Below are 57,671 nucleotides of genomic sequence, written 5' to 3'. Positions count from 1 at the left end.
CCCCGCATCCTCCAATACCGCAATATCCTTAGAGGCATTATCAAATTGCTGTTCGGTACGGAACAACTGCAATGTTCCCCCCTGACGCCCCTCATACTGAATACCGGTATCTTCCCGCAGGTTTTTTAAACAATCTCGGCTGTATTCTGCCAACCGCACCATGCGGCTTTTATTAACCATATAGTGAGAAGTGTCGCAGTTTCTTAGCATTTGCCACATCCAGCGCAATTGGAATGCGCTGCCATCAAGGTGAATGGCCAGAGGCGCATGGCGCTGGAACATCCATTTAATGGCCTTCAAAGGCACGCCAGGTGCGGCCCAAGGTGCCGCATAACCCGGTGATATCTGGCCCGCGTTGCCCGCACTAGTTTCCTGCGCTGGCCCCTCTTGGCGGTCAATTACTGTGACGTCATGGCCGTCTTTGGCTAAGTACCAGGCGCTGGCAACGCCCACCACACCACTTCCTAAAATGACAACGCGCATCTCATCCACACTCCAAAATCGCCACAAAAGCATAATATTCTGTTGACAGAAAATTAACCCAGCAGAAAAAACTATCCAACATATTAATTATAGACTGTGACTTAATTCACAATTAATTTACGATGTAATGACTTTTCAATTCAATAGCATTAGGAAAATAGCGATAAGGTGCTATTTACAGTCAATTAAACAAAAGAAAAGTCGAGATTTACCCGCATTACCCTTATTAATCACATGAATAATGAGCATGTTGTGGAAGTTGAAATTATCAGTTTTATATTCTGGTAACCAACAAGTTTTTCAGAGTAATAATTCAATAAATACGTTATTAAGATTATTGATTTGGTCAGTAAAAAATAATCTATATTGACATAAGGTCTTGCCATGCCTCAATTTGTTCATATTGAGCTAGGATTATTGAAGTGACCAGTATTTTGCAGGGTTATAAAACCGTGAGGGATGCGCTAATGACAACTTCAACATCGAAACACACCGCGCAAGATAAGCGCCTGACTGACGGCCCGGACTGGACATTTGAATTGTTGCAGGTCTATCTGGATCAAATAGACCGGGTAGCAAAACATTACCGGCTCGACACCTATCCCCATCAGATAGAAGTTATCACCTCAGAACAAATGATGGATGCCTATTCAAGTATTGGCATGCCAATTAATTATACCCATTGGTCTTTCGGTAAAAAATTCATCGAAACCGAGCAAAAATATAAACAAGGTCAGCAGGGATTAGCTTACGAAATTGTGATCAATTCCAATCCGTGTATTGCGTATTTGATGGAAGAAAATACCATTACCATGCAAGCCTTGGTCATGGCCCACGCCTGCTATGGCCATAATTCTTTCTTTAAGAATAATTATCTATTTCGGGCCTGGACGGACGCCAGTTCTATTGTGGATTATCTGCTATTTGCTCGTCATTACATCAGTGAATGCGAGGAGCGATACGGAGTAGAAGAAGTCGAGCGGTTGCTGGACTCCTGCCATGCGCTAATGAATTATGGAGTAGACCGCTATAAACGCCCGCAAAAAATATCCTTAATTGAGGAAACCGCCCGCCAGAAAAGCCGTGAGGAATATCTGCAAAGCCAGGTCAACTCATTGTGGAAAACCTTGCCGCGCAAGGACCGGGGGGAAACACCAACCCAAACTTTGCGCTACCCCAGTGAGCCGCAAGAGAATTTACTCTATTTTATGGAGAAAAATGCCCCGTTGCTGGAATCATGGCAGCGGGAAGTGCTGCGCATTGTGCGCAAAGTCAGCCAATATTTTTATCCACAAAAACAAACGCAAGTCATGAATGAGGGCTGGGCCACGTTTTGGCATTACACCATTCTTAACCACCTGTACGATGAAGGTCAGGTCACTGACAGGTTTATGATGGAGTTCTTACATAGCCATACCAATGTGGTCTATCAGCCGCCGTATAACAGCCCTTATTACAACGGCATTAACCCTTATGCCCTTGGGTTTGCTATGTTTCAGGATATCAAGCGCATTTGCCTGTCGCCAACCGAAGAAGACTATTATTGGTTCCCGGATATCGCCGGTAAAGACTGGTTGGATACACTGCACTTTGCCATGCGCGACTTTAAAGACGAGAGCTTCATCAGCCAATTCTTATCACCGAAAGTGATGCGTGACTTCCGCCTATTTACCGTGCTGGACGATGATAAAAATAATTATCTAGAAATTTCGGCCATTCATAATGAAGATGGTTATCGTGCTATCCGAAATGAATTATCTGCTCAATACAACTTGAGTAATCATGAGCCAAATATTCAGGTGTGGAATGTTGATTTACGTGGTGACCGCTCCCTGACACTGCGCTACATCCCCCACGACCGGGCACCATTGGATAAAAGTCGCCAGCAAGTGATGAAACATATCCATCGCTTATGGGGTTTTGATATTCATATGGAACAGTTGAATGATGATGGCAGCATTGAATTGTTAGATAGCACCCCACCGCGAGGCAACAAGCTGTAGTAATCAAGTTGTAGTGATGAATAACATTGCAGACATTAATAAAAAGGGGTTTGAAAAACCCGCAGATTCAGCAGTAAAAACAGGGTGTTGTCATTAACCTCAGGGGCTTAAACAGCCCTTGAGGTTGGTCTGTGTTACCTAGCGGCGAGCTTCGGCCAAATCACTCGGCATGGTGCCCTGCATACTGTGCCAAATAGCACCGCTCTCTTTACCGTAGGCGCGCAGGCATTCTAACACCTGCTCGTGCCCTTTCTCATCACACAGGGTGGACAGCTTGCTATAAAAGGTTAATGCCAGCTTGCGCGCCTCAGGATTTGAGAAATAGTAACGCCCAACCCGGGTATAAAGCCCTTTCAGCCCATTGAGGATCAAACCGTAAATTGGGTTACCTGAGGCAAAAGCCAACCCACGGAAAATGCCGTAATCCAGTGCAGTAAATGCTTCGGAGTTATCATCAACAGTTTGTGCTTGGGCCAGAATTTCTTGGGCTTTTTCCGGATGGTTACGAATAGCCGTCCGCACGAAGATGGTCGCGATATTTGTTCGAACAGCCAGTAAGTTGTCTATCAATTGTGGAACGCTGTCATGGTCAAGCCGTGCCAGTGTTTCCAAAATATTCAGACCGGATGTCTCCCAAAAGTTGTTTACTTTCGTCGGTTTACCATGCTGAATAGTGAGCCAGCCGTCGCGGGCTAGCCGTTGCAGCACTTCGCGCAATGTGGTGCGGGTAACTCCAATCAGCTCTGAAAGCTCACGTTCCGCGGGCAAAATAGTGCCTGGAGGGAAGCGATTATTCCAAATACTTTCAATAATATACTCTTCCGCGAAACCGGCAGGACTTTGCGCCTTTATAACCATATTTTTTGACGTTCCGTAGCGATACATATCAGCAATTTAGTGTGCTCATCATACCAGACGACTGTATTTTGATATAGCTTCTGAGCCGAACAAATGATGAAAGCGGTCATAAAGTTGCAAAAATTGCGCAGATGGAATGATGAGTAGATTATACATATTGCTTTTAGATGAATAACCTAAGGTAAAATGTAACTTTGAGTCGCAATTGCATCATATTAATTATTAAGGAGACTATAAGCCACAATGGATATCACCATTAGACAAGCCGTACTCAGGAATTTCCTTGGCAATTCGCCAGATTGGTACAAACTGGCCATTATAGGGTTCCTCATCATTAACCCGTTGGTGTTCTTCTTTGTCAGCCCTTTCCTCGCGGGCTGGATGCTGGTTGTTGAATTTATCTTTACGTTGGCGATGGCACTAAAATGCTATCCTTTGCAACCTGGTGGGTTACTGGCTATCCAAGCCGTGGCTATCGGCATGACCAGCCCGCACCAAATAGCTGAAGAAATTGCTAATAATCTGGAAGTCCTGTTGCTGTTAGTCTTTATGGTGGCGGGCATCTACTTTATGAAGCAGTTATTACTGTTTGTTTTTACCAAATTGCTGCTGAATATTCGCTCAAAAATCATTCTCTCCTTGGCCTTCTGTATTGCTTCCGCATTTCTTTCCGCATTTCTGGATGCCTTAACCGTTATTGCGGTAGTCATTAGCGTTTCTGTCGGTTTTTATACTATTTATCATCATGTTGCATCCAATCATTCGGACAAAGACATTACCGATGACAGCTGGATTGACAGCCAGGAAAATCGCAAAACACTGGAACAATTCCGCGGTTTTTTGCGCAGCCTAATGATGCATGCTGGCGTGGGCACGGCGCTGGGCGGCGTCATGACGATGGTCGGTGAACCTCAAAATTTGATTATCGCCAAAAGTGCTGGCTGGCATTTTGGTGATTTTTTCCTTCGTATGTTACCCGTGACTTTACCGGTACTGTTTTTCGGCTTATTGGTGTGCGTGTTGGTTGAGCGCTTCAAACTGTTTGGCTATGGCGTTGAACTTCCTGAACGCGTGCGCCAAGTTTTGACCGATTACGACAAACAAAACAGTGCCAAACGCACCCGGCAGGAGAAAGTAAAACTGCTGACTCAAGCACTAATTGGTATCTGGTTGGTATTGGCGCTGGCATTTCATTTAGCTGAAGTGGGCTTGGTGGGGTTATCGGTGATTATTCTCGCCACCTCGCTATGCGGCATCACCAATGAACATGCGCTGGGTAAAGCATTTCAGGAAGCATTGCCTTTTACCGCCCTGCTCACCGTCTTTTTTGCTGTGGTCGCGGTAATTATTGAGCAAAGTTTATTCACGCCAATTATTCAGTTCGTTCTACAAGCATCGCCGTCCGCCCAGCTGTCCTTGTTTTATCTGTTTAACGGCTTACTGTCATCGGTATCAGATAATGTCTTTGTCGGCACGGTCTATATCAATGAAGCGCGCAGTGCATTTGAACATGGCATCATTTCACTGCAACAATTTGAGTTATTGGCCGTTGCCATCAATACCGGGACTAATCTGCCGTCCGTCGCGACCCCCAATGGCCAGGCGGCATTCTTGTTCCTGCTCACCTCGGCACTGGCGCCACTCATTCGCCTCTCGTATGGCCGCATGGTATATATGGCTCTGCCCTATACCATCGTGATGACACTTGTCGGTCTGCTGGGCGTAGAATATTTATTAGTCCCTGCGACCGAATGGATGATGCAAAATGGTTGGATTAGTTTGCCCCATATGGCAACAGGGGTTAGCATCACACACTGATTAGTTGCATTATAGTCTCTGCCAGCACAACACTGTTCCTCACCACGAGGAGCAGTGATTGATTTTTAAGGGAGTATTGGCTGGCAAAACAAACCAATATCTTACCCAAAGCAAAATTTATGCTCAAGGTGGCTTGTCTTACGCGAGAAATAGCTGATTTTTGCCTAATTTTACCTTTGGGTAGCTGGCAGCAATGATGAATTGGTTTACACTGCCGGTACAATTGCTTACTGCATGGAAAATAAAGATATGTTGCAATTTCTTAACCGCTGCTCTAAAGGGCGCGGTGCTTGGTTATTACTTGCCCTGACTGCACTTGTATTAGAATTAATTGCGCTCTATTTTCAACACGTTATGTTGCTTCAACCTTGCGTAATGTGTATTTATGAACGAGCCGCATTATTCGGTATTTTGGGTGCAGCATTACTTGGCTTTATTGCGCCTAAATCACCGTTGCGTTATCTGGCTATTTTCATCTGGATTTACAGCGCCTGGGAAGGGGTTCAGTTAGCCTGGACACATACGATGCTGCAACTGCATCCATCACCTTTTACCACCTGTGATTTCTTTGTCAGCTTCCCTACCTGGTTACCATTGGATAAGTGGTTCCCAGCTATTTTTGTTGCCAGCGGTGATTGCGCAGTCAAACAATGGGAATTCCTGACCTTAGAAATGCCACAATGGTTAGTCGGTATTTTTGCTGTTTTCTTATTGATAGCCGTATTAGTCCTGATAAGTCAATTTGTTAAGCCGAAAAGACGCGATCTGTTTGGCCGATAGTTTTTATACATATCTTTATCTAAAAAAGGCGCCCATTTAATGTGGCGCCTTTTTTATCGACTTTTCGAACCCAATTGCTGCTTATTCGCCGCACAACTTAGAGATAATTAACCCAAACCCATTCGGAAATTATTCTCAGTTATGTTGGTTATTTAACGAATAATTCCGCGCGCCGAGCGGGAGAAAAAAGATTTATAGGCCAGTAATACTTGGCAATTTATAGCCAGAATATCAATTTCATCATTAACATCCGCCACCAGCTTACCGCCATGATAAATAAGCTGATAGGCATTTTGCACCGCTTGCCAATCGCCATTATTTAGCGAATCAGCCCTAACCCCCACCGGCACCGCACGATTTCCTTCGGCAATAACATAAGGCGGCACATCCTGTACCACACAGGCACCGGTATTAATTAATGCATAAGTGCCAATCACACAAAACTGGTGCACCGCACTTGCCGCGCCAATAACGACAAAATCATCAACCGCAACATGCCCGGCCAGTCCTACATTGGTCGCCAATAAACAATGGTTACCAATGATGCAATCATGACCAATATGGACATGACTCATCAGATTATTATCATTACCAATTTGGGTTAGACCGCCCCCTTGAAGGGTGCCGCGATGGATGGTGACATTCTGTTGAATTAAATTGCGGTTACCAATAATAACCCGGGTGTCCTCACCCTTATATTTAAGATCCTGATTAACTTCACCAATAGAGGAAAACTGTCCAATATTATTGTCACATCCAAGCTCAGTAATACCATTAATCACAATATGTGACTTAAGCACTGTGCCAGAACCAATAGTGACTTGAGAACCAATGTAGCAAAAGTGACCAATCTGCACATTCGCACCAATCACCGCCCCCTTCTCAATGATTGCAGAAGCAGAAATTATCGCGGTGTTATCGATCAAGCTATTTAACTCTCCAGGCGGAGGACTCACTTTACAACTTTGTGGGTAACTTCAGCGTCGACTAAGGACTAATCCATCCAATGGTTTAATCAGATTTACAAAAAATGCGGCTGTCACTCAGGTTGGATAACCCATACGCAAAAAACCCCGGTAGCAACCAGGGTTTTAGAATAGGTGCCGGTGCTTTCCCGGCCGTCATGTTATGGTGTAAGCGTTCATCGTACACTCCGACGTTACACAGCCTAAGCATAACTATTGCACAACAGAAAAACACACTGGAAAGCAACCCAATAGGCTTTTCTGTTAAGCATTTACTTAGCAAGATTAATAATTTAACAGCGTTATGACTTTTTATCAAGGTATATTGGAAAATATTTTCCATTGAGGCGCTTTTTGGATTTTTTATTTCTCCGCTGCCGGACACCATAATTTCATATCTATTTGTTATAAAAACAAAAAAGGCCACCCTTAGGTAACCTCATTTCAATCTAATTGATGAAAAGATTAAGCGGTCGTGTGCGTACAAGTATAATGATTAGCTTGCTCGCCATCGACAAGTGCCAGTCGAATTGGCAACCCAGAGATGTTAAGAGAGGCAATAATTGGCTCCTGGCTATCCACCTTCTGGAAGATTAATGACTCGCCCTTACCTTCTGGATTAACCTGTATAAACTTAAACACCGACTTATCGACGATCAGTTGTTGATTCGGGCCATCCAAAACTGCGGTAAGATTATTGCCATCTTTCAATTGGCAATCAAGATTGATTAATGAAGCCCCAGCAGCTTGAACCTGATGTGAAATGCTACCCAAAGTAGCAGAGAGGCCGATGATAACAGCGGCTAATGTTGAAGATTTCATATTTTAAGTTTCTTAGTTAAATTTCGGCGTTAGTATGCCATATTCAGCTTATTAATAGGTATGAGTTATCTAGCCCACTGCGGTTTGTTCAAAATATGGTCTTGCCAATCAATGACTTCGCTCTCGTGCACCGCAATATGACGCACTGTAATTCGCTCACCATGCATGGCTGATTTTGAACCGGTTAATAGCGGATGCCAACTCAGTAAATCACGACCTTCGCCAATTAAACGATAAGCACATGTCGGTGGTAACCAATCAAAGGTCACCAGATTTTCACGAGTTAGCTTTATGCAGTCTTCTTCTAATTCAAAGCGACGTTCATAATTACGGCATTGGCAGGTTTTAATATTGAGCTGATCACAGGCCACATTGGTGAAATAAATTTCGTCCGTGTCCTCATCAATCAATTTATTCAAACAGCATTGACCACATCCGTCGCACAGCGATTCCCATTCGCTATCTGACATCTCAGCGAGTGTTTTTTGTTGCCAAAAAGGAAGTTGTGACATATCGGTATCCGGTGTAGTTAAGTGAGCTGGCAGCTAAATGAGCGGGTGTTTATAGACGTTTTGACTACCAGATGCAAGTTTTGCCGCCTAATCGAAGATAAAGGCGGCCAGGATTTGCTTAGATTATACGGGTGTTTAATGACTTGCCATTGAGCATTATTTTAAGCATATCGCCCGATTTCATCGGCCCGACACCTTGTGGCGTACCGGTCAAAATAATATCCCCCGCGCGTAAGGTAAAGAAACGGCTGATATAACTTATCAATGGAATGATGGGCGTAATCATATCGCGAGTATTACCTTTCTGACGAAGTTCATCATTAATTGTCAGGGATAACTCAACATTCTGCGCATCACCAAATTCGGCAACAGGAATAAAACCAGAGATAGGACAAGAGCCATCAAAGGCCTTGGATTTTTCCCAAGGTTGCCCGGCCTTTTTCAAATTTAACTGTAATTCACGCAAGGTTAAATCCAATGCAACACCATAGCCGGCAATAGCGCGTGCCACTTTATCTTCAGTAGCTTGTTTCAGCGGTGTACCAATCAAAACCGCTAATTCCACCTCATGGTGTACCGCACCAAAATCCTTCGGAATAGAGACCGGTTGGCGAATATCACATAATGCGGTTTCTGGTTTGATAAATAGTACCGGTTCAACTGAGGCCGCGCCCCCCATTTCTTTAATATGCTCGGCATAGTTACTGCCTACGCAAACCACTTTACTTACCGGGAACTCCAGTAAAGCCCCTTGCCAGTCTCTATGTTGATACATACTGCCTCTCTTGAATTCACATCCAGATAAACACCACACCACGGCGATGGCATACAGCGCCTATCAGCCACAGATTTTATTGACTGATACTGTCTGCCATCATACCAATGCTAATAGCAAAATAGTAAGAGCGGTTCCAGTGCATAATGGTACGAAAATTATCATAAACCAAAAATGCCCGCCCTTGCACATCATCGGGGACTATCACCCAGGCACGTAAATCCGGGTTCGCAACATTCATTCCCGCGATAGGTATAACTCCTAACTGCTGCCATTGTCTGACCGTCTTGGCCTGATTGTCTTTCAGCCCCGCCAGTGCAATATTGAACCCTACAGGCAACTGCGCCTCCTGCCCCCAACCAATGCCGGGTTTCCAACCTTCAGTAGACAGATAGTTAGCAGTAGAAGCAAATACATCATCAATATTATTCCAAATATCGATTTTTCCATCACCATCACCATCAGCACCATAGGTCAGGAATGAGCTGGGCATAAACTGACTTTGCCCCATAGCACCGGCCCAAGACCCCTTCAATTGCGGGTCATCCACCTTGCCTTGCTGAATAATCTGCAAGGCAGCGATTAACTCTTTGGTAAAAAAGGCTTCCCGACGGCCTTCAAATGCTAAGGTTGATAAAGCCGAAATCACATCTTCTTTACCTTGAATCTTGCCAAAACCACTCTCCATGCCCCACAGCGCAACAATATAGCGCTCAGGCACACCATAGCGAGCAGTGACTTGAGATAACTGAGGTTGATAGCGTTGATAGATTTCTTTGCCCTGTTCTATTTTGCTCGGGGTTAGGACTTTAGCCAGATAATCATCCAGTGTGACTTTCTTTTCCAACTGGTTGCGGTCAGATTGAATCACCCGGTCGACAAAATGGATATTGGCAAAAGCGAGATTTAATGTCGCGTCACTTATCCCTTTAGCTCGGGCCTGAGCTTTCAACTGTTCAACATATGCGGGAAACAGCGCCGGATCTCGGCCCTGCTGAGATAACGTGGTGGGGGGATGGCTGTTGTTGGTAGAGACTAACCCCATAGTAGTTGTGGGTGTTGAATTTACCTGGGCGGCTGCCGCAGTTTGAGGTTGCATTGGGGCGGCTGAATTCTTATTAGCACATCCCACCGAGACAACTGTCGCCAGTATTACCGCAATCATTGACAATTTCATCGACGCGTTCCTTGATAAAGCATTAACCCGTGAGGAAGCGGGACATTTAATATCAATCGAGTTTACACCACAGCACCCACCTGAAAGATAAGATGGGTGCCATCGCAAAAGCGGTTTTACCGCTACCGCGTGATTAGACTTTGCTCTCGCCCAAATGCATTTTCAGCAAACTTTCCGGTGGCGGTGGAACTTGCAGATAAAAACCTTGATCAACCAGTGCACTCTTCACCTTCTCGATATCTGCTGTTGCTAAACTTTTGCGCTCATTTAATGACAGCAGCATGGCGAATTGTGGTTTACCAAAGCTTGCAAGCAGCTCAGCAGGTACACGCGAAAAATCATCTTTTTTTTCAATATAAAGGTAGGTCTGATCCCGTTTCGGGCTTCTGTAGATAGCACAAAGCATGTTCTGGACTCTGGTTGATAAATTCAAGGATAAAACACATGATTAACTTGAGATTATAACATGCCTGACTCTATCACACGTCCAACAGTTCAAAAGACCTTGATAAAGACTTGATTAGCACAGGGATCAGGATCCAGATATTGATAAGGTTGTTTTTCCTTCTCGCTACGATAGCGCGGGGCATTTTTCTGCTGTTCGCATTTGGTCTGTTTATCAAGTTCACGTTTTGCGGTATCTGCATCTTCCCGTGCTTTTTTCTGATCAAGCTGTCGTTGCCATGAATCAGCGCCAGTCGGTTCCTGACCCAGTGATTTTCTTTTTTCCAAATAGTCGTTGGGGACTTTATTATCTTTAGGAATTTCAGCCTGATAACTAAAGTTAGCCCATAATGTCGCTGGGGTAAACAGGGTAAAAACACAGATAAATGAGAGTTGAATAAAATTCCTTTTCATTGCTATTTTCCTTTAGTTTGCTTAGTAGCGAGCCGCAAATTATAACCAAATGATTATCATTCTCAATATTAAGTAACTAAAGATAGTACTAATTCATACAATTTATAACGGACAAAAAAGACACATCGAGCTAAATCAAACATTATTAATGCTCCCAATTGTCCACATTGACAAAATGCGCAGTGAGATTCTTCCGAAATAATATTGTGAGCTATTTCACTAAGACGATAATAACCGCAATCGGCCAAGCTATTTCATTATCTTAAAAGTGTTAATAATGGTCAGCCATTAGTATAATTTATAAAAATCAACTTCACTCGATAAAAAAACGACCACTTTCGCATGAAATTAACTACTTTTATGGGCGGCAGCCGATGAGTATGTAGCAATAGATATTGTTGAAAAAATACCCAGCGCAATCTACCTGGTGATAATAACCAAATATAGGGTGGTCGGGGCTAGCGAATAAGCGGAAGTTATGCTGTAATTTCTTGCCGGATTGAAGTTATTGCGGCCCTAGGCTTTCAATATATTGATACGGATAGATTTCTTTTTATATTACCTATAACATGCTTAGGAAGATCAGAATATTGTACCCCGAATGATATTCCGGGGATTAAACGCAGCTGAAACTGAGTCAGGATAGATGTCACAATCGCCAATTGAGTTAAAAGGCAGTAGTTTTACCCTATCGGTCGTTCACTTACATGATTCACGACCAGAGGTAATCCGTCAGGCATTACAGGAAAAGGTAGATCAAGCACCTGCTTTCCTGAAAAACGCCCCTGTTGTGATTAACGTTGCAACGTTACCTAACGGTGCTAACTGGAAAGATCTTCAACAGGCTGTCACTTCAGCGGGTCTGCGTATTGTTGGCATTAGTGGTTGTCAGGATGAACGTCAAAAACGTGCAATAGCGCGGGCCGGTCTGCCGTTACTGAGTGAAGGTAAAGGCCAAAAAATGGCCTCTGAACCCGCTATCAGCCCACCAGAAAACGTTCCTACCAAGACACGCATCATCAACACACCTGTCCGTTCCGGCCAACAAATTTATGCCCGTAATTGCGATTTGATTGTTATCAGCAGTGTCAGTGCCGGTGCTGAATTAATTGCCGACGGCAATATTCATGTCTATGGAATGATGCGAGGCCGTGCGCTAGCAGGTGCATCCGGCGATGGTCAATGTCAGATTTTTTGCACGCATCTGGGTGCTGAACTCGTCTCTATCGCGGGGCAGTACTGGTTGAGTGATCAGATCCCACGCGACTATTTTGGTCAAGCTGCGCGTTTGCATCTGCTGGATAACGCATTAACTATACAACCTTTAAATTAAGCCCTTTTGACAAGGAATCCATTTCATGGCACGCATTATTGTTGTTACATCGGGTAAAGGGGGCGTTGGCAAGACCACATCAAGCGCGGCTATCGCTACCGGCTTGGCCCAAAAAGGTAAAAAAACCGTCGTTATTGATTTCGATATCGGACTACGGAACCTAGACTTGATTATGGGATGTGAGCGCCGGGTCGTTTACGATTTTGTTAATGTTATTCAAGGTGACGCCACCTTGAACCAGGCATTAATAAAAGATAAGCGCACAGATAATCTGTATATTCTGCCCGCTTCTCAAACCCGTGACAAAGACGCCCTGACTAAAGAGGGTGTTGAAAAGATTTTAAATGATCTTGGCGACATGAATTTTGAGTTTGTTGTCTGTGACTCTCCGGCCGGTATTGAAAGCGGTGCCTTGATGGCGCTGTATTTTGCTGACGAAGCCGTCATCACAACCAACCCTGAAGTCTCCTCCGTTCGTGACTCAGACCGTATTCTCGGAATACTGTCATCTAAATCACGACGTGCGGAAAATGGCCAAGATCCTATTAAAGAACATCTGCTTTTGACCCGCTACAATCCAGGGCGTGTTAATCGTGGCGACATGCTTAGCATGGAAGATGTCCTTGATATCCTGAGGATCCCATTGGTTGGCGTTATTCCAGAAGACCAATCTGTATTGCGCGCCTCTAACCAAGGCGAGCCTGTGATTCTGGACAAAGAGTCAGATGCTGGTAAAGCTTATGACGATACCGTTGACCGTTTGCTAGGAGAAGAACGTCCCTTCCGCTTCATTGAAGAAGAGAAGAAGGGCTTCCTGAAACGCCTTTTTGGGGGATAAACCATGGCTTTGTTAGACTTTTTTCTGTCCCGCAAAAAACCGACAGCCAATATAGCCAAGGAACGGCTGCAAATTATCGTCGCTGAGCGTCGTCGTGGGGACAGTGAGCCCCATTATTTGCCTGACTTGAAACGCGATATTTTGGCGGTTATTTGTAAATATATCCAGATAGACCCTGAAATGCTGCATGTGCAATTTGAGCAAAAAGGGGATGATATTTCGGTGCTTGAACTCAACGTGACATTACCGGAAACGGAAGAAACGCCTAAATGATTTCTTCGCAATAACTACCCCCTGTAATTAATTACAGGGGGTGATTTTCATATATTAACTGTATAAATACCCAGTTCCACTTCTATTATTAATATATAGCCAGCCCAAAATCTCGTCATTTCTATTTCAGTGCTTCAGAAATTATCGCTGAATTTAAACTGAAAAATTCAGAGCGAAGTCACCTCCCCTCTGAATATTAATTAATACTGTTGTAAAATCTCAGTCAATTCTACTGACAATAAATCACCACGCCAGCCAGTTAATAATTCGGGTTGGGTATCTGTTGATTTCAGTTTCCAATGCCAACTGAGTAATTGATTTATTTGACGGCGCGATGCCAATAACTCACTGCTCAATCCACTGCGTTCACTGACCGATAATATTAGCGCCTTAATATCTTTGAAAACCTTCTTATAACCCGGTTTTTCAATCAAATTGATTACCGGCGGGGGAAGTTGGTCTTCAGGAACAGCATTCCCCTCTGCCACCAGCGCCAATAAAGTGCGCCCATGATAGCGGATTTCCTGCCCACTCAACCCCAAAGAGTCAAGCTCGCCCAGCGAAGTTGGCTGATAGCGGGCGACTTGCCACAGATTTTCTTCTCGCACCACAAAATTCACCGCCAGATCGCGTTCACGCGCTTGGCGCAAACGCCATGCAGCCAGTTTTTGCAAACAGGCCAACTGATGACCACGTAACTGCCAGGCATTTGTTATCTCGCGGTATGCTAACTCTGGATCCAGTGTTTCGCTGCGACGCCGACACAACAAATTGCACTCGTCAATAGCGGCATCCATACGCCCTGCGGCTTCCGTTGCTTCAACTAATTTCGCGGCCAGAGGCAACAGATAAAACACATCTGCTGCTGCGTAATCACACTGTTTTTCACTTAGCGGGCGAGCAATCCAATCGGTGCGAGATTCACTTTTATCTAACTCGACGCCTTCAAACTCATTCACCAACATGGCGAAGCCGCAAGACAGCGAGCGACCAGAGAATGCAGCCAAGACCTGTGTATCAATCATCGGCGTGGGCATTTGGTCAAAAGCATTAAGAAAGACTTCAAGATCTTCACTGCCGGCGTGCAGATACTTCACCACATTCAAATCTTGGATGAGTTCGCGGAAAGGTTGCCACTGCGTGATAGGTAACGGGTCAATCAGTGAAAGTTGTTCACCGTCATACAGTTGAATCAGACCTAACTGCGGATAGTAAGTGCGCGTTCTGACAAACTCTGTATCCAACGCAACATGGGCATGTTTTCGGGCTTGTTCGCAGACCTGCTGCAACGCACTGTCGGTGGTGATCAACTGATAATTCAAAACGTCATTCTCTTGGTCGTTATAACCGTCAATTTTTAGGCGGATATAGTGTATGGCAAACACAACAACGCCGGCGATGACCGGCGTTGATGATGATGATTGGGTGACTCGGTTAAGTTAAGCCGCGCTTTGCTCGCTGGCTCTGGCCTTAGCCTGCTCGTCACGCAGTTCCCTACGTAAAATTTTACCAACATTCGATTTTGGCAATTCGTCACGGAACTCTACTATTTTCGGTACTTTATACCCAGTAAGGTAGCGACGGCAATGGGTTAGCAGCTCTTCCGGGGTTAATGACGCATCTTTTTTCACTACAAACAATTTTACCGTCTCACCGGAGACCTCATTAGGCACTCCAACGGCGGCAGACTCCAGCACTTTCGCGTGTAACGCCACCACATCTTCTATCTCATTGGGGTAAACGTTAAAACCTGAAACCAGAATCATGTCCTTTTTGCGGTCAACAATGCGTAAGAAACCTTGCTCATCGAGTGTCGCGATATCTCCCGTCGCCAACCAGCCGTCATTTAACACTTCATCAGTGGCATCGGGGCGCTGCCAGTAGCCTAACATAACTTGGGGGCCGCGCACCCAAAGTTCACCCGGTTCGCCGAACGCAGTCATAATATTGCCATCATCGTCGACCAACCGCACATCAGTTGAAGGGACGGGCAGGCCAATACTGCCACTGTAGTGCTTCAAATCATAAGGGTTACCAGTGACCAGCGGCGAACATTCGGTCAAACCATAACCTTCAAGTAAGTGCTTGCCAGTTAGTTTCTCCCACCTTTCCGCTACTGCCTTCTGTACTGGCATACCACCGCCAACTGAAAGCCGTAAGGTCGAGAAGTCTAATTTATTAAATTCTTCATTATTTAACAGCGCATTAAATAATGTGTTCACCCCCGTCATCGCTGTGAATGGATAGCGGCTGAGTTCTTTGACCATGCCCGGAATATCACGCGGGTTAGATATTAATAAGCTGCGCCCACCTAACTCAATAAAGAGTAAGCAGTTCATGGTTAAAGCAAAAATATGATAAAGCGGGAGTGCGGTCACCACCAACTCGTGCCCCGGTTGTAGCAATGGCGCATAAGCCGCCTTTGCTTGCTCCAGGTTCGACTGCATATTACGGTGAGTCAGCATCGCCCCTTTAGCCACACCGGTCGTGCCTCCGGTGTATTGCAAAAAGGCCAAATCAGTATTGATAATATCCGGTTTCACATATTGCATCCGGCGGCCTTTCTGCAATACCGTGCGAAACGAAATTGCATCTGGCAAATAATATTTAGGCACCAGCCGCTTGATGTATTTCACCACGAAATTAACCAGCGTTCCTTTGGCGGTTGATAATTGATCACCCATGCGCGTTAAAATGACGTGCTTGACCTGAGTTTTAAAGACGATTTTTTCCAGTGTGTGCGCAAAGTTGGACACAATGACAATCGCAACTGCCCCACTGTCATTTAACTGGTGCTCTAGCTCGCGCGGGGTATACAGCGGATTCACATTCACCACCACCAGACCTGCACGTAAAATACCAAACAAAGCGATAGGATATTGCAAGAGATTTGGCATCATCAATGCCACGCGATCACCTTTTTGTAATCCCAAACCTTGCTGTAAATAGGCGGCGAAGGCACGGCTGCGCTCTTCCAGTTTACGGAAGGTCATAACCTCGCCCATATTGATGAATGCAGGCTGGTCTGCATAACGCAAGGCGGCGTTCTCAAACATTTCCACCAAAGAAGAATAGCGATCCGGGTCTATCTCTGCGGGAACATCTGCCGGATAGCGTTTTAGCCAGACTTTTTCCAAGGTAGCACTCCTGAAATTGTTATTGAACGCCAGAGTTACACTCAAATCCACACCAGAACTTTAACAATATTTTAACTCAGCGTACCAGTTTGCTTTTAAACAATTTTGAGGTTGCGATGCACATCACTATTTTTTGGCTTTGCACCCTAGTATATAGGGTGCAATTTAACGTAAAAAGGGCGCTGTTTTCAGCGCCCTTTCTGTCATTGCCTGCCAGCTTATCGCGCCAACCTGTTACTCGGTAACAATCGTTTGGATCTGTGCCGGGGCGGGATAATACCAGCCTCCCCATCCAGGCCCTGGCCCCCACATTCCGGGGTTGTTATACCCCCAAGGGCCCATAGTTGGCGGCAATAATACTTGCTGTTCAAGATGCCAACGTTTATAGCCCGTGGCATTGATTACCACGAAGTTATACGGCGTTTTACCAATTTTACCGGCTTCCACCCCCACGATTGGCCCGACCACTGTGATAAGGTGCCCACGGAAGTCCACGGGTTCAAGGAAACCATTCACATAGGCGATAACCCGACCTTGTGAAGGGTCACCCAAGATAGGTCTGGCGCCAGAATCCAGCGGAACACTGACAATCTCCAGCCGGGTGCGATGCGGTTCGTTGGTCACATTAACCACGCTGCCACCAAAACGCGCTTCCTGACCAATAAACGCCTGCGGTGCCGTTCTGACCAAGTTAAGATTTTGCTGTGGTGTCGCGGTCGTCCCCTGAATAGCGGGTGGGATTGTGACACAACCGGAAAGAAGCAAAACGCCTAAACCCAGCCAACCACATCTCCATTTGCGATTTCTATTCTGTCCAGATTGAGTGACTGACGTATTTATCGCCATAGCAGGCTACTCCTTATCATTTCATTAGCTGTCCTGATATTTTAGACTCTAATCACGATAATTAGTTACTCACGGCCCGGGAGTTTTTTCCACGTCACTTCATTACGCAGATACACCGGCTCAGCATGTTCCACACTGACCACCTGCCCGTTGGCCCAGGCAGCCAAAGCCAGTGGCAGCATATCTTCTGCCTGCGGCAACATAATTTGCCCATCAACCAACACGACACCGTTGCCGTCAATTAAGTCAGGATAGGTTTGCCAGCCAGTGCCCACCTTGGCCCACTGACCACTTAGCGACTGGGCGTGAACTTGTGCTTGTGCTGGCGTCATAACCGCTTCGGTCGCTTCGCCACGCCAATCCCCTGCGGCATCACGTTCAAACTCGCCCCAATAGACTTCGCCCATGCGCGCATCAATGGCGGCTAACACTCGTGAGGCACCCGTGAGGCGGAATGCACCTTGAGCCATTGTTTGTAAGGTTGAAATGCCCATCATCGGCAAGTCTGCGCCTAATGCCAGCCCCTGACCTATACCAATGCCAATACGGACACCAGTAAAACTACCGGGGCCACGGCCAAAAGCTAAAGCATCGAGTTGTTGCAATGCCAGCCCAGATTCAGCCAGGACTTGCTGCACCATGGGGAGAATTCGTTGGGTGTGTTCCCGTGGGCAAAGTTCAAACAAAGCCCGAACTTCGCCGTTATTCCAGAGTGCGACAGAACAGGCTTCTGTTGCGGTATCGATCGCTAAAATTCGCGTGGACATGCCAACCTCGGCAGGAAAAGAAGATGAATTAATACAGGGCGCGCATAATAGCACACCCCTCCCCGCTTTTCTCTTAATCGCGCTGCTTGAGAAAAGCGATGGCTTTCGCCAAGTCCCGAGTTCGTGGCGCGGGTGGCAGGCTATTGAGGAACATCGCGCCATAAGGGCGCATCACTAATCGGTTATCACAGATAACTAACACACCGCGATCGTCAATATCACGGATCAAACGCCCCACCCCTTGTTTCAGGGTAATAACTGCATCAGGTAATTGCACATCATTAAAAGGGTCACCGCCGCGCAAACGGCAATCTTCAATCCGCGCTTTGAGCAACGGGTCATCAGGTGAGGTAAACGGCAGTTTATCAATAATGACACAAGATAAAGCATCACCACGGACATCCACGCCCTCCCAGAAACTGCTGGTTGCGACCAACAGCGCATTACCCGCCGCGACAAACTGCGCCAACAACTGGCCTTTGCTGGTTTCCCCTTGCACCAACACCGGCAATGTCATGCTGGCGCGGAACTCTTCTGCCAAGCCGCGCATCATCTGATGCGAAGTACACAAGAAGAAACAGCGCCCTTTATTGGCATCAATCAACGGTTTTAACATCACCGCCAATTTGCGTGCCGCGCCGGGCTCATTCGCAGAAGGAAGATTGCGTGGCACACACAGCAAGGCTTGATTGGCATAGTCAAATGGGCTGGGTAACAGCAGTGTTTTGGCGTGGGTCAGCCCCAGCCGCGAGGTAAAATGAGATAATTGATCGTTAACCGATAACGTGGCTGAGGTGAAAATCCAGGTTCCCGGCTTTTCTTCTATCAATTCACGAAAACGGTCAGAAACAGAAAGTGGGGTTAGCGCCAAGACAAAATGGCGTGAGTTACATTCATACCAATAGCTGTAACCCGGCGTGCTGACATCTTTTAGCCGTTTCAGGCGGTTGCGATATACCGTCGCCCGCTCAAAAGCCGCGTCCAACATCGCCGAACGCCCCAAAGAAAGCTTCATCACGTCGTAACATAACTCTAGCGCATCATCGAGTAACAATAGCGCCCGCTGAATCGCTGGCTGCTCCATCACATCGCGCAAATTGCCACGATAACCGGGGTCGCCCAATACTAAACGGAAATCTTGCGTGCTTTGTGTTAGCCGGTCAGCACTTTTTTGCAATTGGGCCGAATCTCGGACTTCAGTCCGATACGCGATAATGATGTCTTTCGCCAAATCCATCAATTGTCTGCTGGTTAATTGCTGGCCAAAATATTGGCTGGCGATATCTGGGATCTGATGGGCTTCGTCGAAAATCATCACATCGGCGGTGGGGATTAATTCTGCAAACCCGCTCTCTTTCACCACCATATCTGCCAAAAAGAGATGATGGTTAACCACCACTACATCAGCATCCATCGCCCGACGACGGGCTTTGACCACGAAGCAATCTTTGTACAGTGGGCAATCGCTACCCAGACAATTATCATTGGTACTGGTGACCAACGGCCAGACAAAGCTATCCTCAGCCACCTGACCACAGGTGCTGATATCACCATCAACAGTTTCTGCCGACCAACCGCGCAGGCGCACTAAATCAACCAAGGTTTCGCTTGCCAGTTCGCCCCCCGCCAGTGATTGCTGTTCCAGTCTTTCCAGACAAAGATAATTTGAGCGCCCTTTTAGCAAAGCCAATTTCCCTTTGTATTTAAGGGCGGTGGCCACCGTAGGCAGGTCACGGGAATAGAGTTGGTCTTGTAACGCTTTGGATCCAGTAGAAATAATCACTTTGCAGTCCGCCCGCAGCGCTGGGGCCAAATACGCAAATGTTTTACCGGTGCCGGTGCCGGCCTCTACCACCAGTTGCTGTTTGGCATCAATGGATTCACTGATTGCCGCAGCCATCTGGCGCTGGGACTCACGAGGATTAAAACCTGTAATGGCCTGCGCTAGCGCGCCGTCTGTTGCAAAATCGTCTGTCACACTTTCTCTTCCGAGTGAAATCAGCGGTGATTATGCCAAGCCTGACGTCCCACGACCACACATTCTCGCCACCAGCTATGCTACTCTTAGGCTGAAAATGACATTGGCCTTCACACCAGGGAGTGAAAATGAGTATTGAGCGAATTAATCCAGAAAAACGTTGGTCAGATGCTGTGGTATACAACGACACTATCTATTACACCAGCGTACCTGAGAATCTGGATGCCGATGCCACGGCGCAAACGGCAAACACATTGGCCGCAATTGATATTATGCTGCATCAGCTCGGTTCAGATAAAAGCCGCATTTTGGATGCCACGATATTTTTAGCCGATAAGTCGGACTTTGCCGCAATGAATGCCGCCTGGGATGCCTGGGTTGTGGAGGGTTGCGCCCCGGTACGTTGTACCGTAGAAGCCAAGCTAATGAATCCGAACTATAAAGTTGAAATCAAAATTATTGCGGCTATTTGATTAGCCGCTAAATTTCCTTGGCTTGTCTCAGACTAATCACAACGTGAATAGGTGGGGAAATGTGCCGAATGGGTCGTAGCGGCGTAAGCCGCCGGAGCGCCCATCGGTGCAGTCGCCCCACCAGACTCCAGATTAGGATAGCTTTATCATCACCATACCAGCCAGTAGCAAAATCAACCCGATCCAGCCTTTATAGTTCAGCCGCTGATTAAACAAAATCCAACCCGCCGCCACGGTAGCGGCAATACCGAACCCGCCCCATAAAGCATAAGCCACTGATAATTCGATACCTTTCACCGCTTGTGCCAGCGCACTGAATGCCCCAAGCACTGACAACAATGATAAAATCCCCAACCATACGCGACGAAAACCATCTGACATTTTCAGTAGGATGTTAGCAATAATTTCTAGAATCACCGCCAAAATCAGAAACGCGATATGATAAAATTCAAGCTGTTGCATGATGCTCACCTGAATTTCGGCTTGGACTGTTCGGTTTCTTTGGCTTACGAGTCCCTGATTTCACTAACAGTATGCCGCCGATCAAAGTCACTAAACCGACAATTTTCAGCGGTGATAAGCTTTCATCAAACCACAACACACTGAAAACAGTAATAATCAGGATGCCAATCCCTTCCCATAAGGCATACGCGACACCCAAAGCCACTTTTTTAACCGCCAGAGCCAGCAAAATGTAAGAGCCGGTTATCATAAAATACATCACGATATGCCCGGTCATCTCGCCACTAACACTGGCGTATTTCATTGATAAGGTGCCAATAATTTCGGCGACTATGGCTAAACCTAAAAATATCCAATAAATCATCATTCTTCTCCTAACACGCATAAACGCACGCTAAGGTCTATTTGTTACGGTTATCCTCACTCGGCACCCCATTCACAGGGAATAGATGTGCGCAGGCCGTAAGAAATAGAAACTCACTTGGCGTATAAACTTTACTTAAAACAGAAGAAGAAAGACGCTATAGCTCGCTGCACCAGTGATGCTCACTGGCCAGAATGGCTGACAGGAAGAGTTGGCAAGTAGAAGGTTTGAAAGTAATTCCATTCATTTTAATCATAATATATCTCTTTTTTTTAGCCACACCCGCTTTAGCCACATTCTTGTTTGCTAAACCCAGTGTGATACGCCTAAAACCCTCATAAAGTTGGAATAATTAACTGTCATATTTTTACCACAGTCAATTTTATAAAGCAAACCATCAATTTGATAAATAGTTTTAAAAAAGAGATTAAAAAATAATAAGTTAGGGATTCTAAAAAAACAAAACCCCTGCATGGCAGAGGTTTAGTCTTTGGCAAAACTGTGCGCTTCTCCCGTCAGTTCAGGGAGTTACCACCTATTAGGCCGTAGCGCCTGCAACAGCTTGTTTTGCTAATTCAGTAATGCGCGCATAGTCACCATTTTCCAGCGCGTCGGCAGGAACCAACCATGAACCGCCGATGCACAACACGCTTTTCAGCGCCAGATAATCGCGGTAGTTGTTAGGTGTAATGCCGCCAGTTGGGCAGAAACGCACTTGAGAGAATGGGCCACCAATAGCTTGTAATGCTTTAACGCCGCCGTTGGCTTCTGCCGGGAAGAATTTAAACTCACGCAGACCATAACTCATGCCCAGCATCAATTCTGAAACGGTGCTTATCCCTGGGATTAATGGGATAGAACCTTCCGTTGCGGCTTTAAGCAGTTCATCAGTCAACCCTGGGCTGATAGCAAATTGTGCACCGGCTTCGACTACTTCTGCCAATTGCTGTGGATTCAGCACAGTACCTGCACCAATAATCGCCTCAGGGACTTCTTTGGCAATGGCACGAATAGCTTCAACAGCACAAGGGGTGCGCAACGTCACTTCTAACACACGAACACCACCCGCAACCAAGGCTTTTGCCAGCGGTACCGCCTGTTCGAGCTTGTTAATCACAATCACCGGGACAACAGGGCCTGCGGTCATGATCTGTTCTGCGCTCGTTTTCCAGCTTTTCATCAGTTGTTATCTCCACTTATGCCGATTGGCATGTACTCACCCGAAGGTGTCAGTTGAAATATGGCAAGCAGAACATCGCAAGGGCTTTCCGCCTACCATAAAGAATCATCATATGAGCCAGCTAACTGCTCTTTATTATTTGTAGATAGCATGAGTACGGGCGTCTTGCCCTCGCTGCCCGCCGACTTCCCTGATGGAGGCGCGCCACCGGCATTTTATTGGGTGGCGCGTGCAACAATTAATCTCTTCGAGTGGGCAATTTACTCGAATTCATTCCAGGAGCGACCATCACGGGTTATCATGGCAACAGATGCCACCGGCCCCCATGTCCCAGACTGATAAGGCTTAGGTGCCTCATTATCAGCAGCCCATGCATCCATAATGGAATCAACCCACTTCCATGCTTCTTCAACCTCGTCACGGCGCACAAACAGCGCCTGAATGCCGCGCATGGTTTCCAGTAACAAACGTTCGTAAGCATCCGCAATATGTTGCTCGTTGAAGGTTTTAGAGAAGCTCAGGTCAAGCTTGGTGGTTTGCAGCCGGTGTTTGTGTTCCAGACCTGGCACTTTATTCAGCACTTCAATTTCAATGCCTTCATCCGGTTGCAGACGAATGGTCAGTTTGTTTTGCGGCAATTGCTGATAGGATTCGCGGAACAAATTCAGCGCAGGGTTTTTAAAGTACACCACCACTTCAGAACATTTGCTCGGCAGACGTTTGCCGGTTCTCAAATAGAACGGCACCCCCGCCCAACGCCAGTCATCAATATCCACACGGATAGAAACGAAGGTTTCAGTATTACTGCTCTTGTTCGCCCCTTCCTCTTCCAGATAGCCCGGCACTTTATGGCCCTGAACAAATCCTGCGGTATATTGGCCGCGTACCGTGGTTTCGCGCACATTCGTGTGGTCAATACGGCGCAGCGAGCGCAGCACTTTTACTTTCTCATCACGGATGCGGTCAGTGCTCAGGTCTGCTGGCGGTGACATAGCAATCATGGTCAGGATTTGCAGCAAATGGTTTTGGATCATATCTCGCATTTGTCCGGCTTGGTCAAAATAGCCCCAACGCCCTTCAATGCCGACCTCTTCAGCCACAGTAATCTGCACATGATCGATAGTGCGATTATCCCAGTTGGAAGCAAACAGTGAGTTAGCAAAGCGCAATGCCAGCAGGTTCAAGACTGTCTCTTTACCGAGGTAGTGGTCGATACGGTAAACCTGACACTCATTAAAATATTCAGCGACTTGATCGTTAATCACCCGCGAGGAAGCCAAATCTTTCCCCAAAGGTTTCTCCATCACCACCCGGCTTGGCTCTTTATTCAGCCCGGCCAGGCCCAACCCTTGGCAAATGGCACCAAAAGTATTAGGTGGCATAGCGAAGTAGTTGATAGTGATGCGGTTTTTTTGATCCAGCATTTTGCCCAATTTGACAAAGTGTTTGCTGTCATTAACGTCTAAATTACAGAAGTCGAGACGGGAACTGAGCTTTTGCCACAATTCATCATCCAGCTTCTCTTTCATAAAGGTATCGAGGGCTTCCTTTACCACGGCTGTGTACGCGTCTTTATCCCAATCGGCACGGCCTACGCCGATAATCCGAGTATCAGGGTGGATGTGACCCGCTTTCTCTAATTGGTAAAGGGAAGGCAACAGTTTCCGGCGAGCCAAGTCTCCCTTAGCGCCGAAAATCACCAGATCACACGCCTGGGCTGCCTGGGCTGTATTAATTACCGCCATGTTATTCTCCTCGTTGCAGGATATTTGTAATTTTCTTACATTACTAATGTACTCTCTTTGACTATAGCCAGTAAACCCAGATAAAAGTGGGTCAAAAAAGGTTAAAAAACACGGTTTAGAGTGGCAGGCCGCGCCAAATCAGGCTGCACAACTTAAAAATGTAATTTTATGACGTTTTTGACAACTATTTACCATTATGAAAATTAGACACAGGTCATATTCTGGTGAAAAAGACTCACTTCCCACCCTATGCCACTGCCAACGGGTTCCAGCTCGTAGTATATTTTCATTAAACCGACATAGATTTCTCCTTTAAATGAAATCGGTAAAACCCATGGGTGACTCTCGTTATATGAATACGCTGGAAAATATCCAAAATAATCTGGACCTCCTGAGCAAATCGGAAAGGAAAGTCGCCGAGGTAATTCTCGCCTCCCCACAAACTGCTATCCATTCCAGTATTGCCACACTCGCCAAAATGGCGAACGTCAGCGAACCCACGGTAAACCGTTTTTGTCGTCGATTAGACACTAAAGGTTTCCCTGATTTTAAACTTCATTTGGCACAAAGTCTGGCAAATGGCACACCTTATGTGAACCGTAATGTTGAAGAGGATGATAGTGTAGCCGCTTACACTGGAAAAATTTTTGAATCGACCATGGCCAGTTTAGACATGGCGAAAAATAATCTCGATATCGCCGCGATTAACCGCGCGGTGGATTTATTGACACAAGCGAAGAAAATTTCGTTCTTCGGCCTTGGGGCCTCTGCTGCCGTGGCCCACGATGCGATGAATAAATTCTTCCGGTTCAATATACCGGTGATTTATTTTGATGACATTGTTATGCAGCGAATGAGCTGTATGAATTCCACTGAAGGTGATGTCGTGGTATTGATATCTCATACTGGGCGTACAAAAAGCCTGGTCGAGCTGGCCCATTTAGCCCGTGAAAACGATGCCACAGTGATTGCCATTACCTCGCGTGATACGCCGCTCGCCAATGAGGCAACATTACCTCTGCTGCTGGATGTGCCAGAAGACACTGATATGTATATGCCGATGGTATCGCGCATTGCCCAATTGACATTAATTGATGTTTTGGCAACAGGGTTTACCCTACGTCGAGGGGCTAAATTCAGGGACAACCTGAAACGGGTTAAAGATGCCTTGAAAGAATCTCGCTTTGATAAAGGCGCTTTATAAGTAAATAATGGCGTAGAATAAATTGTATCAAAAAGTAACCAACCCGTGACCGAAGTCAGTTTGTTTTGTGTTAGCGCATCTTCTGTCACAAAAATTTGACGTATTATTGAAAAATGATGTTTTGGCTTTAGCACTCGTAGAGTCAACAGAGGGTAAATAGCTCGCTTTTGTAATGTTGTCATTGATGCATAAACTGCCCTAAGTTGGCCGTTTTTAACATCGATAGTTTTACATCCGCAAGCGGATAACATAGATAGCACAGTGTTATGATACACATTATGTTGTCATAGATAGGTCGCCGTAAATTTGTAGCAAAGTTACATTTTACTATTGGATTTATTATCCGCTGTTTTAACAACACCATGCTTTATCAGTCAACGGAGTAAAAGATGTCCAGACGGCTAAGAAGGACCAAGATTGTTACTACACTGGGGCCCGCTACTGACCGCGATAATAATCTGGAAAAGATTATTGCTGCGGGTGCTAACGTAGTCCGCCTGAATTTTTCCCATGGTAGCGCTGAAGATCATGAATTACGGGCCAATAAAGTCCGTGAGATTGCCGCCAGATTGGGCCGTCATGTAGCTATTCTTGGCGATTTGCAAGGCCCTAAGATCCGGGTGTCTACTTTTAAGGAAGGAAAAGTATTCCTTAACGTACACGATAAATTTTTGCTGGATGCCAATATGGCCAAAGGCGAAGGTGATAAAGACAAAGTAGGTATCGACTATAAAGGCTTGCCCGCGGATGTCGTGCCCGGTGACATCCTGTTATTGGACGATGGCCGAGTACAACTGAAAGTTATTGAAGTTCAGGGCATGAAAGTGTTTACCGAGGTTACTGTCGGCGGCCCTCTTTCCAATAATAAAGGCATTAATAAGCTCGGTGGTGGTTTGTCAGCCGAAGCATTAACAGAAAAAGACAAAGCCGACATTATCACCGCCGCTAAAATTGGTGTGGACTTCCTGGCCGTGTCTTTCCCACGTACTGGCGAAGATTTGCATTATGCTCGTCGTTTGGCCCGTGATGCGGGTTGTAATGCACAAATTGTGGCAAAAGTTGAACGCGCTGAAGCAGTTGCAACTGACGAAGCCATGGATGATATCATTCTGGCCTCAGATGTAGTGATGGTCGCCCGTGGTGACTTGGGGGTTGAAATTGGTGACCCTGAGCTGGTGGGGATTCAGAAAAAACTGATTCGTCGTGCTCGTCAGCTTAACCGCGCTGTCATCACCGCAACCCAGATGATGGAATCGATGATAACCAATCCAATGCCAACCCGTGCAGAAGTTATGGACGTGGCGAACGCCGTATTGGATGGAACTGACGCCGTGATGTTGTCGGCTGAAACAGCCGCTGGGCAATATCCAGCAGAAACTGTTGCTGCAATGGCGCGTGTTTGCCTGGGTGCTGAAAAAATCCCAAGTATTAATGTCTCTAAGCACCGCCTTGATGTGCAATTCGACAATGTCGAAGAAGCCATTGCCATGTCAACCATGTATGCGGCAAACCACCTGAAAGGCATCACGGCAATTATCGCCATGACTGAATCGGGCCGTACCGCACTGATGATGTCTCGTATCAGCTCTGGTTTACCTATCTTTGCAATGTCACGTCATGATCATACGTTAAACCTGACGGCTATTTATCGTGGTGTTACCCCGGTGTATTGTGACCCACATACTGATGGCGTGCTGGCTGCGACTGAAGCAGTTAATCGCCTGAAAGATAAAGGTTTCTTGGTTTCTGGCGACTTGGTTATTGTCACACAAGGCGACGTGATGGGAACTATTGGTACCACTAACACCAGCCGTATCATCCGCGTTGAGTGATACTGAGTTAAAAACAAAAAGCCCGCTAATCAACAGCGGGCTTTTTTATGTCTAATCGAACACTAGAGATCCTTACGAACATAAGGCTCTATCTCACCTTCTTTGCGGGTTTTCAATAGCTTAAGTATCCAGGTATATTGCTCAGGATTCGGTTTTACCAGCAACTCAACTTCTTCGTTCATGCGGCGGGCAATATACACATCATCGGCATCCGCTAAATCATCCATTGGTGGACGAATATAAATATCAAGGCGATGTTCGCGATAATTATAGACGGGGAACATGGGCACGATAGCCGCACGACACACTTTCATCAACCGCCCCACCGCGGGCAATGTCGCCTTATAGGTCGCAAAGAAATCAACAAACTCACTTTGCTCTGGGCCATAATCTTCATCGGGTAAATAGTATCCCCAAAATCCCTGACGCACTGAACTGATAAATGGCTTAATGCCGCTGTCGCGTGCATGGATACGCCCACCAAACCGCAACCGGGCGCTGTTCCATAAGTAATCAATTAATGGATTGCGCTGATGATGGAACATGCCAGCCACCGGCTTGCCTTGCTCGGCTAATAGCATAGCCGGAATATCAATCGACCAGGCGTGGGGCACCAACAAAATAACATTACGTTCCTGCTGTTGTAGTTGGTCTAAAATATCTAACCCATGCCAATGAACCCGAGTTAACACCTTCTTGGGATCGCGAAAACACAGTTCCGCCATCATCATTAAAGGCTGGGCCGCAGTCGCAAACATTTGATCAATAATATGTTCCCGCTCTGCTTCGGGTAATTCCGGCATACAATAGAGAAGATTAATACGGGCGCGACGACGGGCGCTTTTGGCAAATTTCCCGGCCAAACGGCCAATGCCAGCCAATAATGGGTCACGGAATTTCGGTGGCACATAAGCCAGAGCTGCCATTGCGCCAGTTCCTAGCCATACCCCCCAAAACCGTGGATGTAGGAAAGATTTCTTGAATACCGGAATAAAACCAGCAGCGTCGTTTTTCTCTTTATGCATGGGGGAACTCTTAGAATAGGCCGTGGACTAATAATATTAGTCCCTTAGCTATTGAAATTTCAGGATTATTAGCAACTCACACATCCCGAATCAATTATCTCAGTATTTGATTCGGGATGTGTTTGTTTGCGGTCTACCTGCAAAACCAATAACTTTAGGTATAAACACTCCGATAGTTTGTGGCAACCGGATAACAGTTAATCCAGTTGCAACTGCGGAATGACCTGCTTGGCAATAGCCATATACTCGTTACGATCTTTACCTGTTAACCCTTCGGAACGCGGTAACTTGGCGGTCAGTGGGTTAACCGCTTGCTGGTTCATCCAAAATTCATAATGCAGATGTGGGCCAGTAGAACGGCCAGTGTTACCTGACAGGGCAATACGATCGCCACGTTTAACTTTTTGTCCTGGCTTAACCAGCAGTTTCTTCAAGTGCATATAGCGCGTGGTATATTGGCGACCATGACGAATAGCAACATAATTGCCCGCCGCCCCACTTCGCTTCGCAATGACCACTTCGCCATCACCCACCGCCAGTACAGGTGTACCGACTGGCATAGAGAAATCCACCCCTTTGTGTGGCGCAATGCGCCCAGTCACAGGGTTAAGCCGGCGCGGATTAAAGTTAGACGAAACACGGAATTGTTTTATCGTGGGGAAACGCAAGAAACCACGTGCCAAACCAGACCCTTGGCGATCATAAAACTTCCCGTCATCGGCACGAATCGCATAGTAATCCTTACCACCGGAGCGCATGCGCACCCCCACCAATTGGCTCTGCTCACGGCGACCATCAAGAACCTCGCGGGACATCAAAACTGAAAACTGATCCCCCTTGCGCAATTTGGCGAAATCTAATTGCCATTGAAGTGCTTTGGTCACTGCACGAATCTCAGTATTGGTCAAACCCGCCTTTTTAGCACTGGTGACAAAGCTGCCGTCAAGCCGCCCAGTCAGAACCGAGTTGCTCCACTCACCTTTCTGCAACTCTTTAGTTTCTTTGAAATTATTGCCAACACGATCATAAGTACGGGTTTCACGGCGTGAAACCTCCCATACCATACGTTGCAAATCACCGGTGTCATTAACCGTCCAAGAGATTTGTTGCCCAATCTTCAGGTTACGTAAATCACGGTTTTGGGTTGCTAATAAGGAAACATCTGAGATATCAATACCATATTGAGTAAGAATGCTGCTCAGGGTATCCCCGGTTGAGACAACATACTCATGGACGCCCGGTTCACTGGCATCTTTGGCATCTAATTCGTCTTGCGGAATGTCATCATCAGGAGTGGGCTGATCAATGGGTTCACTGGCTTCCGGCAATAAAATACGGGGCTGACTGGTATCTAATACCACACTTTTCGCAACAGGCTCATGCTCTGAATGATAAACAAAAGGCCGCCAAACAGCGACGGCCAACGTCATTACAGTCAACGACCCCAACATAATGCGGTGAGGTCGAGGGAGATTGCTATACGCCAAGGTGATAGTTCGGACTATCTGCTGCACTTATGAGTATCCTTTTAATCTTTCAGGCAGCTCACGTATTGGTTAGACAACTGAGACATAAAGTCCACATAGCTATCCCTGCCTAATACTATACCGCTCCCCAAGGGGTCCAAGGTGCCAGAACGCACGTTAGTTCCTTTGGCTACAGCATTAATGACGGCTGGCCTGAATTGTGGCTCAGCAAAAACGCATACTGCTTTTTGCTCAACCAGTTGTGTTCGAATTTGATGTAAACGCTGCGCACCAGGTTGTATTTCAGGATTGACTGTAAAATGCCCTAATGGGCTCAAGCCAAAGTGTTTTTCAAAGTAGCCATAGGCATCATGAAAAACGAAGTATCCCTTACCTTGGGCAGGCTTTAACATAGTAGCAATATTTTTTTCATTTTGCGCTAGTTGATCCTCGAATCGGCGCAGGTTTGCATCTAATTTATCCTTATTTTGCGGCATAAGTTCCAATAATCTGTCGTGAATGGCGATTGCAGATTGTTTAGCTATGGTTGGGGACAACCAAATATGCATGTTATATTCGCCATGATGGTGCTCGTCACTGTGATTATCTGTAGCATGATCATGGTCATGCCCTGCGTCTTCCCCTTCATGCTCGTCATGTTCATCACCTTTCATCAATAAAGGTGTGACGCCAGGTAACTGCGCCAAAGCTATCTTTTTATTATCAGCAACTTGCGTTAGTGGTTTCGTTAAGAATGCCTCCATTTCTGGCCCGACCCAAATAACCAGCTCAGCACTACGTAACCGCTGGACATCTGATGGGCGCAGCGCATAATCGTGTGGCGATGCGCCATCGGGCAATAAAACTTCAGTCGGCAGCACACCATCAGCAATGGCGGCGGCGATGAAACCTAACGGACGCACTGATGTAACGACCGCAGCAGAGGCAATATTAAATGGGTTGGCAAATAAAATTACACTCGCCAGCATTGCCCGCTTCAGCCAGTTATTTTTATGTAACATAATACGAATTCTCGACGTTTTGATGGGGAAAGCGTAATATTATAACATTCACTCGGTTCTGCAAACGTAATCATAATGTCTACATTGGTAACTTTAAATAAGATATCCGTCACTTTTGGTAGCCGGCGGGTACTCAATGATATTTCCCTGTCTCTGCGCCCGGGGAGAATCCTTACCCTACTTGGGCCAAATGGTGCTGGCAAATCGACACTGGTTCGTGTGGTGTTGGGGCTGATTGCGCCCACCAGCGGGACACTGGTTCGTGAACCTGGTTTACGTATCGGTTATGTTCCGCAAAAACTCCATCTGGACGCCACTCTGCCACTGACAGTCAGCCGTTTTATGCGGTTAAAACCAGGTGTAAAAAAAGCAGATATCCTGCCCGCCCTGAAACGGGTACATGCTGCTCATCTTTTGGATCAACCGATGCAAAAGTTGTCCGGTGGCGAAAACCAACGCGTACTCTTGGCTCGAGCATTATTAAATCGACCACAATTATTAGTGTTGGATGAGCCAACGCAAGGGGTTGATGTTAATGGGCAATTGGCACTGTATGACTTGATTGAGCAATTGCGTAAAGAATTGGGTTGCGCCGTGCTAATGGTGTCTCATGACTTGCATTTAGTGATGGCTAAAACTGATGAGGTATTGTGCCTTAACCAACATATTTGCTGTTCAGGTGCGCCCGAAGTGGTTTCAACTCATCCGGAGTTTATTGCCATGTTTGGCAATCGCGGCGCCGAGCAATTAGCCGTTTATCGTCATCACCACAATCATCGCCATGATTTGCACGGAAAAATAATTTTGAAAAATAGCGGGAGCCGCGACGCATGATTGAATTATTGCTGCCCGGCTGGTTAGCTGGCGTATTGCTGGCAACTGCAGCCGGCCCGCTGGGATCTTTTGTCGTCTGGCGTCGAATGTCTTATTTTGGCGATACATTGGCCCACGCATCTTTATTGGGGGTAGCATTCGGTTTACTGCTAAATGTAAATCCATTCTATGCTGTTATCGTGATGACCATGGTATTAGCCCTGATACTGGTGTGGTTGGAACGTCGCCCACAACTGGCCGTCGATACCCTGCTGGGGATTATGGCCCACAGCGCATTATCACTGGGTTTAGTGGTGGTTAGCCTAATGCACAATGTGCGGGTTGATTTAATGGCCTACCTGTTTGGCGATCTGCTTTCCGTGACCTTAAGTGATATCTGGCTAATTGCCGCCGGTGTGGTCGTGGTTCTGGGCGTCTTATGCTGGCAATGGCGGGCGCTGTTATCAATGACCATCAGCCCGGAATTAGCCCACGTGGACGGAATTAATCTGGAGCGGGTGCGAATGCTATTGATGCTAGTTACCGCGCTGACCATAGGGCTATCGATGAAATTTGTCGGCGCACTGATTATCACATCACTGCTGATAATCCCTGCCGCCGCCGCGCGCCGTTTTGCCCGAACCCCAGAGCAAATGGCTGGAATCGCTATAGGTATTGGTATTGTTGCCGTGACGGGCGGCTTAACCTTCTCGGCGTTATACGATACGCCTGCGGGGCCTTCCGTGGTACTTTGCGCCGCAGCAATGTTTATCCTGAGCCTGTCACAAAAACCGCGCGGATAATGACTTCCCGATAGGGGTTTATCTCTGTAAGCCCCTAATATTCGCTCTCCCGCACTCTCACCCCACAATAATGCCCTTGTTAGCTATACTTTCAATATCACTCCTACAATCATCAATTCTGATTTTAATATTTTAATTAGTGTGATCAACCACAAATACTGCATCAAGCCAGTGTAATACCCTGCGAATTAACTAAATAAAACGAGCATTATAATATTCGCGCGGAAGGTTTTTAGCTTCTGTATGGACTTTATTGGCTCCTCATTTTCGCAGAACAATGACCCCGTAGAGGCAACCTATCATGGATAGAACCACCCCCACTGGTTTACTTCAGCAACCTAAACCGTTTTTTATGATCTTTTTTGTCGAACTATGGGAGAGATTCGGTTATTACGGTGTTCAGGGGATTCTGGCTGTCTTCTTCGTTACACAACTCGGTTTCTCGCAAGAGCAGGCATTTATTACTTTTGGTGCTTTTGCGGCATTAGTTTATGGTTTGATTTCCATTGGTGGCTACGTCGGTGACCATTTATTAGGCACTAAACGCACCATGGTATTAGGTGCCGTCGTGCTGGCTGCCGGCTATTTTGCTACCGGTTTATCACTGTATCAACCTAACTTAATTTTCTTCGCATTAGGAACCATTGCCGTCGGGAATGGTTTATTTAAAGCCAACCCAGCAAGCTTACTCTCAAAATGTTATCCACCTAAAGATCCACGGCTAGATGGCGCCTTTACCCTGTTTTATATGTCGATAAATATTGGTTCATTACTGTCATTATCATTGGCTCCAGTTATAGCTGAACGCTTCGGTTACACCATTACGTATTACTTGTGTGGCATTGGTTTAATATTTGCGCTACTGGTCTATTTCTGTTGCCGCCATATGGTGCGTAATATCGGTTCTGAGCCAGATGCAAAACCGTTAAATTGGCGCAATTTGTTGTTGGTTTTGGCCGGAAGCTTGGTGATGATTTGTGTCTGCGCTTGGTTGATGAATCATGTCATTATCGCCAACCTGGTACTGATCGTCTTATCGCTGATTGTGGTGTTTATCTTCTTCAAAGAGGCATTAAAACAAGACCAACTGGGTCGCAATAAAATGTTCGTTGCATTTATTCTGATGATTGAAGCCATAGTGTTTTATGTTCTGTATGCACAAATGCCCACCTCACTAAACTTCTTTGCTATCAATAATGTTCACCACGAAATTCTTGGGTTTACTATCAATCCGATTAGTTTCCAGGCATTGAATCCGTTTTGGGTGGTGGTGGCCAGCCCCATTTTAGCTTCACTTTATACCCGTTTGGGCAGTAAAAACCGTGACTTATCCATGCCCGCCAAATTTACTGTCGGCATGTTTTTATGTTCACTGGGCTTTCTGACCGCTGCTGCTGCTGGGATGTGGTTTGCTGATGCTCAAGGTCTGACATCACCTTGGTTTATTGTTCTGGTTTACTTATTCCAGAGCCTGGGGGAATTGATGATCAGTGCGTTGGGTTTAGCGATGGTGGCCGCATTAGTCCCGCAATATCTGATGGGATTTATTCTGGGCATGTGGTTCCTGACCCAAGCGGCATCCTTCCTGATTGGTGGCTATGTCGCAACTTTTACTGCAACCCCCGAAGGAATGACTGACCCACTCGAGACATTACCTATTTACACTGATGTTTTTGGTAAAATCGGTATGGTCACACTGGTTATCGCCTTGGTTATGGCACTACTTATTCCATGGCTCAATAGAATGATTAATACACCAGTGACTGAGAAAATCACGAGCTGAAAATAAGTATCATTAGGGCTGAAACAGATTCAGCCCTATACCAAACAGGTTTACTCTTCGCGAGTAATACCAAAATGTTTATACGCATGGTTAGTGGCAATACGCCCACGAGGTGTCCGCTGAATAAATCCTTGTTGGATTAAATAGGGCTCCAACACATCTTCGATGGTTTCTCGTTCTTCACCAATAGCAGCAGCCAGATTATCCAGGCCCACCGGGCCGCCCATAAACTTATCGATCACCGCCAGCAACAGTTTGCGGTCCATAAAATCGAACCCTTCCGCATCAACATTCAGCATATCCAGTGCTTTCATCGCCACATCTCCGTTAATAGCACCGTCTGCTCTGACTTCTGCAAAGTCTCGGACACGGCGCAACAAACGGTTAGTTATCCGAGGAGTTCCCCTAGAACGACGCGCCAACTGGTGTGCCCCTTCCGGTGTTAACTCCAGCCCCAGACACTTGGCGCTACGCGAAACAATATGTTCTAAATCAGCCACTTGATAAAACTCTAGCCGCTGCACAATACCAAATCGGTCACGTAACGGCGAGGTCAACGACCCCGCACGAGTCGTCGCGCCAATCAGGGTAAAGGGGGGCAAATCAAGTTTGATGGAACGCGCAGCCGGGCCTTCGCCAATCATGATATCTAGTTGATAGTCCTCCATTGCCGGATACAGAATCTCTTCTACAACTGGCGATAAGCGGTGGATTTCATCAATAAATAAGACATCGTGTGGCTCCAGGTTGGTGAGCATGGCAGCCAAATCACCGGCCTTTTCCAACACTGGGCCAGAAGTCGTTCGCAGATTCACCCCCATCTCATTGGCGACAATATTTGCGAGCGTCGTTTTACCCAATCCCGGCGGGCCAAATATCAACACATGATCCAGTGCATCGCCGCGCTGTTTAGCCGCCTGAATAAAGATTTCCATTTGCTCACGGACATGGGGCTGCCCGACATATTCTGCCAACATTTTCGGACGGATAGCCCGATCAATACTTTCTTCATCACTGATAACACCCGCAGAAATCAGGCGGTCTGCTTCAATCATCCTTAGCCCCTTTATACCCTTCGTACTTGAAACCGCAGGGGTGTTAGCTGCCTGCTACGCCCAAGACAATAGGTATGATACTCGTTATAACGCAGCGCGCAGAGCATCACGAATGAGGGTTTCACAATCTGCTCCCGGTTTCGCTATTTTGCCCACCAGTCGGCTAGCTTCTTGTGGTTTATAGCCTAACGCCACCAGCGCAGAGGCGGCTTCTGCTTCGATATCCGCATCTGAGGTCTTTGCTGCACTGGCAGGTAGTTGAATATCACCAGTATTATTGAACAAGTCACCGTTAAGGCCTTTAAAGCGGTCTTTCATTTCAACCACCAACCGCTCTGCGGTTTTCTTGCCCACACCCGGTAATTTTATCAATGTGGTGATATCTTCGCGCTCTACCGCGGCCACAAACTGCTGTGCGGACATGCCGGAGAGAATGGCCAATGCCAGTTTTGGGCCAACACCGTTAACTTTGATCAATTCACGAAACAGCGCACGTTCTTGCTTATCATTGAATCCGTACAGCAGTTGGGCATCTTCGCGCACCACAAACTGGGTAAAGATAATCGCTTCCTGCCCCAGTTCGGGCAGTTCATAAAAACAGGTCATCGGCAATTGGACTTCATAGCCAACGCCATTGGTTTCCAGCAGCACCAGCGGTGGCTGTTTTTCCAGAATAATACCTCTGAGGCGCCCTATCACGTTGACTCTCTCCTCGTTTTATCCACATTAGGATATAGACATAGTACCCGTTTATAGCATAAAAAAAGCTGGATGGATATCCAGTTAACGCGGTTAGTGAAGTTGTTTGGAGGGGAAATGTGACGAATGGGCCGTAATGGCACAAGCCGCCAGAGTCGTCATCTGTGCCGTCGCCCCGACTGATTCGGAACCTGTTAACACCGGTTTGTCATCAGTCGCCCGCCCTCTGCGATTAATTTACCTTTTATTGCCCTAGTGTACCTTAGTGCGCCTTGGTGCAAAATTAACGCAAGCGACCACGCGCCATAACCAACTGGCTATTACCTAATCGCACCGTATTTTGACTAAGATGGCAATGCGTAATCGCAATAGCCAAGGCATCGGCGGCATCCGCTTGAGGATTCGCAGGTAACTTCAACAATGAACGCACCATATGTTGAACCTGACTTTTTTCAGCCGCTCCTGTTCCTACGACAGTCTGTTTAACCTGACGAGCGGCGTATTCGGAAACTGGCAAATTCAGATTTACCGCAGCAACAATTGCGGCACCCCGTGCCTGCCCCAGTTTTAAGGCTGAATCCGGGTTTTTCGCCATAAAGACTTGCTCGATTGCAAAAAAATCGGGCTGAAACTGGGTGATAATTTCCGTCACACCGGCATAAATTAACTTCAGGCGCGTTGGCATATCGTCAACGACAGTACGGATACAACCGCTGCCCAGATAGGTAAGTTGACGACCTTGCTGGTGGATAACGCCATATCCGGTGACACGCGAACCGGGGTCGATACCTAATACGATCGCCATACCCGCTATTACCTTTTTACTTCAAAAGCCCTGGCCACCAATGCGGCCAGAGTGGATTGCAGATACCCTAAAAGAGTCAGATAAATATGTGATGACTTACAGCGTTGCTGCCACTTCATCAGAGATTTCACCATTATGGTAAACCTCTTGCACATCATCAGAATCTTCTAACATATCAATCAAGCGCAGCAGTTTTGGTGCAGTTTCTGCATCCAGATCCGCTTTGGTTGATGGAATGAGAGCAACTTCAGCGCCTTCTGCCACCAAACCAGTAGCATCCAGTGCATCTTTCACGGCTCCCAGAGATTCCCAGGCAGTAAACACGTCAATAGCACCGTCGTCGTAGACCACGATATCATCGGCACCTGCTTCCAACGCCGCATCCATCACCGCATCTTCTTCCAAGCCAGGTGCATAAGAAATAACGCCTTTTTTGGTGAACAGATACGAAACAGAGCCATCAGTTCCCAGATTACCGCCCGTTTTGGTAAATGCATGACGAACTTCAGATACAGTACGGTTACGATTATCACTTAGGCATTCGACCATCACGGCAGTGCCGCCTGGACCATAGCCTTCATAGATGATTGTTTCCATATTGTTATCTTCATCACCACCAACACCACGAGCAATAGCGCGGTTTAGGGTATCGCGAGTCATGTTATTCGACAGCGCTTTATCGATAGCCGCACGCAGACGTGGGTTGGCCCCCGGATCACCGCCACCCAAACGGGCTGCGGTCACCAATTCACGGATGATTTTAGTAAAAATCTTACCGCGCTTGGCATCCTGTGCTGCTTTGCGGTGTTTTGTGTTGGCCCATTTACTATGACCTGCCATAAGAATCTCCAAAATAGTCTAATTAGACTGAATAAATAACAAATTCTTCAATCGCTTGCTGATTACTCCAGGACTTAGTTAATGCTGCGGCATCCGCAGCATCTACCCACTGGTAAGCAAGATGTTCAGTCAACACCACGTCCCGCTCTTCGGGTAACGCCAAACAGAACCAATGTTCTTTGTTGTGCGTTACGCCCGGCGCATAACGATGGCGAAAATGAACAAAGATTTCAAAGTCCACACAGCGCTGGCAGTCAAGTAACACCAGATTTTCACCCAGTATGTCAATGCCGACCTCTTCCTTTACTTCACGCTGTGCGGTTTGCAACGGGCTTTCTCCCTCTTCCAGACTGCCAGTCACCGACTGCCAAAAATCAGGGTCATCACGCCGTTGCAACATCAGCACCCGACCACTTTTTCTGGCGTAGATAACCGCCAGTATCGATTCGGGGCGTTTATAATTCATTACTGATTCTCTGCTTCCGCGCCATCAGTTGCTGCTTTCTTTGCCACAACGCTGATAGACAATTCTTGCAAAGATGCAGGGTTAGCAAAACTTGGGGCGTCAGTCATCAGACAAGCGGCGGCCGTGGTTTTCGGGAAAGCAATTACATCACGGATGTTATCAGTGCCGGTCAGCAACATAACCAGGCGATCCAGACCAAAAGCCAAGCCCGCGTGTGGCGGTGTGCCGTATTTCAATGCATCCAGCAGGAAGCCAAATTTCTCACGCTGTTCGTGCTCATTAATACCCAGAATACCAAACACTTGCTGCTGCATCTCAGTGCGGTGAATACGCACTGAACCGCCGCCCACTTCGTAGCCGTTGATGACCATATCGTAAGCATTGGCGATAGCGGTAGTTGGTGCTGCGGCCAACTGTTCCGGGCTCATATCTTTAGGCGCAGTGAACGGATGGTGCATAGCCGTCAGGCCACCTTCGCTGTCATCTTCAAACATCGGGAAGTCGACAACCCACAGTGGTGCCCATGTACCCAACTGAGTCAGTTGCAGGTCACGGCCCACTTTCAGACGCAGTGCGCCCATCGCGTCGGTGACGATTTTGTAGCTATCAGCACCAAAGAACAGGATATCGCCACTTTCTGCCTGAGTGCGGGTCAAAATAGCGTCCAGCACCTCTGCACTGAGGAATTTTGCGATTGGGCTTTGCACGCCCTCCATACCCGCAGCACGGTCATTCACTTTCAACCATGCCAAACCTTTAGCACCATAGATGCTGACAAACTGACCGTATTCGTCAATTATTTTACGGGTCAGCTGTGCGCCACCCGGGACACGCAAGGCGGCAACTCGGCCTTTGGCATCATTAGCGGGGCCAGAAAAGACTTTAAACTCAACATCTTTGACCAGATCCGCAACATCTACCAGTTCCAGCGGGTTGCGCAAATCTGGTTTATCGGAACCGTAGCGACGCATAGCTTCAGCAAACGTCATTACCGGGAAATCACCCAGATCAATGCCTTTGGTTTCCTGCCATAATTCGCGCACCAGTTTCTCCATCACTTCACGCACTTGATCGGCGGTCATGAAAGAGGTTTCAACATCGATTTGAGTAAATTCTGGTTGGCGGTCAGCACGTAAATCTTCATCACGGAAGCATTTTACAATCTGATAGTAGCGGTCAAAACCAGACATCATCAGCAATTGTTTAAACAGCTGCGGTGACTGTGGCAATGCATAAAACTTGCCTTTATGTACGCGGCTTGGTACCAGGTAATCACGCGCACCTTCAGGGGTCGCTTTGGTCAGCATTGGCGTTTCAATATCAAGGAAACCGTGGCTGTCCATAAAGCGGCGTACAAAGCTGGTAATTTTGGCGCGGGTTTTCAGACGGTCGGCCATTTCAGGGCGACGCAGATCCAGATAGCGATATTTCAGGCGCTGCTCTTCGCTGTTGGTCTGATTAGAATCCAGAGGCAATGGTTCAGAACGGTTGATAATATTCAACGTGTTAGCAAAGATTTCTACTTCACCGGTCGACATATCTTTATTAATTTGGCTATCAGGACGTGCGCGCACAGTCCCCGTAATCTGAATACAGAACTCATTGCGCAGCTCAGAAGCTTGTTCATAAGCGGCTTTATGGTCTGGATCGAAGAAGACCTGAACGATACCTTCGCGATCGCGCATATCAATAAAAATCAGGCCACCTAAGTCACGACGACGGTTAACCCAGCCACAAAGTGTCACTTCTTGACCCACATGGGACAGGTTCAACTGCCCGCAATATTCAGTACGCATACAATATCCTTTTACTCAGCCGATGCCGCACGCGCTATGCACTGTCCGTGCGGCTGTTTTCTGATAAACCCTTACTTGAGTCTCAGCTACTATTGTCTGGTTTACTCTTACCCGCGTTGAAATCTATCGCGTACCTATTCGTACTTTGCCGTGTTTTGCCATGATAAGCAGATCGCAGCGATAAATTTCGATAACGCCAGTTGATGACACGCAGGACATTACGTCAGTGGCGCGTCAGAAAAATTCTGCAATTACTCGAATTGAGGGTTGCAAGCGCTACACGCTCTATTTTATCCAAAAAAAGTCCAACAGCGGCAGCGATATTTTGGATTAAAGAGTGTGGAAAAAAGGGGGCCATTATAAAGGAAATTCGTCGCATAGATAAGAGCGAACGCACAGCTCAGGTATGACAAAATCCCTTTCCGTGATGTTTTAACACATCATTTAACAAATTTATCCCCCCACGGGGACTACCCAGTAACATATGTTGGCATAAACTGGTCAGCAGCTTAACCCTTTCGTTCCAGTTTTCTCATATGATATTGAGGCACAACATCATGAAACTTGATGCAAAAACCACCGCTCTGGTACTGATTGATTTGCAGCAAGGGATTCTCCCCTATGCTAAAAGCCCTTACAGTGCCGAGCAGGTTATCGCAACCAACGCACGTCTGGCAGCCGCCTTCCGCCAGCTTGCCGCCCCCGTGGTTTTCGTGCGTGTAGGGTGGTCTGATACATTCGCCGAGGCACTTAAACAACCCGTTGACCAGCCAAGCCCCCCACCTGCGGACGGTTTGCCTGATTCCTGGTGGACGTTCCCTGAGCAACTGGCCGTAACAGATCAAGATATTAAAGTGGTAAAACATCAGTGGGGTGCTTTTTACGGTACGGATTTAGATTTGCAACTGCGTCGGCGCGGTATTAAAACCATCGTATTGGCCGGAATTTCCACTAATATTGGTGTCGAGTCCACAGCCCGCGCAGCATGGGAACACGGTTATGAGTTAGTGATTGCCGAAGATGGTTGCAGCACGGGCAGCACCGAAATGCAGCAATTCGCGGTCAAAAATATCTTCCCAAGGATATCCCGCGTGCGCAGCAGTGCCGAAATTATTGCCGCACTGGCCGAGTGACCATCAATCCGGCAAAGTAAATACCGCCAACAACGCCTTGCATCAAAAACTGTATTTACCCAAATTAGTTGGTTTTACAGCCAGGCGGCAAAATGAGTAAATCCCGATGAGCTGACATAAGTCAGTGATTCGGGTGAGTGAATGCAGCCAACAACGCTGTAGAGCCAAATAAGAAGGGAAAATAAGAAGGGAAAACATGTATATAGGACTGCCGCAGTGGCAACACCCAACCTGGAACCGGCTGGGTATCAAGGACTTGGCTGACTATAGCCGCTACTTTAGTTGTGTTGAAGGCAATACGACTTTTTATGCATTACCTCGGCTGGAAATCGTGCAGCGCTGGCGCGATATGACTCCCGACAGCTTCCGTTTCTGTTTTAAATTCCCATCCACTATTAGCCATCAGGCGGCTTTGCGTGACATTGATCAAGAGCTTCAGGCTTTTTATCAATGTTTGTCTCCGTTGCATTCGCGTATTGGTCAATTATGGTTACAGTTACCTGCCGCTTTCGGGCCCAATGAACTCAACCGGTTATGGCAATTTATTGATAAACTGCCGGCGGGATTCAATTATGGCGTAGAAGTCCGCCACCCGGCGTTTTTTGCTAAAGGGCCAGAGGAGTTAGCCCTCAATCAGGGCTTACATCAGCGCTCGGTGAATCGCGTGGTATTGGATAGCCGCCCTATTCATGCGGCCAAACCACTCACTGCGGCAGTTCGAGACGCACAAAGTAAAAAACCGCGCCTGCCCGTGCATGCTATTGTCACCGGTGGGCAACCTTTGGTGCGTTTTATTGGTGGCGACCAGTTGGATGATAATTTAGCGCTGTTCTCGCCCTGGCTCCAAAAATTGCCATTATGGGAACAGCAATACCAACCTTATGTTTTCATTCACACGCCAGATAACAGCGACTCCCCACAACAGGCACAAAAAATCTGGCAACAATTAGCCACGCACATTGTCACCCTTCCTCCACCACCCGACTGGCCAGAGCAAGAAACACTGTTTTAATGATGTCTGGGTGTTTTTTGTACTAATACGGCGAGGTTGGCCAAGATATATCAGCCGTAATTCGCAACCTTATCTTTCTAAACACTAAACTGAATATCAAGAAATGAACTTCCACGCTTTTTTCTAGCGACAGTGAACCAGTAGGCGGTTATCATTATTCAGCCAGTCTATGGTTGGGCAATGGAGTTGAAAATGGTTAGCTCGCTTTATGTCGTGTTGGGCGCACTGTTATTGATCAAGCTTTCATTTGATGTAGTTAAATTGAGAAATCAGTATCGAGTCGCTTATGGCGACGGCGGTTTTTATGAATTACAAACCGCCATCCGCGTACATGGCAATGCCGTAGAATATATTCCTATTGCTGTCATTTTGCTCATTATGATGGAAATGAACGGTGCTGAAACCTGGATGATCCATATTTGTGGATTAATGCTAATAGTGGGCCGTCTGCTGCACTATTATGGTTTACGTCATCGCGAAATTCGCTGGCGTCGCTCTGGGATGAGTGCTACCTATGTTTCTTTAATATTGATGGTTATTGCTAATATTTATTATTTGCCTTGGGATCAGATTTTCAGTCTGACCTAATAAACCTTTCTTTATCTTACCTGGCTGGTGGTGAAAACCACATTGTCGGAACAGAGTGAGTCCAGGCGGCTTATTGCCGCCTTCATGCCAGTCCTCACCTCTCTGGCTATAAACCCTCGTTTTAGCGCGCTAATCTGTGTGATTTTCTGTTATAATACGCGCCTTTAATTTCTTGTTAATGCCAATGACAGTCATGCCAAATCGCGACACTCAATCTCAAAACGATGCACCGCGCCACCCGTCTGGGGCAACCGAGCCACAGCGTGATAGCCTGTTTGCCGCCCCTATTGCCAAGTTAGGTGATTGGACTTTCGACGAAAAAGTTGCTGAAGTCTTCCCGGATATGATCCAGCGATCGGTGCCCGGTTATTCCAACATTATTTCGATGATAGGCATGCTGGCAGAGCGTTTTGTGCAACCCAATAGCCAGATTTATGATCTCGGCTGTTCACTGGGTGCGGCTACACTGTCAATGCGCCGTAATATTAAAGCCGAAGGTTGCAAAATCATTGCGGTAGATAATTCACCGGCAATGGTTGAACGCTGCCGACGTCATATCGATGCCTTTCGGGCAGACACCCCGGTCGAAGTGGTGGAGTCCGATATTCTGGATATCCAGCTGGAAAATGCCTCGATGGTGGTGCTTAACTTCACTTTGCAATTCCTTGAGCCAGCAGACCGCCAGCGGCTGCTCAATCAGGTGTATCAAGGGCTGCGGCCCGGTGGCGCTTTAGTGTTATCCGAGAAATTCAATTTTGAAGATAACGATATCGGCGAACTGCTGTTCAATATGCACCTCGATTTTAAGCGCGCCAATGGGTACAGCGAACTGGAAATCAGCCAAAAGCGCAGCATGCTAGAGAACGTCATGTTGACCGATTCCGTGGAAACCCATAAAAACCGTCTTCATCAGGCCGGTTTCGAACATGCTGAAGTTTGGTTCCAATGTTTTAATTTTGGTTCGTTAATTGCCCTAAAAGCGGGAGAGGCTCAATGATTGAATTTGGCGATTTTTACCGACTGATAGCCAAAGGCCCATTAAGCCCGTGGCTCGATACCCTGCCCGCTCAGCTCAGTGCCTGGCAGCGCGAATCATTGCACGGTAAATTTAAAACTTGGTTTAATGCCGTCGAGCATTTGCCCGCCCTCACCCCGACGTCACTTGATTTACTTCATGGCGTGCGCGCAGAAATGTCCCCCCCAATCTCTGCCGGCCAGCGCGAAGGTATGGAAAATATGCTGCGCGCCCTAATGCCCTGGCGCAAAGGCCCTTTTTCATTGTATGGGCTGGATATTGATACCGAATGGCGATCTGATTGGAAATGGCAGCGGGTATTGCCGCATATCAGCCCGCTGGCGGGGCGCACTATTCTGGATGTCGGCTGTGGCAGCGGGTATCACTTATGGCGCATGGTCGGCGAAGGTGCCCATCTGGCGGTGGGTATCGACCCCATGCAACTGTTTTTATGCCAGTTTGAAGCCATTCGTAAGCTGCTAGGGGGCTGTCAACGCGCCCACGTATTGCCGCTGGGTATTGAGCAACTGCCAGAATTAGCCGCCTTTGATACTGTTTTTTCAATGGGCGTGCTGTATCACCGTCGCTCGCCTCTCGACCATCTCTATCAGCTGAAAAATCAGTTGGTTAGTGAAGGTGAATTGGTGCTTGAGACGCTAGTGGTTGAAGGCGATAGCCAGCAGGTATTGGTGCCAGGTGAACGTTATGCTCAGATGCGCAATGTCTACTTTATTCCGTCAGCCAGCGCCTTGAAATCCTGGCTGGAGAAATGCGGTTTTGTCGATGTCAGAATAGCCGATATGGCCGTGACCACCACCGAAGAACAGCGCCGCACCGACTGGATGACCAGCGAGTCATTAGCTGAATTCCTCGACCCCCATGATCCGAGTAAAACAGTGGAAGGGTATCCGGCCCCACTGCGCGCCGTATTAATTGCTCGGAAACCATAATAAAAAACCCCGGACTGAGTGCCGGGGTCATACTCACAACACGGCCATAAATCTATGCAGATTGTGGCAATTGAGTCGCGATACTTAAACAACTTTTCATCGCTTCAACCACATCAGCATCCACACAATAGTGTGAAAACTCATCAACATCACTGTTGGCGCACATGGTGACACCCGCTTTGCGATACTTCATGGTTGACGGCACGTTACGCCCCGCCGAACTGTGCAGTTCGCGGATCCCAGCATCTATAAATTTTTGTATATTCGCCAAGCGAACACCCGCACCGGCCATAATTACCGGCCCTTTATCCTGGGTTGCAGCCACTAAATCTTTCAACAATGCCAAACCTAACTCGGCATTTTTCTGTTGCCCGGAGGTTAAAATCCGCGCCACGCCCAGACTGGTTAATTGCTGTAGCGCAATCATGGGGTTCTGGCACATATCAAATGCACGGTGGAAGGTAACCGCCATATCGCCGCTGACCGCCATGATTTCCCGCATCCGCAGCATATCAATATGACCGCCATCATCCAGTACCCCAACCACTACGCCTGCAAAACCCATATCCCGGATGCGGGCAACATCATTTTTAATGATGTCGAAGTCATTGTGACTGTAACAAAAATCACCACCACGAGGCCGCACAATGGGATGAACAGGAATAGTGACTTTCTCTCTGGCTTGCATTAATGCACCAATGCTCGGTGTTAAGCCCCCTTCGGACTGACCGCAGCATAATTCAATCCGGTCGGCTCCTGCCTTTTCTGCTACCAGCGCACAATCAACACTGTAACAACAAATTTCCAATATCGTCATTATCTCCCCCGCTTGATGGATGCCACTGCAATAGTACATATATCCTTGTTATTTATATGCATATTAATTAATGAAAAGTAATCATGCTGACAAATAAATAGGATGCTAAATATACTTCTCAAATTAAAATAAAAGTGAATCACGCATGCTGAGACATTCACTATGGCACTCATTTTGACTCTATGAGTAGATGTCAGTCACAGTGATAACCATAAGTGATAGTCGGCATTGAAATAAATAACCCAAATATGTTAGGCATTGCGCTCGCTATCAACTATCTGTCGCAAAGTATAGGGGTGAAATTTAATGGTTATCTCGCCATCACTTACCGCCAGCGTTGGATTAGCCAGCCGCTCATGCTCTCCCTGCGGGGAACTAAACTTGGTATAGAATCCCTCTGGCAATGTAGCGGGTAATAAGGCTTGAGCACGTAAGTGCAGGGTTTCTGGGTCTCCGGGCAACACCAATTCAATATGTTCCCAGCCTTCATGAGGGTAATGTGTTTTTCCCGGAAACGGCAATTCAACACAATCAATATGCCAAGGGCCAATAGTGAGCGGTTGCGCTAAATCAAACAGGCAGATAGGTCGCCCATTAATCTGTGATTCGGACATCAAATTACCGCACTGCTGCCACCCCCGACGCCAGCGCTGCGCCGTTTCAGTTTGATGGCAACGTAATGAAATATGATCAGCACTGAATTGCGTCAAATCCAATTTTAATTTAGCGGCAAAAATAACCAATTTCTGTTCAAAGCGCGGCAAGTCAGTTAATAAATCCCGTAATTCTGCAATATTACTCAGGCTGCTCATCTCATTTTCCTTATATATGTGAGGCGGGCATAATCTACAGTTATTAGCACTAATCAGCCATATTTAATCTGACGCTATTATGGTGTCGCGTTTAACATTGCTAATAAAATCGCCAGTTGGGTTTTACCCGCAAGAGATTAGCAGCAACCGCAGGCCCAATGCTGACGCCGAGGGTCAAATATGATATAAATCCTGCCATATTGTGACTAACGCTCAGCCAGAGCATCTCACTGCTTATGCGGTGTCAGTTTTGGTTCCGTTTGAATTAACTGGCACAGAAATGCGTTTGTACGTCATTTAAGTGTCTTTCGTGCGTAATTAAGGTAACCCGGTGAATATTCAGGCTCTTCTCTCAGATAAAGTCAGCCAGGCGCTGATTGCAGCAGGTGCTCCAGCAGGTAGCGAAGCTCAAGTTCGCCAATCTGCCAAAGCTCAATTTGGCGATTATCAAGCTAACGGCGTGATGGCCGTTGCCAAAAAACTTGGCATGCAGCCCCGACAACTGGCAGAAAAAGTCATTGAACTGCTCGACCTTGACGGCATTGCCAGCAACGTTGAGATTGCCGGCCCCGGTTTTATCAATATTTTCCTTGACCGCCAATGGGTTGCCAGCAAAGTAGAACAAGCATTGACGGCCCCAAAACTGGGGGTTGCTCCCGTTGAACCACAAACTATTGTGGTGGATTACTCCGCCCCTAATGTGGCCAAGCAGATGCACGTCGGTCACCTGCGCTCAACTATCATTGGTGATGCCGCAGTACGGACGTTAGAGTTCTTAGGCCACAATGTTATCCGCGCCAACCACGTCGGTGACTGGGGTACCCAGTTTGGTATGCTGATTGCCTATTTGGAAAAGATGCAAAACGAAAACGCCAGCGACATGGGGTTATCTGATTTAGAGCTTTTCTATCAGCAAGCCAAGAAAACCTATGACGAAGATGAAGAGTTCGCACAGCGTGCCCGTGCTTATGTGGTGAAATTGCAAGGCGGTGACGAATATTGCCGCCAGATGTGGCGCAAATTGGTGGATATCACCATGGCGCAAAATCAAATTGCTTATGACCGCTTAAATGTCACCCTGACCACAGATGATGTCATGGGTGAAAGCTTATATAATTCAATGTTGCCCGGCATTGTTGCTGACCTGAAAGCGAAAGGTCTGGCGGTGGAAAGCGAAGGCGCAACTGTTGTCTATCTGGATGAATATAAGAATAAAGACGGCGAGCCAATGGGGGTCATTATCCAGAAAAAAGATGGCGGCTACCTCTACACCACCACTGACATTGCTTGTGCCAAATACCGCTATGAAACACTGGGTGCAGACCGAGTGCTGTACTACATCGATACCCGCCAGCATCAGCATTTAATGCAAGCCTGGACTATCGTGCGCAAGGCCGGTTATGTGCCGGAATCCGTGCCACTAGAACACCATATGTTTGGCATGATGTTGGGCAAAGATGGCAAACCATTTAAAACCCGCTCCGGTGGCACCGTCAAACTGTCCGATTTATTGGATGAAGCCATTGAACGTGCTGGCAAACTGATTGCTGAGAAAAACCCGGATATGCCTGCGGATGAACTGAAACAGGTGGTTGAGGCGGTGGGTATTGGCGCGGTGAAATATGCGGATTTATCAAAAAGTCGCACCACTGACTATATCTTCGACTGGGATAATATGCTGGCGCTGGATGGAAATACTGCACCTTACATGCAATATGCCTATACCCGTGTAGTTTCCGTGTTTAAACGCGCTGGCATTGATGAAAACAGCCTGACATTGCCATTGGTGATAACGGAAGACCGTGAAGCGGCGCTGGCAACCCGCCTGTTGCAGTTTGAAGAAGTCATCACCACGGTAGCCCGTGAAGGAACACCGCATGTTATGTGTTCTTATCTGTATGATCTGGCGGGTTTATTCTCCAGCTTCTACGAACATTGCCCGATTCTGAATGCAGAAAATGAAGAAAGCCGCCAAAGTCGCCTGAAATTGGCTATGTTGACAGCAAAAACCTTGAAACAAGGCCTGGATACCTTAGGTATTCAAACTGTTGAGCGGATGTGATTTTTCACCAATATGTAGTTTTTCACCAATATGTAGTTTTTCACCAACATGTAATTTTTCACCAACATGTAGTTTTTCACCCAATAATGCAGTAAAAGGTGATTGACGGGGAAATATACCGAGTGGGCCGTAGCCGTGTTAGCGGCTGACGTGCCCATCGGTGCAGTCGCCCTGACGGGCTGAATTCAGAACTAAAATATTTCTTTGTCAGCAATCTCAAGCCCGGCCAAAAAGCCTTTAGGCTACTGAGGCAAACTGGCAAGGTGAGGCCAGCAGAAGAGTAAAGCGTCCGCGCCAGAAATGGCGCGGCTCAAGGTAACAAAGCGGTATTTCCGGCGTCTTTAGTGCCTGCTTGCTCTCTACCCAGCAAACACCTTGCCATCTATCTTCCAACCGCTAAGCTCGGCTAAAACTAATGTGTCCGGCGCGCAAAATCCCGCAGTTTAAATCCAAGCAGTGTCAGCGCCCCGAAATAAGCAATGACACCCGCCGCCACCACCGCAGATAATCGTAGTAGGCGATAGGCCATCCCACCGACGTCCCAAGCGGGCATAAACCACAGCAGCGCCAACAACACCACTGACATCACCACAACCCCAATCACCAATTTCGTCAGGAATATCGCCCAACCCGGCTGTGGATGGAAAATATCCTGCTTGCGTAATTGCCAATATAACAGGCTGGCATTCAAGCATGCGCCCAAACCAATCGACAGTGATAAACCGGCATGTTTTAGCGGCCCGATGAAAATCAGGTTCATGACCTGAGTTAATATCAAAGTAATAATTGCGATCTTGACCGGTGTTTTAATATTTTGGCGAGAATAGAACCCCGGAGCCAACACTTTGACGACAATTAACCCCATTAACCCCACAGAATAGGCCACTAGCGCCCGTTGTGTCATGGCGGCATCAAAAGCGCTAAATTTCCCATACTGGAAGAGTGACACCACCAGCGGCTTGGCTAAAATGCCCAGCGCGACTGCACTTGGCAATGCCAATAAGAAACACAACCGCAGCCCCCAATCCATCAACTTGGAATATTCGTCATGGTTGCCACTGGAAAAGCTTTTGGCCAGTGAGGGTAACAAAATTGTCCCCAATGCCACCCCCAGCACGCCGGAAGGAAATTCCATTAAGCGGTCGGCATAATACATCCAGGAAACCGACCCTGACACCAAAAATGAAGCAAAAATAGTATTGATAATCAAGGATATTTGGCTGACTGACACCCCAAGAATCGCCGGCCCCATCAGGCGCATTACTCGCCAAACGCCCGCATCACGTAATGACAAGCGCGGCAGCACCAACATCCCTATTTTCTTTAAATGAGGAAGCTGATAGCCCAATTGCAACACCCCACCGACCACCACGGCCCAAGCCAATGCCATCACCGGTGGATTAAAATAAGGGGCGGCAAATAGCGCAAAGCCTATCATGCTGACATTCAGTAATGTGGGCGCAAACGCCGGGATGGAAAAGCGGTTCCAGGTATTAAGGATTGCACCCACTAATGATGCTAATGAAATCAGTAAGATATAGGGAAAAGTCACCCGCAACAGTGCAGAAGTTAACGCAAATTTGTCTGGCGAGTCAGTAAACCCTGGGGCGGTCACAAAAATAACCCAAGGGGCTGCCAGCATCCCTAAGATAGTGACGACCGCCAAAATCAGGGTAAGTAACCCCGAGATATAAGCCACAAATGTCCGGGTTGCCTCTTCCCCCTTCTGGCTTTTATATTCGGCCAGAATTGGGACAAAAGCCTGTGAGAATGCCCCTTCAGCAAATATACGGCGCAGTAAATTAGGCAATTTAAATGCCACAAAAAAAGCATCCGTTGCCATTCCTGCACCAAAAATCCGTGCCACAATCGCATCACGGGCAAAGCCCAACACACGGGAAAACATGGTCATGGAACTGACAGCAGCCAGTGATTTCAATAGATTCATATTTTTTCTAATAGATTTGGATGATAAAACTGGCGCTAGTCTACGTAATCAAAACTGAATAGCCACTGATAGATGTAACAAATTAATGGCCTACAAATTTTCACGGCCACATTTCTATAGCTGCAAAATATTTTCTATCATTCGTTGCGCATAGATAGCCTCTTCACCAGAGACTTGGGGCGCGGTTTGGTGACTTACTGCGGTAATAAAGTGCTGCACTGCGCCACTAAATCCCCGCTGCTCCAGTGTGGTTTGCCAGCTCGGTGCCGGTAAGCTAATCACCCGCCCCTCAGACTCCTGTTGCCACTGGCGCATGTCGGTTATCTGATAGCAAGCTGTGGGGCTAATGGCTTGCACACTTTCCCGCTGAGTGCCCGCCTGCCGGTGCATGCTGGTCGTAATGCAGCAATTACCCGCCTGGAAATGGTGTTCTGCATACAGCATTTGCCCCTGCTCATTAACTTGCACCGCCCCCGTCATCAATATGGCGGCCTCTTCACCCAGCCACAGCGCCGTATCGACCACATGCAGATAATCATCAAGCAGAGTGAAACGCACCTCTTGTGGCCCGACCCCATTCTGACGATGTTTTTCCATGCGCAGGGAGGCTGGCTGAGACATCTCCTGCTTAAGCTTTTGATATAATGGTGAAAAACGACGATTAAACCCAACCATAAGTGACAAATGTTGCTTTGCCGCCAGTGCAATCAATTGCTCAGATTGCTCAAGTGTCTCGGCTAATGGTTTATCAACATAAACATGGATACCCGCCTGCAATAACTCACTTACTACCTGGAAATGGCTGGCGGTACTGCTGTGGACAAACATGGCATCGCACTGCGCGGCTAAGGCATCCAGTCGCGAAAAATAGCGCATGCGATAGCTGTCGCATACCGGTTGTGCTTTGATTTGATTAGGGGAAAACGCCCCCACTAACTGCCAGTCCAGTTCTTGAGCCAAAATAGGTAAATAGGCCTTTTGGGCAATGCCGCCAAGGCCAACAATACCCACTCGCAGTTTTTTACAGGGCTTTTTCATAGCATCCTTATTAATCATCCAGTTGGATAAGCACTTCATCCAGACGACGGGTCAATGCAATAACTTGCTGTTCTAGCTGGGCCACTCTGGCTTCCAGGCTACTGCTTCCCCCCGCGATATTTTCTTCAACCGACGAATCTGGTGCAATATCTCCGCTGAAAAGATGCATAAAACGGCTTTCACGTTTACCCGGTTCGCGCGCCAAACGCACAACAAAAGGCCCGTCTTCGCGCAAAGATAGCTGCTTCAGTACCTCTTCAGTTTCTGCGACATCAGCAAACTCATACATTCGGCTGGTACGGGTGCGCAATTCACCCGGCGTCTGGGCACCGCGCAACAAGAGTGTGGTAATCACCGCCAATTCAGCCGGGGAAAACTTCAAATTACCAAACTCGGAATTGCAAAAACGATGTTCGTACTTCATTACCCGATTGCCACTTTGGGTGCGGATCAGGTGCTTTTTCAGTAAGAAATCCAGCGTCTGCTGCACCTCTGACTCAGATAACTCCATCACAGGTTCGCGGTTAGTTTTCTGATTGCAAGCCAGAGTCAAGCCATTCAGCGACATCGGGTATTGCTCCGGTGTCGTCACTTGTTTCTCCAGCAAACAGCCAATAACTCTGGCTTCTTGAGCATTTAAACTGTGTTTCATCCTGACCTCAGCGAGTTGGCGTCCATTCTTGGTTAGTCAAAGCCGTCAGTACATGATCGCGCCATTGACCATCGATCAATAAATAATCTTTCGCATAGCCTTCGCGCTCAAATCCAAGGCGCTCAAGCAAACTGCCACTGCGATGATTATGTGGCATATAGTTAGCCATAATACGGTGCATCCGCTCTTGCCGTTGCATATAGCGAATCAGCGGTTGCAGTGCTTCAAACATCAGCCCCTGCCCCTGCCAGCGCTCACCTAATGAATACCCCAGAAAACAGGCATGGAATGAACCGCGTAACACATTGCTAAAGTTCGCCACACCACGGACTTCTTTTTCTTCCGGATCTAACAAAATAAAATAATAAGCGCTGCCCTGTTTTTGCAGCTCCATAATCATGCCCAAACGCGCCTGCCAGCCCGATGGCATACAATGGCTTTGGTCGCGCACCGGCTCCCAGGGTTTAAGGAATACCTGATTTTCCGCGTAATAATCTGCCATGCGGTAAGCATCGCGTTCATTGACCAGCCGCAGAGACATGCGGTCTGTGGTTAAACGTATTTTGGGTGTTGCTGAATGATAGCCAAACATCTGCTCCCCTCGAGCTATGCGTTGTAGTTAATTTAGCGGCATTCTTCTATTCAATATACTTGTTGCATTAGCACCGCGTAACACCACGCTGGCGTTTTTTCACCTGTCGAGACAACAAAATGACACAACAAAAGGGCTTAAAATGCATTCTATTATGAAATTGTTGGTGAGGTAACGTATTGACGATAAAAAAATATTATCAATCTAACCTCTATCGCTTCCGACAATTTGGGTACAAACTATAAGCGTAATTTCTAATCTCTCCTTTTTTAAAATCTGACGGTGAAGCATGGCCTTGGTATCACAAGCTCGCAGCTTGGGTAAGTATTTTTTATTGCTCGATAACTTATTAGTGGTGTTAGGTTTCTTCGTTGTCTTCCCACTCATATCTATCCGATTTGTCGATCAATTGGGTTGGGCTGCGGTTATCGTCGGTCTCGCGTTAGGATTAAGGCAGTTAGTCCAGCAAGGATTAGGCATTTTCGGCGGTGCTATTGCTGACCGTTTCGGCGCTAAACCAATGATAGTTACCGGTATGCTGATGCGCGCGGCGGGCTTCGCATTAATGGCGATGGCCGACGAACCCTGGATACTGTGGTTGGCCTGTGCGCTATCTGGCCTCGGCGGCACTTTATTTGACCCACCGCGTACCGCCTTAGTGATTAAACTCACTCGCCCCCACGAACGTGGCCGCTTTTATTCTCTGCTGATGATGCAAGACAGCGCCGGCGCGGTCATTGGTGCATTGATTGGCAGTTGGCTATTGCAATACGATTTCCATTTTGTTTGCTGGACAGGTGCCGTTATCTTTATTTTGGCCGCAGGCTGGAATATTTGGTTACTGCCCGCTTACCGTATTTCTACCGTGCGCGCGCCGATGAAAGACGGGTTAATGCGGGTGCTACGTGATCGCCGCTTTGTAACCTATGTCCTAACGCTAACCGGTTATTACATGCTTTCTGTGCAGGTGATGCTGATGTTGCCCATCATGGTCAATGAAATTGCTGGCTCGCCCGCCGCAGTGAAATGGATGTACGCCATTGAGGCGGCACTGTCTCTGACCTTGCTCTATCCTATTGCTCGCTGGAGCGAAAAACGTTTTCGCCTTGAACAGCGTTTAATGTTTGGGCTATTAATAATGACATTAAGCTTGTTCCCCGTGGGCTTAATTAGCCATCTGCAAACACTGTTTATGTTTATTTGCTTCTTCTACATGGGGTCTATTATTGCCGAACCTGCTCGTGAAACTCTCAGTGCTTCACTGGCTGACTCACGCGCACGTGGCAGCTATATGGGCTTTAGTCGGTTGGGACTGGCATTGGGTGGCGCACTCGGTTATACCGGTGGCGGTTGGATGTATGATACTGGCCGCACCCTTGACATGCCGGAGTTACCCTGGTTCCTGCTTGGCGTGATTGGTTTAATTACACTGGTCGGGCTTTACTGGCAATTTAACCAACGCCGCATTGAATCGGCCATGCTCAGTGGCAGCTAATCTGTTATTTTCCGGAGCCGCTTTGGCTCCGGTGTCCCTTTATTTCCACCGCGCTTTGCACGGCTGCAACACATGCCGATTCAGGGTTATCTGATTGGCAAATGCTCTACTCTGCCGCACTATCTTCCCCCCTTATTCCAAACCGCAGTTGAACCAATGCGGTTAATAATACAAAACAGCAGATTAACCAGTTACTATTGGGAAATGAGTTAACTTGATGTATTAGTCCCTATTTCACGAGGTTTTATGAAAAAATTAATGTGGGGTGCTGCGGCGTTGATAGTGACTGCAACTCTGGTCGGCTGCAACCAACTGACGCAATATACCCTGAGCGAACAAGAAGTTAATGACTATCTGCAAAAGCATAATAACTACGAAAAACAGATTGGTATTCCGGGTCTGGTGGACGCCCATATTACCCTGACACAGTTACAGAGCCAGATTGGCCGAGCGGAACCCGGTAAAGTGACATTAACCGGCAATGCCAAGGTGGATATCACCTCTATCCTCGGCCCACAAACTGCCGACATGACACTGACATTAAAAGCCCAACCGATATTTGATCGTGAAAAAGGCGCTATTTTCCTAAAAGATATGGAATTGACGGATTACACCGTTAAACCAGAGAAAATGAGCTCAGTGATGAAGGCACTGACACCTTATTTGAACCAGTCGCTCAAATCGTATTTTGATCAGCAACCCGCTTATGTATTAGACGGTGAAAAAAGTAAAGCGGAAGCAATGGCCAAAAAACTGGCGAAAGGTTTAGAAGTGAAACCGGGGCAATTAGTCATCCCACTGACTGACTAATTTGACCGCCCTCTAATGAGAGATAAATAAAACGGAGGACATTACGCCTCCGTTTCATCTTCCTCAGATAACTCATCCCACATAGCTTGCAATGCTTCACGGCTTAATTGCGCCAAAGTGCGATAAAAACCACTTGCCGCATGCGCTTCAACTTTGCCTAGAAAACGGCCACACCACGGCAGTAAATAGTCATTAAACAAAGCAAGTTGCGCCGCGATTTCATCTTCCGCAGCGTGATCTTCCAGCCATGATGCTGCAAGTAATAGCCCACCAAAATGGTCAGTTGGCCCATCTCCCAGTGGCATACCCCGTTGTTGCAGAAAAGCTCTAACCCCCGCTTCGGGAGCAGCACCCTCATAATCGGAGCCATAAGGTGAAACACTGCGCTCTTCGCCGACAAACAGGGCATTATAATCTGCACTTAAGGCTTCCGGCTGATACTCCTGTTGCAAGCGAGCAAGTAACTCACCTTGTTCCAGCGGCCAATGTTGCTCCAGCTTCCCTTGGCTTATCAATGCAAAAAGAGGTTCCAGCAGCGCATCTTGTGGCTGGCGATAAAATAATGAGCCAAGAATGCGGCACACCAGAGAAAAATCATTCATTTACATCTTCCTGTTTCTTATTAATTTTCAACTATTATTTGTGACAACGTCACATAATAAATTACAACTCAGCTAACTCAGGGATAGCAGGACGACCCCGCTGTTCAAGGAAATCCAGTAAACGGCGCGGGCTGGTATTCAAAATCCGCTCTTGCGGGAAATTCACTTCAGCAATAATACGTTCGCAATGCTCAAAAATCCCCAATGAATAAGCAATATGAGAATCAGATCCCAGGGCTAACCACCCGCCCGCGTCCCGCACTGCCTCGGCAATTGCCCGACAATTGGCCTCGCTACCTTTACGTGAATGTGTAAAAGAGGAATTATTTAATTCCAACGCCACATTATATTTTGCTGCTGCTTGAGCAACCGCTTTAATATCAATCGGATATTTCGGGTTACCGGGGTGGCTGATAATATGCACATTCCCCTGCGCCATAGTCGCAATCATTGCCATGGTATGGGCCGCCTTATCTTGCGGCGGAAATACTGGCTCATGAAAGCCCGCCAGCAACAGATCAACCGCATCAAGCATCGGCCCGGTGCAGTCGATATCACCAACCAGATTTTTAATATTGGCTTCAATACCGCGTAAAATCCCCACCCCGTCAACCATCCGCGGCCAGACCTGCATATTCATAAAGTGCCAATAATGAGGGGCATCGGCCATATCTGGGCCGTGGTCGGTGATGGCAAACAACTTAATGTTTTTTAGTTTCGCTGCGGCGATATAGTCATGCAAGGTGCTGTAAGCATGGGTACTGGCGACGGTATGCATATGTAAATCAACAGGATACATGAATACTCCACAAAGTCTTTTAAAGCAGAATGATTTTATTGCCGGCAAAGCATAGTCCGCTAATGATAGCAGGAATTCTTCTCATCAGCAGAGCTAAAAACCTTACCTGAACATCCCGCCTTTACTGCACTGAAAACCTTTTACATCAATAACCTCGCGCTACGTCAACCAATCCAGCCGGTTCCCTACCCGCTTCTATAGCATGGATGTTAGCGGCCACCTGATCCATTGCGGCTTCCGGTAAAGTTATTGCCGCAATATGCGGCGTGATAGTGATACGCGGGTGGCTCCAGAAAGGATGCATTGATGGCAATGGCTCTTCAGCAAACACATCTAATGTCGCAGCGGCTATGTTTCCCGCACTCATCGCCGCCAATAAATCCCGCTCCAACAGATGCGCGCCCCTGGCAATATTGATGATATAGGCATTGGCATTCAATTGTGAAAAAAGGGATTGATTGAGGATACCGGCAGTTGCTGGTGTATGCGGTAGCAGATTAATCAGCAATTGTGTCCCTTGAATAAATGCCGGTAACTGCTCTTGCCCCGAAAAACTGGCCACGCTATCAATGTGTTTTGGTGTTCGACTCCAACAGCGAACAGTAAAACCGAATTCGGTGAGTTTGTGAGCCACACTTTTGCCCAATACACCCGCACCGAGAATACCTATGGTAAATTTATCATGCTGATGCGGTGCTAAAGGTTGCCAATGTTTCTGCTGTTGTTGCAGTTGATACTCATCCATTCGACGAAAATAACGCAATACACTGGCAACAACATATTCCTGCATTTGCAAGGACATCCCGGTATCTTCCAGGCGCACCAATGGCACACCTGCGGGTAATGTGCCGGGGTAACGCCGCTCTTGATCCAAAATGGCATCCACACCGGCCCCTAAAGCAAAAATGCCTTTTAGCTCAACACGTTTTGCTAGCATTTCCTGTGGTGGCTGCCAAACTAATGCATAATCTGCCGGTTGTGTATCACCACGTTGCCATTGACGGATATTTGCGGTGGGTAACCGAGACTTTATCCCTGATAACCACTGTTTTGCTTCAAAAGACGGGTGATAAAAAATAATATTCATTAGTTGCCAACTCCTTGCGAAAGTACTGCCAGATTTCCGCGATTAACGTTGAGATGCAAGTGTTACTCGCAAAAAATGCCGATGAAATCAGCAAACTGCTGCAACTTTAACTAAACAGCAATAAAGCACACAGAAGAGGGTTGACGCTGGGCAGACTTTTGCCTACATTACGCCGGTCAGCAACGCAAAGCGCGGTTGATAGC

The 57,671-nt window shown here is 47.1% G+C and carries 56 protein-coding genes (1 of these 56 running past the window's edge); 20 read left to right on the top strand and 36 right to left on the bottom strand.

Annotated features, from left to right (window positions below; genetic code table 11):
- Positions 1-483 carry the 5' portion of a D-amino acid dehydrogenase gene (locus tag YROHD0001_RS06690; protein ID WP_032817139.1) on the bottom strand. 822 nt of this gene lie to the left of the window's left edge, so only the first 483 of its 1,305 coding nucleotides appear in the window; its start codon is at positions 481-483; its stop codon lies beyond the left edge, outside the window.
- 467 nt (positions 484-950) lie between these two features.
- Between YROHD0001_RS06690 and YROHD0001_RS06695 the strand changes: the two genes are divergently transcribed.
- A complete protein-coding gene (locus tag YROHD0001_RS06695; protein WP_032817157.1) occupies positions 951-2,486 on the top strand; it encodes a SpoVR family protein in 1,536 nt (511 codons plus the stop codon).
- A 138-nt stretch (positions 2,487-2,624) separates the two neighbouring features.
- Here the strand turns inward: YROHD0001_RS06695 and fadR are convergent, their stop codons facing one another.
- Complete coding sequence (gene fadR / locus YROHD0001_RS06700) at positions 2,625-3,344, bottom strand: fatty acid metabolism transcriptional regulator FadR (RefSeq protein WP_032817138.1); 720 nt, start codon at positions 3,342-3,344, stop codon at positions 2,625-2,627.
- Positions 3,345-3,587: 243 nt separating this feature from the next.
- Between fadR and nhaB the strand changes: the two genes are divergently transcribed.
- Positions 3,588-5,162, top strand: a complete 1,575-nt coding sequence (gene nhaB, locus YROHD0001_RS06705) for a sodium/proton antiporter NhaB (RefSeq protein WP_004715259.1) — start codon at positions 3,588-3,590, stop codon at positions 5,160-5,162.
- Between the two features lie 249 nt (positions 5,163-5,411).
- Positions 5,412-5,942, top strand: a complete 531-nt coding sequence (gene dsbB / locus YROHD0001_RS06710; protein ID WP_032817155.1) for a disulfide bond formation protein DsbB — start codon at positions 5,412-5,414, stop codon at positions 5,940-5,942.
- A gap of 152 nt (positions 5,943-6,094) precedes the next feature.
- Here dsbB and lpxA read toward each other — a convergent pair whose 3' ends face one another.
- The 7 genes from lpxA to YROHD0001_RS06740 form a co-directional block, all read right to left on the bottom strand.
- Positions 6,095-6,868 (bottom strand): acyl-ACP--UDP-N-acetylglucosamine O-acyltransferase, encoded by a 774-nt coding sequence (gene lpxA, locus YROHD0001_RS06715; protein WP_004715257.1) that lies wholly within the window; start codon positions 6,866-6,868, stop codon positions 6,095-6,097.
- A gap of 504 nt (positions 6,869-7,372) precedes the next feature.
- Positions 7,373-7,729: a hypothetical protein gene (locus YROHD0001_RS06720; RefSeq protein WP_004715255.1), complete on the bottom strand. Its 357-nt coding sequence runs from the start codon at positions 7,727-7,729 to the stop codon at positions 7,373-7,375.
- 65 nt (positions 7,730-7,794) lie between these two features.
- Complete coding sequence (locus YROHD0001_RS06725; RefSeq protein ID WP_004715254.1) at positions 7,795-8,241, bottom strand: YcgN family cysteine cluster protein; 447 nt, start codon at positions 8,239-8,241, stop codon at positions 7,795-7,797.
- Between the two features lie 118 nt (positions 8,242-8,359).
- Positions 8,360-9,016 (bottom strand): fumarylacetoacetate hydrolase family protein, encoded by a 657-nt coding sequence (locus YROHD0001_RS06730; protein WP_004715253.1) that lies wholly within the window; start codon positions 9,014-9,016, stop codon positions 8,360-8,362.
- Between the two features lie 76 nt (positions 9,017-9,092).
- On the bottom strand, positions 9,093-10,193 hold the full coding sequence (locus YROHD0001_RS06735) for a lytic murein transglycosylase (protein WP_032817136.1): 1,101 nt from the start codon (positions 10,191-10,193) through the stop codon (positions 9,093-9,095).
- Between the two features lie 133 nt (positions 10,194-10,326).
- Entirely contained in the window at positions 10,327-10,599 is a 273-nt protein-coding gene (locus YROHD0001_RS0118080) for a YcgL domain-containing protein (RefSeq protein WP_032817134.1), read from the bottom strand.
- Positions 10,600-10,688: 89 nt separating this feature from the next.
- The gene (locus YROHD0001_RS06740) at positions 10,689-11,051 is read right to left on the bottom strand and encodes a hypothetical protein (protein ID WP_004715250.1); all 363 of its coding nucleotides are present in this window, start codon (positions 11,049-11,051) and stop codon (positions 10,689-10,691) included.
- Positions 11,052-11,697: 646 nt separating this feature from the next.
- Between YROHD0001_RS06740 and minC the strand changes: the two genes are divergently transcribed.
- The 3 genes from minC to minE are packed head-to-tail and all read left to right on the top strand — an operon-like array spanning position 11,698 to position 13,495.
- Complete coding sequence (gene minC, locus YROHD0001_RS06745) at positions 11,698-12,384, top strand: septum site-determining protein MinC (protein WP_004715249.1); 687 nt, start codon at positions 11,698-11,700, stop codon at positions 12,382-12,384.
- A gap of 25 nt (positions 12,385-12,409) precedes the next feature.
- Positions 12,410-13,222 (top strand): septum site-determining protein MinD, encoded by an 813-nt coding sequence (gene minD / locus YROHD0001_RS06750; RefSeq protein WP_005190923.1) that lies wholly within the window; start codon positions 12,410-12,412, stop codon positions 13,220-13,222.
- Between the two features lie 3 nt (positions 13,223-13,225).
- Positions 13,226-13,495: a cell division topological specificity factor MinE gene (gene minE / locus YROHD0001_RS06755; RefSeq protein ID WP_002211180.1), complete on the top strand. Its 270-nt coding sequence runs from the start codon at positions 13,226-13,228 to the stop codon at positions 13,493-13,495.
- A gap of 200 nt (positions 13,496-13,695) precedes the next feature.
- Here minE and rnd read toward each other — a convergent pair whose 3' ends face one another.
- The 5 genes from rnd to yoaA form a co-directional block, all read right to left on the bottom strand.
- Positions 13,696-14,817 (bottom strand): ribonuclease D, encoded by a 1,122-nt coding sequence (rnd, locus tag YROHD0001_RS06760; RefSeq protein ID WP_032817154.1) that lies wholly within the window; start codon positions 14,815-14,817, stop codon positions 13,696-13,698.
- Between the two features lie 117 nt (positions 14,818-14,934).
- Positions 14,935-16,632, bottom strand: a complete 1,698-nt coding sequence (gene fadD, locus YROHD0001_RS06765; RefSeq protein WP_004715246.1) for a long-chain-fatty-acid--CoA ligase FadD — start codon at positions 16,630-16,632, stop codon at positions 14,935-14,937.
- A gap of 234 nt (positions 16,633-16,866) precedes the next feature.
- Complete coding sequence (locus YROHD0001_RS06770) at positions 16,867-17,478, bottom strand: Slp family lipoprotein (RefSeq protein WP_004715245.1); 612 nt, start codon at positions 17,476-17,478, stop codon at positions 16,867-16,869.
- 65 nt (positions 17,479-17,543) lie between these two features.
- The gene (gene tsaB, locus YROHD0001_RS06775) at positions 17,544-18,245 is read right to left on the bottom strand and encodes a tRNA (adenosine(37)-N6)-threonylcarbamoyltransferase complex dimerization subunit type 1 TsaB (protein WP_004715244.1); all 702 of its coding nucleotides are present in this window, start codon (positions 18,243-18,245) and stop codon (positions 17,544-17,546) included.
- 73 nt (positions 18,246-18,318) lie between these two features.
- On the bottom strand, positions 18,319-20,223 hold the full coding sequence (gene yoaA / locus YROHD0001_RS06780) for a DNA repair helicase YoaA (RefSeq protein WP_004715242.1): 1,905 nt from the start codon (positions 20,221-20,223) through the stop codon (positions 18,319-18,321).
- A gap of 128 nt (positions 20,224-20,351) precedes the next feature.
- On the opposite strand from yoaA, the gene YROHD0001_RS06785 reads away from it, so the two are divergent.
- Positions 20,352-20,696 (top strand): RidA family protein, encoded by a 345-nt coding sequence (locus tag YROHD0001_RS06785; RefSeq protein WP_032817132.1) that lies wholly within the window; start codon positions 20,352-20,354, stop codon positions 20,694-20,696.
- 132 nt (positions 20,697-20,828) lie between these two features.
- Here YROHD0001_RS06785 and mdtI read toward each other — a convergent pair whose 3' ends face one another.
- The 4 genes from mdtI to zwf all read right to left on the bottom strand — a co-directional run bounded on the left by mdtI (position 20,829) and on the right by zwf (position 24,447).
- Positions 20,829-21,158 carry a multidrug/spermidine efflux SMR transporter subunit MdtI gene (gene mdtI / locus YROHD0001_RS0118075; RefSeq protein WP_005163022.1) on the bottom strand — a complete coding sequence of 110 codons (330 nt, stop codon included), beginning with the start codon at positions 21,156-21,158 and terminating at the stop codon, positions 20,829-20,831.
- Positions 21,145-21,522 carry a multidrug/spermidine efflux SMR transporter subunit MdtJ gene (gene mdtJ / locus YROHD0001_RS06790; protein WP_032817131.1) on the bottom strand — a complete coding sequence of 126 codons (378 nt, stop codon included), beginning with the start codon at positions 21,520-21,522 and terminating at the stop codon, positions 21,145-21,147. The genes mdtI and mdtJ overlap by 14 nt, the downstream gene beginning before the upstream one ends.
- Before the next feature lie 538 nt (positions 21,523-22,060).
- Complete coding sequence (locus tag YROHD0001_RS06795) at positions 22,061-22,702, bottom strand: bifunctional 4-hydroxy-2-oxoglutarate aldolase/2-dehydro-3-deoxy-phosphogluconate aldolase (protein ID WP_004715238.1); 642 nt, start codon at positions 22,700-22,702, stop codon at positions 22,061-22,063.
- Between the two features lie 260 nt (positions 22,703-22,962).
- The gene (zwf, locus tag YROHD0001_RS06800; protein WP_004715237.1) at positions 22,963-24,447 is read right to left on the bottom strand and encodes a glucose-6-phosphate dehydrogenase; all 1,485 of its coding nucleotides are present in this window, start codon (positions 24,445-24,447) and stop codon (positions 22,963-22,965) included.
- A 352-nt stretch (positions 24,448-24,799) separates the two neighbouring features.
- Here zwf and YROHD0001_RS06805 point away from each other — a divergent pair, with 352 nt between their 5' ends.
- Together YROHD0001_RS06805 and pyk are read left to right on the top strand one after the other, a co-directional pair.
- Positions 24,800-25,651, top strand: coding sequence for a MurR/RpiR family transcriptional regulator (locus YROHD0001_RS06805; RefSeq protein ID WP_032817153.1), 852 nt, complete (start codon positions 24,800-24,802; stop codon positions 25,649-25,651).
- Positions 25,652-26,040: 389 nt separating this feature from the next.
- Positions 26,041-27,483, top strand: coding sequence for a pyruvate kinase (pyk, locus tag YROHD0001_RS06810; RefSeq protein ID WP_004715235.1), 1,443 nt, complete (start codon positions 26,041-26,043; stop codon positions 27,481-27,483).
- A gap of 62 nt (positions 27,484-27,545) precedes the next feature.
- Here the strand turns inward: pyk and lpxM are convergent, their stop codons facing one another.
- From lpxM to znuA, 3 genes are all read right to left on the bottom strand, one after another.
- Entirely contained in the window at positions 27,546-28,508 is a 963-nt protein-coding gene (gene lpxM, locus YROHD0001_RS06815) for a lauroyl-Kdo(2)-lipid IV(A) myristoyltransferase (RefSeq protein WP_004715234.1), read from the bottom strand.
- 197 nt (positions 28,509-28,705) lie between these two features.
- The gene (mepM, locus tag YROHD0001_RS06820; protein ID WP_004715233.1) at positions 28,706-30,022 is read right to left on the bottom strand and encodes a murein DD-endopeptidase MepM; all 1,317 of its coding nucleotides are present in this window, start codon (positions 30,020-30,022) and stop codon (positions 28,706-28,708) included.
- A gap of 14 nt (positions 30,023-30,036) precedes the next feature.
- Entirely contained in the window at positions 30,037-30,996 is a 960-nt protein-coding gene (znuA, locus tag YROHD0001_RS06825) for a zinc ABC transporter substrate-binding protein ZnuA (protein ID WP_004715232.1), read from the bottom strand.
- A gap of 75 nt (positions 30,997-31,071) precedes the next feature.
- Between znuA and znuC the strand changes: the two genes are divergently transcribed.
- The 3 genes from znuC to dtpB all read left to right on the top strand — a co-directional run bounded on the left by znuC (position 31,072) and on the right by dtpB (position 34,395).
- Positions 31,072-31,830 (top strand): zinc ABC transporter ATP-binding protein ZnuC, encoded by a 759-nt coding sequence (znuC, locus tag YROHD0001_RS06830; protein ID WP_004715231.1) that lies wholly within the window; start codon positions 31,072-31,074, stop codon positions 31,828-31,830.
- Complete coding sequence (gene znuB / locus YROHD0001_RS06835) at positions 31,827-32,612, top strand: zinc ABC transporter permease subunit ZnuB (protein WP_032817130.1); 786 nt, start codon at positions 31,827-31,829, stop codon at positions 32,610-32,612. The genes znuC and znuB overlap by 4 nt, the downstream gene beginning before the upstream one ends.
- Positions 32,613-32,913: 301 nt before the next feature.
- A complete protein-coding gene (gene dtpB / locus YROHD0001_RS06840; protein WP_032817128.1) occupies positions 32,914-34,395 on the top strand; it encodes a dipeptide/tripeptide permease DtpB in 1,482 nt (493 codons plus the stop codon).
- 50 nt (positions 34,396-34,445) lie between these two features.
- Here dtpB and ruvB read toward each other — a convergent pair whose 3' ends face one another.
- The 6 genes from ruvB to aspS form a co-directional block, all read right to left on the bottom strand.
- A complete protein-coding gene (ruvB, locus tag YROHD0001_RS06845) occupies positions 34,446-35,450 on the bottom strand; it encodes a Holliday junction branch migration DNA helicase RuvB (RefSeq protein WP_004715228.1) in 1,005 nt (334 codons plus the stop codon).
- A gap of 84 nt (positions 35,451-35,534) precedes the next feature.
- Positions 35,535-36,149 carry a Holliday junction branch migration protein RuvA gene (gene ruvA / locus YROHD0001_RS06850; RefSeq protein ID WP_004715226.1) on the bottom strand — a complete coding sequence of 205 codons (615 nt, stop codon included), beginning with the start codon at positions 36,147-36,149 and terminating at the stop codon, positions 35,535-35,537.
- Between the two features lie 283 nt (positions 36,150-36,432).
- Entirely contained in the window at positions 36,433-36,954 is a 522-nt protein-coding gene (gene ruvC / locus YROHD0001_RS06855; RefSeq protein ID WP_004715225.1) for a crossover junction endodeoxyribonuclease RuvC, read from the bottom strand.
- A 96-nt stretch (positions 36,955-37,050) separates the two neighbouring features.
- Positions 37,051-37,794: a YebC/PmpR family DNA-binding transcriptional regulator gene (locus YROHD0001_RS06860; RefSeq protein WP_004715224.1), complete on the bottom strand. Its 744-nt coding sequence runs from the start codon at positions 37,792-37,794 to the stop codon at positions 37,051-37,053.
- Positions 37,795-37,816: 22 nt separating this feature from the next.
- A complete protein-coding gene (gene nudB, locus YROHD0001_RS0118070; protein WP_032817127.1) occupies positions 37,817-38,260 on the bottom strand; it encodes a dihydroneopterin triphosphate diphosphatase in 444 nt (147 codons plus the stop codon).
- Entirely contained in the window at positions 38,260-40,056 is a 1,797-nt protein-coding gene (gene aspS, locus YROHD0001_RS06865; RefSeq protein WP_004715223.1) for an aspartate--tRNA ligase, read from the bottom strand. Before aspS ends, nudB begins: the two co-directional genes overlap by 1 nt.
- A gap of 557 nt (positions 40,057-40,613) precedes the next feature.
- Between aspS and YROHD0001_RS06870 the strand changes: the two genes are divergently transcribed.
- From YROHD0001_RS06870 to cmoB, 5 genes are all read left to right on the top strand, one after another.
- Positions 40,614-41,189 carry a hydrolase gene (locus tag YROHD0001_RS06870; RefSeq protein ID WP_004715222.1) on the top strand — a complete coding sequence of 192 codons (576 nt, stop codon included), beginning with the start codon at positions 40,614-40,616 and terminating at the stop codon, positions 41,187-41,189.
- Positions 41,190-41,385: 196 nt separating this feature from the next.
- Positions 41,386-42,201, top strand: a complete 816-nt coding sequence (locus YROHD0001_RS06875; RefSeq protein WP_004715220.1) for a DUF72 domain-containing protein — start codon at positions 41,386-41,388, stop codon at positions 42,199-42,201.
- Positions 42,202-42,393: 192 nt separating this feature from the next.
- Complete coding sequence (locus YROHD0001_RS06880) at positions 42,394-42,789, top strand: MAPEG family protein (RefSeq protein ID WP_032817126.1); 396 nt, start codon at positions 42,394-42,396, stop codon at positions 42,787-42,789.
- Between the two features lie 193 nt (positions 42,790-42,982).
- The gene (gene cmoA, locus YROHD0001_RS06885) at positions 42,983-43,786 is read left to right on the top strand and encodes a carboxy-S-adenosyl-L-methionine synthase CmoA (protein ID WP_032817124.1); all 804 of its coding nucleotides are present in this window, start codon (positions 42,983-42,985) and stop codon (positions 43,784-43,786) included.
- Complete coding sequence (gene cmoB / locus YROHD0001_RS06890; RefSeq protein WP_032817123.1) at positions 43,783-44,754, top strand: tRNA 5-methoxyuridine(34)/uridine 5-oxyacetic acid(34) synthase CmoB; 972 nt, start codon at positions 43,783-43,785, stop codon at positions 44,752-44,754. Before cmoA ends, cmoB begins: the two co-directional genes overlap by 4 nt.
- A gap of 52 nt (positions 44,755-44,806) precedes the next feature.
- Here the strand turns inward: cmoB and cutC are convergent, their stop codons facing one another.
- Together cutC and YROHD0001_RS06900 are read right to left on the bottom strand one after the other, a co-directional pair.
- A complete protein-coding gene (gene cutC / locus YROHD0001_RS06895) occupies positions 44,807-45,571 on the bottom strand; it encodes a copper homeostasis protein CutC (RefSeq protein WP_032817122.1) in 765 nt (254 codons plus the stop codon).
- Positions 45,572-45,822: 251 nt separating this feature from the next.
- On the bottom strand, positions 45,823-46,383 hold the full coding sequence (locus YROHD0001_RS06900; protein WP_004715214.1) for a VOC family protein: 561 nt from the start codon (positions 46,381-46,383) through the stop codon (positions 45,823-45,825).
- A gap of 331 nt (positions 46,384-46,714) precedes the next feature.
- Between YROHD0001_RS06900 and argS the strand changes: the two genes are divergently transcribed.
- Positions 46,715-48,445 (top strand): arginine--tRNA ligase, encoded by a 1,731-nt coding sequence (gene argS, locus YROHD0001_RS06905; protein WP_004715213.1) that lies wholly within the window; start codon positions 46,715-46,717, stop codon positions 48,443-48,445.
- 412 nt (positions 48,446-48,857) lie between these two features.
- On the opposite strand, the gene murJ is transcribed toward argS, so the two are convergent.
- The 4 genes from murJ to rimJ form a co-directional block, all read right to left on the bottom strand.
- Positions 48,858-50,393, bottom strand: a complete 1,536-nt coding sequence (murJ, locus tag YROHD0001_RS06910; RefSeq protein WP_004715212.1) for a murein biosynthesis integral membrane protein MurJ — start codon at positions 50,391-50,393, stop codon at positions 48,858-48,860.
- Between the two features lie 114 nt (positions 50,394-50,507).
- Positions 50,508-51,449 carry a Gfo/Idh/MocA family protein gene (locus YROHD0001_RS06915; RefSeq protein ID WP_032817120.1) on the bottom strand — a complete coding sequence of 314 codons (942 nt, stop codon included), beginning with the start codon at positions 51,447-51,449 and terminating at the stop codon, positions 50,508-50,510.
- Positions 51,442-52,083 carry a YceH family protein gene (locus YROHD0001_RS06920; protein ID WP_004715210.1) on the bottom strand — a complete coding sequence of 214 codons (642 nt, stop codon included), beginning with the start codon at positions 52,081-52,083 and terminating at the stop codon, positions 51,442-51,444. The genes YROHD0001_RS06915 and YROHD0001_RS06920 overlap by 8 nt, the downstream gene beginning before the upstream one ends.
- A 7-nt stretch (positions 52,084-52,090) precedes the next feature.
- Entirely contained in the window at positions 52,091-52,675 is a 585-nt protein-coding gene (gene rimJ / locus YROHD0001_RS06925; RefSeq protein WP_004715209.1) for a ribosomal protein S5-alanine N-acetyltransferase, read from the bottom strand.
- Between the two features lie 289 nt (positions 52,676-52,964).
- Here rimJ and mdtH point away from each other — a divergent pair, with 289 nt between their 5' ends.
- Together mdtH and YROHD0001_RS06935 are read left to right on the top strand one after the other, a co-directional pair.
- The gene (mdtH, locus tag YROHD0001_RS06930; protein WP_004715208.1) at positions 52,965-54,170 is read left to right on the top strand and encodes a multidrug efflux MFS transporter MdtH; all 1,206 of its coding nucleotides are present in this window, start codon (positions 52,965-52,967) and stop codon (positions 54,168-54,170) included.
- Between the two features lie 246 nt (positions 54,171-54,416).
- Complete coding sequence (locus YROHD0001_RS06935; protein WP_004715206.1) at positions 54,417-54,980, top strand: lipoprotein; 564 nt, start codon at positions 54,417-54,419, stop codon at positions 54,978-54,980.
- 41 nt (positions 54,981-55,021) lie between these two features.
- Here the strand turns inward: YROHD0001_RS06935 and YROHD0001_RS06940 are convergent, their stop codons facing one another.
- The 3 genes from YROHD0001_RS06940 to ghrA all read right to left on the bottom strand — a co-directional run bounded on the left by YROHD0001_RS06940 (position 55,022) and on the right by ghrA (position 57,468).
- Positions 55,022-55,582, bottom strand: a complete 561-nt coding sequence (locus YROHD0001_RS06940) for a TorD/DmsD family molecular chaperone (protein ID WP_004715205.1) — start codon at positions 55,580-55,582, stop codon at positions 55,022-55,024.
- Between the two features lie 61 nt (positions 55,583-55,643).
- Positions 55,644-56,381, bottom strand: a complete 738-nt coding sequence (locus YROHD0001_RS06945; protein WP_004715204.1) for a phosphatase — start codon at positions 56,379-56,381, stop codon at positions 55,644-55,646.
- Positions 56,382-56,526: 145 nt separating this feature from the next.
- Entirely contained in the window at positions 56,527-57,468 is a 942-nt protein-coding gene (ghrA, locus tag YROHD0001_RS06950; protein WP_004715203.1) for a glyoxylate/hydroxypyruvate reductase GhrA, read from the bottom strand.
- Positions 57,469-57,671: the final 203 nt, after the last annotated feature.

Origin of the sequence: Yersinia rohdei ATCC 43380, from assembly GCF_000173775.1 — a bacterium.
Lineage (GTDB): Bacteria > Pseudomonadota > Gammaproteobacteria > Enterobacterales > Enterobacteriaceae > Yersinia > Yersinia rohdei.
Note: the sequence above shows the minus strand (reverse complement) of the source record. Positions and strands in the feature narration are given on the sequence as shown.

Bases quoted from the DNA above. Each gene is read 5' to 3' on its own strand.
- YROHD0001_RS06695 (WP_032817157.1), top strand. From the start codon at position 951: ATGACAACTTCAACATCGAAACACACCGCGCAAGATAAGCGCCTGACT.
- fadR (WP_032817138.1), bottom strand. From the start codon at position 3,344: ATGGTTATAAAGGCGCAAAGTCCTGCCGGTTTCGCGGAAGAGTATATT.
- nhaB (WP_004715259.1), top strand. From the start codon at position 3,588: ATGGATATCACCATTAGACAAGCCGTACTCAGGAATTTCCTTGGCAAT.
- dsbB (WP_032817155.1), top strand. From the start codon at position 5,412: ATGTTGCAATTTCTTAACCGCTGCTCTAAAGGGCGCGGTGCTTGGTTA.
- YROHD0001_RS06720 (WP_004715255.1), bottom strand. From the start codon at position 7,729: ATGAAATCTTCAACATTAGCCGCTGTTATCATCGGCCTCTCTGCTACT.
- YROHD0001_RS06725 (WP_004715254.1), bottom strand. From the start codon at position 8,241: ATGTCACAACTTCCTTTTTGGCAACAAAAAACACTCGCTGAGATGTCA.
- YROHD0001_RS06730 (WP_004715253.1), bottom strand. From the start codon at position 9,016: ATGTATCAACATAGAGACTGGCAAGGGGCTTTACTGGAGTTCCCGGTA.
- YROHD0001_RS06735 (WP_032817136.1), bottom strand. From the start codon at position 10,193: ATGAAATTGTCAATGATTGCGGTAATACTGGCGACAGTTGTCTCGGTG.
- YROHD0001_RS0118080 (WP_032817134.1), bottom strand. From the start codon at position 10,599: ATGCTTTGTGCTATCTACAGAAGCCCGAAACGGGATCAGACCTACCTT.
- YROHD0001_RS06740 (WP_004715250.1), bottom strand. From the start codon at position 11,051: ATGAAAAGGAATTTTATTCAACTCTCATTTATCTGTGTTTTTACCCTG.
- minC (WP_004715249.1), top strand. From the start codon at position 11,698: ATGTCACAATCGCCAATTGAGTTAAAAGGCAGTAGTTTTACCCTATCG.
- minD (WP_005190923.1), top strand. From the start codon at position 12,410: ATGGCACGCATTATTGTTGTTACATCGGGTAAAGGGGGCGTTGGCAAG.
- minE (WP_002211180.1), top strand. From the start codon at position 13,226: ATGGCTTTGTTAGACTTTTTTCTGTCCCGCAAAAAACCGACAGCCAAT.
- YROHD0001_RS06770 (WP_004715245.1), bottom strand. From the start codon at position 17,478: ATGGCGATAAATACGTCAGTCACTCAATCTGGACAGAATAGAAATCGC.
- tsaB (WP_004715244.1), bottom strand. From the start codon at position 18,245: ATGTCCACGCGAATTTTAGCGATCGATACCGCAACAGAAGCCTGTTCT.
- YROHD0001_RS06785 (WP_032817132.1), top strand. From the start codon at position 20,352: ATGAGTATTGAGCGAATTAATCCAGAAAAACGTTGGTCAGATGCTGTG.
- mdtI (WP_005163022.1), bottom strand. From the start codon at position 21,158: ATGCAACAGCTTGAATTTTATCATATCGCGTTTCTGATTTTGGCGGTG.
- mdtJ (WP_032817131.1), bottom strand. From the start codon at position 21,522: ATGATTTATTGGATATTTTTAGGTTTAGCCATAGTCGCCGAAATTATT.
- YROHD0001_RS06795 (WP_004715238.1), bottom strand. From the start codon at position 22,702: ATGAAAAGCTGGAAAACGAGCGCAGAACAGATCATGACCGCAGGCCCT.
- zwf (WP_004715237.1), bottom strand. From the start codon at position 24,447: ATGGCGGTAATTAATACAGCCCAGGCAGCCCAGGCGTGTGATCTGGTG.
- YROHD0001_RS06805 (WP_032817153.1), top strand. From the start codon at position 24,800: ATGAATACGCTGGAAAATATCCAAAATAATCTGGACCTCCTGAGCAAA.
- pyk (WP_004715235.1), top strand. From the start codon at position 26,041: ATGTCCAGACGGCTAAGAAGGACCAAGATTGTTACTACACTGGGGCCC.
- lpxM (WP_004715234.1), bottom strand. From the start codon at position 28,508: ATGCATAAAGAGAAAAACGACGCTGCTGGTTTTATTCCGGTATTCAAG.
- znuA (WP_004715232.1), bottom strand. From the start codon at position 30,996: ATGTTACATAAAAATAACTGGCTGAAGCGGGCAATGCTGGCGAGTGTA.
- znuC (WP_004715231.1), top strand. From the start codon at position 31,072: ATGTCTACATTGGTAACTTTAAATAAGATATCCGTCACTTTTGGTAGC.
- znuB (WP_032817130.1), top strand. From the start codon at position 31,827: ATGATTGAATTATTGCTGCCCGGCTGGTTAGCTGGCGTATTGCTGGCA.
- dtpB (WP_032817128.1), top strand. From the start codon at position 32,914: ATGGATAGAACCACCCCCACTGGTTTACTTCAGCAACCTAAACCGTTT.
- ruvB (WP_004715228.1), bottom strand. From the start codon at position 35,450: ATGATTGAAGCAGACCGCCTGATTTCTGCGGGTGTTATCAGTGATGAA.
- ruvC (WP_004715225.1), bottom strand. From the start codon at position 36,954: ATGGCGATCGTATTAGGTATCGACCCCGGTTCGCGTGTCACCGGATAT.
- YROHD0001_RS06860 (WP_004715224.1), bottom strand. From the start codon at position 37,794: ATGGCAGGTCATAGTAAATGGGCCAACACAAAACACCGCAAAGCAGCA.
- nudB (WP_032817127.1), bottom strand. From the start codon at position 38,260: ATGAATTATAAACGCCCCGAATCGATACTGGCGGTTATCTACGCCAGA.
- aspS (WP_004715223.1), bottom strand. From the start codon at position 40,056: ATGCGTACTGAATATTGCGGGCAGTTGAACCTGTCCCATGTGGGTCAA.
- YROHD0001_RS06870 (WP_004715222.1), top strand. From the start codon at position 40,614: ATGAAACTTGATGCAAAAACCACCGCTCTGGTACTGATTGATTTGCAG.
- YROHD0001_RS06875 (WP_004715220.1), top strand. From the start codon at position 41,386: ATGTATATAGGACTGCCGCAGTGGCAACACCCAACCTGGAACCGGCTG.
- YROHD0001_RS06880 (WP_032817126.1), top strand. From the start codon at position 42,394: ATGGTTAGCTCGCTTTATGTCGTGTTGGGCGCACTGTTATTGATCAAG.
- cmoA (WP_032817124.1), top strand. From the start codon at position 42,983: ATGCCAAATCGCGACACTCAATCTCAAAACGATGCACCGCGCCACCCG.
- cmoB (WP_032817123.1), top strand. From the start codon at position 43,783: ATGATTGAATTTGGCGATTTTTACCGACTGATAGCCAAAGGCCCATTA.
- cutC (WP_032817122.1), bottom strand. From the start codon at position 45,571: ATGACGATATTGGAAATTTGTTGTTACAGTGTTGATTGTGCGCTGGTA.
- YROHD0001_RS06900 (WP_004715214.1), bottom strand. From the start codon at position 46,383: ATGAGCAGCCTGAGTAATATTGCAGAATTACGGGATTTATTAACTGAC.
- murJ (WP_004715212.1), bottom strand. From the start codon at position 50,393: ATGAATCTATTGAAATCACTGGCTGCTGTCAGTTCCATGACCATGTTT.
- YROHD0001_RS06915 (WP_032817120.1), bottom strand. From the start codon at position 51,449: ATGATTAATAAGGATGCTATGAAAAAGCCCTGTAAAAAACTGCGAGTG.
- YROHD0001_RS06920 (WP_004715210.1), bottom strand. From the start codon at position 52,083: ATGAAACACAGTTTAAATGCTCAAGAAGCCAGAGTTATTGGCTGTTTG.
- rimJ (WP_004715209.1), bottom strand. From the start codon at position 52,675: ATGTTTGGCTATCATTCAGCAACACCCAAAATACGTTTAACCACAGAC.
- mdtH (WP_004715208.1), top strand. From the start codon at position 52,965: ATGGCCTTGGTATCACAAGCTCGCAGCTTGGGTAAGTATTTTTTATTG.
- YROHD0001_RS06935 (WP_004715206.1), top strand. From the start codon at position 54,417: ATGAAAAAATTAATGTGGGGTGCTGCGGCGTTGATAGTGACTGCAACT.
- YROHD0001_RS06940 (WP_004715205.1), bottom strand. From the start codon at position 55,582: ATGAATGATTTTTCTCTGGTGTGCCGCATTCTTGGCTCATTATTTTAT.
- YROHD0001_RS06945 (WP_004715204.1), bottom strand. From the start codon at position 56,381: ATGTATCCTGTTGATTTACATATGCATACCGTCGCCAGTACCCATGCT.
- ghrA (WP_004715203.1), bottom strand. From the start codon at position 57,468: ATGAATATTATTTTTTATCACCCGTCTTTTGAAGCAAAACAGTGGTTA.